The 55,141-nt window shown below is 66.2% G+C and carries 54 protein-coding genes and 1 tRNA gene (1 of these 55 cut by a window edge); 28 read left to right on the forward strand and 27 right to left on the reverse strand.

Annotation, left to right across the window (positions count from 1 at the left end; translation table 11 throughout):
- Window positions 1–263, forward strand: a 263-nt coding sequence (locus tag IB256_RS26315; RefSeq protein WP_225601973.1) for an FAD-binding protein, incomplete at its 5' end; no start/stop codon positions are given.
- Window positions 264–477: 214 nt separating this feature from the next.
- A complete protein-coding gene (fabV, locus tag IB256_RS26320; RefSeq protein WP_192404657.1) occupies window positions 478–1,674 on the forward strand; it encodes an enoyl-ACP reductase FabV in 1,197 nt (398 codons plus the stop codon).
- A 55-nt stretch (window positions 1,675–1,729) separates the two neighbouring features.
- Here fabV and IB256_RS26325 read toward each other — a convergent pair whose 3' ends face one another.
- Window positions 1,730–2,677, reverse strand: coding sequence for an alpha/beta fold hydrolase (locus IB256_RS26325; protein ID WP_192295068.1), 948 nt, complete (start codon window positions 2,675–2,677; stop codon window positions 1,730–1,732).
- Between the two features lie 97 nt (window positions 2,678–2,774).
- Between IB256_RS26325 and IB256_RS26330 the strand changes: the two genes are divergently transcribed.
- The 8 genes from IB256_RS26330 to IB256_RS26365 all read left to right on the forward strand — a co-directional run bounded on the left by IB256_RS26330 (window position 2,775) and on the right by IB256_RS26365 (window position 9,401).
- The gene (locus IB256_RS26330; RefSeq protein ID WP_192404658.1) at window positions 2,775–3,602 is read left to right on the forward strand and encodes a substrate-binding periplasmic protein; all 828 of its coding nucleotides are present in this window, start codon (window positions 2,775–2,777) and stop codon (window positions 3,600–3,602) included.
- A gap of 28 nt (window positions 3,603–3,630) precedes the next feature.
- Window positions 3,631–3,975: a DUF4398 domain-containing protein gene (locus IB256_RS26335; RefSeq protein WP_192295086.1), complete on the forward strand. Its 345-nt coding sequence runs from the start codon at window positions 3,631–3,633 to the stop codon at window positions 3,973–3,975.
- Entirely contained in the window at window positions 3,972–4,799 is an 828-nt protein-coding gene (locus IB256_RS26340; protein WP_405307454.1) for an OmpA family protein, read from the forward strand. The genes IB256_RS26335 and IB256_RS26340 overlap by 4 nt, the downstream gene beginning before the upstream one ends.
- A gap of 152 nt (window positions 4,800–4,951) precedes the next feature.
- Entirely contained in the window at window positions 4,952–5,587 is a 636-nt protein-coding gene (locus tag IB256_RS26345) for a response regulator transcription factor (RefSeq protein ID WP_081518684.1), read from the forward strand.
- A 106-nt stretch (window positions 5,588–5,693) separates the two neighbouring features.
- The gene (locus IB256_RS26350; RefSeq protein ID WP_045212506.1) at window positions 5,694–7,133 is read left to right on the forward strand and encodes a PLP-dependent aminotransferase family protein; all 1,440 of its coding nucleotides are present in this window, start codon (window positions 5,694–5,696) and stop codon (window positions 7,131–7,133) included.
- A 283-nt stretch (window positions 7,134–7,416) separates the two neighbouring features.
- Complete coding sequence (locus tag IB256_RS26355) at window positions 7,417–8,010, forward strand: RNA polymerase sigma factor (RefSeq protein ID WP_192404659.1); 594 nt, start codon at window positions 7,417–7,419, stop codon at window positions 8,008–8,010.
- The gene (locus IB256_RS26360; RefSeq protein WP_192404660.1) at window positions 8,007–8,708 is read left to right on the forward strand and encodes a hypothetical protein; all 702 of its coding nucleotides are present in this window, start codon (window positions 8,007–8,009) and stop codon (window positions 8,706–8,708) included. Before IB256_RS26355 ends, IB256_RS26360 begins: the two co-directional genes overlap by 4 nt.
- A 126-nt stretch (window positions 8,709–8,834) precedes the next feature.
- A complete protein-coding gene (locus IB256_RS26365; RefSeq protein ID WP_192404661.1) occupies window positions 8,835–9,401 on the forward strand; it encodes a translation initiation factor 2 in 567 nt (188 codons plus the stop codon).
- A gap of 102 nt (window positions 9,402–9,503) precedes the next feature.
- On the opposite strand, the gene IB256_RS26370 is transcribed toward IB256_RS26365, so the two are convergent.
- The 8 genes from IB256_RS26370 to IB256_RS26405 all read right to left on the reverse strand — a co-directional run bounded on the left by IB256_RS26370 (window position 9,504) and on the right by IB256_RS26405 (window position 21,279).
- Entirely contained in the window at window positions 9,504–11,321 is a 1,818-nt protein-coding gene (locus tag IB256_RS26370) for a long-chain-acyl-CoA synthetase (RefSeq protein WP_192404662.1), read from the reverse strand.
- A 342-nt stretch (window positions 11,322–11,663) separates the two neighbouring features.
- Complete coding sequence (locus tag IB256_RS26375; protein WP_192404663.1) at window positions 11,664–12,485, reverse strand: SDR family oxidoreductase; 822 nt, start codon at window positions 12,483–12,485, stop codon at window positions 11,664–11,666.
- Window positions 12,486–12,726: 241 nt separating this feature from the next.
- Window positions 12,727–14,718: a geranyl-CoA carboxylase subunit apha gene (gene atuF, locus IB256_RS26380; RefSeq protein ID WP_192295061.1), complete on the reverse strand. Its 1,992-nt coding sequence runs from the start codon at window positions 14,716–14,718 to the stop codon at window positions 12,727–12,729.
- Window positions 14,719–14,734: 16 nt separating this feature from the next.
- Window positions 14,735–15,529 (reverse strand): isohexenylglutaconyl-CoA hydratase, encoded by a 795-nt coding sequence (atuE, locus tag IB256_RS26385; protein WP_081518677.1) that lies wholly within the window; start codon window positions 15,527–15,529, stop codon window positions 14,735–14,737.
- A gap of 4 nt (window positions 15,530–15,533) precedes the next feature.
- Window positions 15,534–16,694 carry a citronellyl-CoA dehydrogenase gene (atuD, locus tag IB256_RS26390; protein WP_081518676.1) on the reverse strand — a complete coding sequence of 387 codons (1,161 nt, stop codon included), beginning with the start codon at window positions 16,692–16,694 and terminating at the stop codon, window positions 15,534–15,536.
- Between the two features lie 181 nt (window positions 16,695–16,875).
- Window positions 16,876–18,492 carry a geranyl-CoA carboxylase subunit beta gene (atuC, locus tag IB256_RS26395; RefSeq protein ID WP_192295059.1) on the reverse strand — a complete coding sequence of 539 codons (1,617 nt, stop codon included), beginning with the start codon at window positions 18,490–18,492 and terminating at the stop codon, window positions 16,876–16,878.
- 3 nt (window positions 18,493–18,495) lie between these two features.
- Window positions 18,496–19,371, reverse strand: a complete 876-nt coding sequence (locus tag IB256_RS26400) for an SDR family oxidoreductase (protein WP_192295058.1) — start codon at window positions 19,369–19,371, stop codon at window positions 18,496–18,498.
- Between the two features lie 111 nt (window positions 19,372–19,482).
- Window positions 19,483–21,279 carry an acyclic terpene utilization AtuA family protein gene (locus tag IB256_RS26405; protein WP_192295057.1) on the reverse strand — a complete coding sequence of 599 codons (1,797 nt, stop codon included), beginning with the start codon at window positions 21,277–21,279 and terminating at the stop codon, window positions 19,483–19,485.
- A 219-nt stretch (window positions 21,280–21,498) separates the two neighbouring features.
- Here IB256_RS26405 and IB256_RS26410 point away from each other — a divergent pair, with 219 nt between their 5' ends.
- Window positions 21,499–22,119 (forward strand): TetR/AcrR family transcriptional regulator, encoded by a 621-nt coding sequence (locus IB256_RS26410; RefSeq protein ID WP_179955978.1) that lies wholly within the window; start codon window positions 21,499–21,501, stop codon window positions 22,117–22,119.
- Window positions 22,120–22,228: 109 nt separating this feature from the next.
- Here the strand turns inward: IB256_RS26410 and IB256_RS26415 are convergent, their stop codons facing one another.
- From IB256_RS26415 to eat, 5 genes are all read right to left on the reverse strand, one after another.
- Window positions 22,229–22,993: a CPBP family intramembrane glutamic endopeptidase gene (locus IB256_RS26415; protein ID WP_192404664.1), complete on the reverse strand. Its 765-nt coding sequence runs from the start codon at window positions 22,991–22,993 to the stop codon at window positions 22,229–22,231.
- Window positions 22,994–23,093: 100 nt separating this feature from the next.
- Complete coding sequence (locus IB256_RS26420) at window positions 23,094–23,264, reverse strand: DUF2897 family protein (protein ID WP_081518671.1); 171 nt, start codon at window positions 23,262–23,264, stop codon at window positions 23,094–23,096.
- Between the two features lie 47 nt (window positions 23,265–23,311).
- Window positions 23,312–24,088, reverse strand: coding sequence for an ethanolamine ammonia-lyase subunit EutC (gene eutC, locus IB256_RS26425; protein ID WP_192404665.1), 777 nt, complete (start codon window positions 24,086–24,088; stop codon window positions 23,312–23,314).
- 12 nt (window positions 24,089–24,100) lie between these two features.
- Entirely contained in the window at window positions 24,101–25,474 is a 1,374-nt protein-coding gene (locus IB256_RS26430) for an ethanolamine ammonia-lyase subunit EutB (protein WP_192295054.1), read from the reverse strand.
- A 57-nt stretch (window positions 25,475–25,531) separates the two neighbouring features.
- Window positions 25,532–26,896 carry an ethanolamine permease gene (gene eat, locus IB256_RS26435; RefSeq protein ID WP_192404666.1) on the reverse strand — a complete coding sequence of 455 codons (1,365 nt, stop codon included), beginning with the start codon at window positions 26,894–26,896 and terminating at the stop codon, window positions 25,532–25,534.
- A gap of 301 nt (window positions 26,897–27,197) precedes the next feature.
- Here eat and IB256_RS26440 point away from each other — a divergent pair, with 301 nt between their 5' ends.
- From IB256_RS26440 to pyrF, 3 genes are all read left to right on the forward strand, one after another.
- Complete coding sequence (locus IB256_RS26440) at window positions 27,198–28,499, forward strand: sensor histidine kinase (RefSeq protein WP_192404667.1); 1,302 nt, start codon at window positions 27,198–27,200, stop codon at window positions 28,497–28,499.
- Window positions 28,500–28,501: 2 nt separating this feature from the next.
- The gene (locus IB256_RS26445; protein ID WP_192295051.1) at window positions 28,502–29,425 is read left to right on the forward strand and encodes a response regulator; all 924 of its coding nucleotides are present in this window, start codon (window positions 28,502–28,504) and stop codon (window positions 29,423–29,425) included.
- Between the two features lie 100 nt (window positions 29,426–29,525).
- Window positions 29,526–30,224 (forward strand): orotidine-5'-phosphate decarboxylase, encoded by a 699-nt coding sequence (gene pyrF, locus IB256_RS26450; RefSeq protein ID WP_192295050.1) that lies wholly within the window; start codon window positions 29,526–29,528, stop codon window positions 30,222–30,224.
- A 150-nt stretch (window positions 30,225–30,374) separates the two neighbouring features.
- On the opposite strand, the gene IB256_RS26455 is transcribed toward pyrF, so the two are convergent.
- Window positions 30,375–30,818 carry a multidrug/biocide efflux PACE transporter gene (locus IB256_RS26455; RefSeq protein ID WP_192404668.1) on the reverse strand — a complete coding sequence of 148 codons (444 nt, stop codon included), beginning with the start codon at window positions 30,816–30,818 and terminating at the stop codon, window positions 30,375–30,377.
- Window positions 30,819–30,950: 132 nt separating this feature from the next.
- Here IB256_RS26455 and IB256_RS26460 point away from each other — a divergent pair, with 132 nt between their 5' ends.
- The 6 genes from IB256_RS26460 (at window position 30,951) to IB256_RS26485 (ending at window position 37,569) form a co-directional block, all read left to right on the forward strand.
- On the forward strand, window positions 30,951–31,811 hold the full coding sequence (locus IB256_RS26460) for a LysR family transcriptional regulator (protein WP_192295048.1): 861 nt from the start codon (window positions 30,951–30,953) through the stop codon (window positions 31,809–31,811).
- A 112-nt stretch (window positions 31,812–31,923) separates the two neighbouring features.
- Window positions 31,924–32,841 (forward strand): AAA family ATPase, encoded by a 918-nt coding sequence (locus tag IB256_RS26465; RefSeq protein ID WP_192295047.1) that lies wholly within the window; start codon window positions 31,924–31,926, stop codon window positions 32,839–32,841.
- A 10-nt stretch (window positions 32,842–32,851) separates the two neighbouring features.
- The gene (locus IB256_RS26470; protein ID WP_192295046.1) at window positions 32,852–33,805 is read left to right on the forward strand and encodes a DUF58 domain-containing protein; all 954 of its coding nucleotides are present in this window, start codon (window positions 32,852–32,854) and stop codon (window positions 33,803–33,805) included.
- Window positions 33,802–35,817, forward strand: coding sequence for a DUF3488 and DUF4129 domain-containing transglutaminase family protein (locus tag IB256_RS26475; protein WP_192404669.1), 2,016 nt, complete (start codon window positions 33,802–33,804; stop codon window positions 35,815–35,817). Before IB256_RS26470 ends, IB256_RS26475 begins: the two co-directional genes overlap by 4 nt.
- Before the next feature lie 68 nt (window positions 35,818–35,885).
- A complete protein-coding gene (locus IB256_RS26480) occupies window positions 35,886–36,656 on the forward strand; it encodes a CHAD domain-containing protein (RefSeq protein ID WP_192295044.1) in 771 nt (256 codons plus the stop codon).
- Between the two features lie 112 nt (window positions 36,657–36,768).
- A complete protein-coding gene (locus IB256_RS26485) occupies window positions 36,769–37,569 on the forward strand; it encodes an acyl-CoA thioesterase (protein WP_081518660.1) in 801 nt (266 codons plus the stop codon).
- Window positions 37,570–37,580: 11 nt separating this feature from the next.
- Here IB256_RS26485 and IB256_RS26490 read toward each other — a convergent pair whose 3' ends face one another.
- The 5 genes from IB256_RS26490 to IB256_RS26510 all read right to left on the reverse strand — a co-directional run bounded on the left by IB256_RS26490 (window position 37,581) and on the right by IB256_RS26510 (window position 42,641).
- Complete coding sequence (locus IB256_RS26490; protein WP_412547975.1) at window positions 37,581–39,158, reverse strand: diguanylate cyclase; 1,578 nt, start codon at window positions 39,156–39,158, stop codon at window positions 37,581–37,583.
- The gene (locus IB256_RS26495; protein ID WP_225601975.1) at window positions 39,158–39,604 is read right to left on the reverse strand and encodes a molybdopterin-dependent oxidoreductase; all 447 of its coding nucleotides are present in this window, start codon (window positions 39,602–39,604) and stop codon (window positions 39,158–39,160) included. Before IB256_RS26495 ends, IB256_RS26490 begins: the two co-directional genes overlap by 1 nt.
- Window positions 39,605–39,749: 145 nt before the next feature.
- Window positions 39,750–40,109, reverse strand: a complete 360-nt coding sequence (locus IB256_RS26500) for an Mpo1-like protein (RefSeq protein ID WP_192295042.1) — start codon at window positions 40,107–40,109, stop codon at window positions 39,750–39,752.
- A 115-nt stretch (window positions 40,110–40,224) separates the two neighbouring features.
- Window positions 40,225–41,703 (reverse strand): methyl-accepting chemotaxis protein, encoded by a 1,479-nt coding sequence (locus tag IB256_RS26505; RefSeq protein WP_192404671.1) that lies wholly within the window; start codon window positions 41,701–41,703, stop codon window positions 40,225–40,227.
- 137 nt (window positions 41,704–41,840) lie between these two features.
- Window positions 41,841–42,641: a TatD family hydrolase gene (locus IB256_RS26510; RefSeq protein WP_192295040.1), complete on the reverse strand. Its 801-nt coding sequence runs from the start codon at window positions 42,639–42,641 to the stop codon at window positions 41,841–41,843.
- A 224-nt stretch (window positions 42,642–42,865) separates the two neighbouring features.
- Here IB256_RS26510 and IB256_RS26515 point away from each other — a divergent pair, with 224 nt between their 5' ends.
- Both IB256_RS26515 and IB256_RS26520 read left to right on the forward strand, forming a co-directional pair.
- A complete protein-coding gene (locus IB256_RS26515; RefSeq protein WP_192404672.1) occupies window positions 42,866–44,290 on the forward strand; it encodes a transglycosylase SLT domain-containing protein in 1,425 nt (474 codons plus the stop codon).
- A 142-nt stretch (window positions 44,291–44,432) separates the two neighbouring features.
- Window positions 44,433–44,867 carry a DoxX family protein gene (locus IB256_RS26520; protein ID WP_017517576.1) on the forward strand — a complete coding sequence of 145 codons (435 nt, stop codon included), beginning with the start codon at window positions 44,433–44,435 and terminating at the stop codon, window positions 44,865–44,867.
- Between the two features lie 94 nt (window positions 44,868–44,961).
- On the opposite strand, the gene IB256_RS26525 is transcribed toward IB256_RS26520, so the two are convergent.
- Entirely contained in the window at window positions 44,962–45,990 is a 1,029-nt protein-coding gene (locus IB256_RS26525; RefSeq protein ID WP_192295039.1) for a YeiH family protein, read from the reverse strand.
- 93 nt (window positions 45,991–46,083) lie between these two features.
- Here IB256_RS26525 and IB256_RS26530 point away from each other — a divergent pair, with 93 nt between their 5' ends.
- Complete coding sequence (locus IB256_RS26530) at window positions 46,084–46,983, forward strand: LysR family transcriptional regulator (protein WP_192295038.1); 900 nt, start codon at window positions 46,084–46,086, stop codon at window positions 46,981–46,983.
- On the opposite strand, the gene thpR is transcribed toward IB256_RS26530, so the two are convergent.
- A complete protein-coding gene (thpR, locus tag IB256_RS26535; RefSeq protein WP_192295037.1) occupies window positions 46,969–47,487 on the reverse strand; it encodes an RNA 2',3'-cyclic phosphodiesterase in 519 nt (172 codons plus the stop codon). The genes IB256_RS26530 and thpR overlap by 15 nt on opposite strands.
- 182 nt (window positions 47,488–47,669) lie before the next feature.
- On the opposite strand from thpR, the gene IB256_RS26540 reads away from it, so the two are divergent.
- Window positions 47,670–47,990: a hypothetical protein gene (locus tag IB256_RS26540; protein ID WP_192295036.1), complete on the forward strand. Its 321-nt coding sequence runs from the start codon at window positions 47,670–47,672 to the stop codon at window positions 47,988–47,990.
- Between the two features lie 94 nt (window positions 47,991–48,084).
- Here IB256_RS26540 and greB read toward each other — a convergent pair whose 3' ends face one another.
- Genes greB through IB256_RS26555 form a run of 3 tightly spaced genes read right to left on the reverse strand, consistent with a single transcriptional unit; the run spans window position 48,085 to window position 51,822 of the window.
- Window positions 48,085–48,582 carry a transcription elongation factor GreB gene (gene greB, locus IB256_RS26545; protein ID WP_017517009.1) on the reverse strand — a complete coding sequence of 166 codons (498 nt, stop codon included), beginning with the start codon at window positions 48,580–48,582 and terminating at the stop codon, window positions 48,085–48,087.
- 41 nt (window positions 48,583–48,623) lie between these two features.
- Window positions 48,624–51,125: an ABC transporter permease gene (locus IB256_RS26550; RefSeq protein ID WP_192404673.1), complete on the reverse strand. Its 2,502-nt coding sequence runs from the start codon at window positions 51,123–51,125 to the stop codon at window positions 48,624–48,626.
- Between the two features lie 13 nt (window positions 51,126–51,138).
- Window positions 51,139–51,822, reverse strand: coding sequence for an ABC transporter ATP-binding protein (locus IB256_RS26555; RefSeq protein ID WP_151187702.1), 684 nt, complete (start codon window positions 51,820–51,822; stop codon window positions 51,139–51,141).
- Between the two features lie 10 nt (window positions 51,823–51,832).
- On the opposite strand from IB256_RS26555, the gene IB256_RS26560 reads away from it, so the two are divergent.
- The 3 genes from IB256_RS26560 to IB256_RS26570 all read left to right on the forward strand — a co-directional run bounded on the left by IB256_RS26560 (window position 51,833) and on the right by IB256_RS26570 (window position 53,861).
- Window positions 51,833–52,438 (forward strand): arylesterase, encoded by a 606-nt coding sequence (locus IB256_RS26560; protein ID WP_192295034.1) that lies wholly within the window; start codon window positions 51,833–51,835, stop codon window positions 52,436–52,438.
- Window positions 52,439–52,525: 87 nt separating this feature from the next.
- A complete protein-coding gene (locus tag IB256_RS26565; protein ID WP_081518646.1) occupies window positions 52,526–52,804 on the forward strand; it encodes a hypothetical protein in 279 nt (92 codons plus the stop codon).
- Window positions 52,805–52,877: 73 nt separating this feature from the next.
- A complete protein-coding gene (locus tag IB256_RS26570) occupies window positions 52,878–53,861 on the forward strand; it encodes a L,D-transpeptidase family protein (protein WP_045211466.1) in 984 nt (327 codons plus the stop codon).
- A gap of 146 nt (window positions 53,862–54,007) precedes the next feature.
- Here IB256_RS26570 and oprI read toward each other — a convergent pair whose 3' ends face one another.
- Entirely contained in the window at window positions 54,008–54,259 is a 252-nt protein-coding gene (gene oprI / locus IB256_RS26575) for an outer membrane lipoprotei OprI (RefSeq protein WP_017517003.1), read from the reverse strand.
- Between the two features lie 413 nt (window positions 54,260–54,672).
- Window positions 54,673–54,762 (reverse strand) — tRNA-Ser (locus IB256_RS26580).
- A 173-nt stretch (window positions 54,763–54,935) separates the two neighbouring features.
- Here IB256_RS26580 and earP point away from each other — a divergent pair.
- Window positions 54,936–55,141: the beginning of an elongation factor P maturation arginine rhamnosyltransferase EarP gene (earP, locus tag IB256_RS26585; RefSeq protein ID WP_192404674.1), read on the forward strand. The gene runs 922 nt beyond the window's last position; the window shows 206 of its 1,128 coding nt (coding positions 1–206); it begins with the start codon at window positions 54,936–54,938; the stop codon falls past the right edge of the window.

The raw sequence follows: 55,141 nt of genomic DNA on the forward strand, positions 1-55,141 counted from the left end.
CCGTCGGCGCTTCCCGCGCTGCCGTTGACGCCGGCTTCGTGCCGAACGACATGCAGGTCGGCCAGACCGGCAAGATCGTCGCTCCGCAGCTGTACGTGGCCGTCGGTATCTCCGGCGCCATCCAGCACCTGGCGGGCATGAAGGACTCGAAAGTGATCGTTGCGATCAACAAGGACGAAGAGGCGCCGATCTTCCAGGTTGCCGACTACGGTCTGGTCGCCGATCTGTTCGAAGCTGTACCGGAGCTGGAAAAGGCCATCTGAGCCCGATCCGCTTGCTGAAGGAACCCGCCCATGTGGCGGGTTCTTTCATTTCAGGTCCCTGATTTTTCTCGGGAAATGAGCGTTTTACTGCGCTGATGACCCATTGGTCACGAATCTTTGCCGAGAAGTCCACCGGCGAAGGTGTCTCATCTACAATGCGCGACGTCTCCAGTTCCTGAATGTGTTCAATCGACACCTGGCTACCGAGGTTTTCATGATCATCAAACCGCGCGTGCGTGGCTTCATCTGCGTCACTACCCACCCGACCGGCTGTGAGGCCAACGTCAAGGAACAGATCGAGTACGTCGAGGCGCACGGCCCCATCGCCAACGGTCCGAAGAAGGTCCTGGTCATCGGTTCCTCCACCGGCTATGGCCTGGCCGCGCGCATCAGCGCCGCCTTTGGCGCCGGCGCCGACACCCTGGGTGTGTTCTTCGAGCGCCCCGGCAGCGAGACCAAGGCGGGCACCGCCGGTTGGTACAACTCCGCTGCCTTCGAGAAGTTCGCCAAGGCCAAGGGTCTTTACGCGCGCAGCATCAATGGCGACGCCTTCTCCGATGAAGTGAAGAAAGTCACCATCGACACCATCAAGCAGGACCTGGGCAAGGTCGACCTGGTCGTCTACAGCCTGGCCGCTCCGCGCCGTACTCATCCGAAGACCGGCGAGGTCTTCAACTCCGTGCTCAAGCCGGTGGGCAAGGCCGTCAACTTCCGTGGTCTGGACACCGACAAGGAAGTGATCAAGGAAAGCGTGATGGAGCCGGCGACGCCTGAGGAAATCGCCAACACCGTGGCGGTAATGGGGGGTGAGGACTGGCAGATGTGGATCGACGCCCTGCAGGAGGCCGGTGTGCTGGCCGACGGCGCCAAGACCACCGCTTTCACCTACTTGGGCGAAGAGATCACCCACGACCTGTATTGGAACGGCTCCATCGGCGCTGCCAAGAAGGATCTGGACCAGAAGGTCCTGGGCATTCGCGAGAAGCTGGCCGTCACCGGTGGCGACGCCCGTGTTTCGGTGCTGAAGGCCGTGGTCACCCAGGCCAGTTCGGCCATCCCGATGATGCCGCTGTACCTGTCGCTGCTGTTCAAGGTGATGAAGGAGAAGGGCACCCACGAAGGTTGCATCGAGCAGGTCGACGGCCTGTTCCGTGAGAGCCTGTACGGTGCTGAACCGCACCTGGACACCGATGGTCGCCTGCGCGCCGACTACAAGGAACTGCAGCCGGATGTGCAGGACACCGTGAAGGACCTGTGGAACAAGGTGACCAACGAGAACCTGTACCAGCTGACCGACTTCACTGGCTACAAGTCCGAGTTCCTGCGACTCTTCGGCTTCGAGATCGCTGGCGTGGACTACGAGCAGGACGTCAATCCGGACGTGCAGATTCCGAATCTGATCCAGCTCTGAGTTTGCCCCAGTAGAAACGGCGCCTTCGGGCGCCGTTTCTGTTTTCCAGCCTGGTTCAGTTCGACGCGGTCACGGGGGCGTGGTTGCGCTGGAGGAAGTCCAGGTAGAGGCGGGCGGTTTCCTCCGGGCGCTCGATCATCGGCACATGGCCGCAATCGCGCAGGATGGCCACACTGGGTTTCTTCAGCAGTGGCTTCATCACGTCGATGCTGGAAACGTCCAGCACGCGGTCGCGGTCGCCCCACAGCAGCAGGGTCGGCGCAGTGATCTTCGGCAACTCGGGTTCCAGCGGGATATAGCGCTCACGTAGCTGCTGGAAAACCATGGCGTTGAACGCGCTGCGCTCCAGCGAGCGTTCCGCCAGATAGTCCTGCAGCCGCGACGGCAGCGGCGGCTTCTGTACGAAGACGAAGTCGAGCAGGGCGGGGAAGTCATCCACCGAGCGCAGCACCAGCGGGTTTTCGCCCTTCTTGAGGTGCTCGAACAGCTCGCTCGGGTGCGGTGCGATAACGCCGGCATTGTCGAACAGGCCGACTGACAGCACTTCCTGCGGATGCCGCGCGGCCAGCAGTGCGGCGATATGCCCGCCCATGGAGTTGCCGACCACGTGGAAGCGGCCGATGCCCTGTTCGCGCATGAAATCCGCCAGGCGCTCGGCCTGGGTGCCGACGTCGTAGCTGATGTTTGCAGGTTTGCTGCTGTCGCCGAAGCCTGGCAGGTCGACGGCGATGACGTGATAGTCGCTGGTCAGGAAGCGGGCGAAGCGCGGCCAGTTGCTCTTGTCGGCGCCGAAGCCGTGGATCAACAGAATGGTCTGGGCCTTATCCGGGCCGCCCTCGTAGTAGGTGATGTCGAGGTCGTCGACCTGCAGGCTGTTGGTGGACAGCCGGGCGCGGGCGCTTTCGACGTACTGCGCAGTCGCCAGCAGGGTGGAGGGGAAGGCATAGAGCACGCCAGCGGTGACGGCTATCGCCAGGAGAAGGGCCAGAAGGGCTTTCTTCATGAGAAGTCCTTATTACCAAATCAGGTCGGTGTGCTTTACGCTAGCATTTTGCGGCTCTAAGCATGGCCGTTCTTTCTTCTGGTGAGCGAGACTACCGATGCCCGATTGCTCCACGCTGATCCGTGCGGCGCTGTTGCTGGTGACTTTCTCCATTCCCCTGGCCGGTTCTGCAGCCGGCAAGTGCGAGCGCCTGGTGGCCACCGGAAACCCGGAATACCCGCCCTACCTGTGGCGTGATCCGGCGCAGCCGGAACGCCTGATCGGCGCCAACGCCGACCTGCTGGAGCAGATCGGCAAGGCGGTCGGGGTGAACATCCGGGTGATCTACACCGGCTCCTGGGCCCGCGCTCAGGAAGAAGCGCGGCTGGGTCGGGTCGACCTGATTGCCGGCGCCTTCCTCACGCCGCCGCGCCTGGAAACCATGGACTACATCCATCCGGCCTTCCTCACTACCGACAATGTGGTGTGGATGCGCAAGGACGCCACCACGCCCTATGCCGGTCGTGACGACCTGCGTGGCCTGAAGGGCGGTACCCTGGTGAACAACAGCTTCGGCCCGGACTTCGACACCTTCGCCAAGCAGGAGCTGACCCTGGAAGAGGTGCCCAGCCTGACCCAGGCCTTCCAGAAGCTGCTGCTCAAGCGCTCGGATTATGTGATCTACGAGCACTACCCCGGCCTGGCGGTCGCCGATACCCTCGGCATGGCCGACGATCTGCAGCCGCTGGAACCGCCGATCTCCAGCGAAGGTCTGTACCTGACCGTGGCGCACAACTCGGCCTGCAATGACCCGTGGCTGCGCGGACAACTGGCGAAAAAAATGACAGAATTGACGGCCGCCGGAGTCCCGCAGCGCCTGCTGCAGGACAACCTGGCCCGCTGGAAGGCCCAGCAGCTTCAGCCTGCCAGCACTCCCACCGAGTAGGACAATAGATTTCGTGATCAATCGACGGATGATGGTCGCCGGCCTGGCTTTGTTTGCATTGGCCGGCTGTGCGACGAACGACCCGGCTCCCAATGAACAGATGCGCCTCACCGAACAGGCGCTGGAACAGGCCAAGGCCGTGGGTGCGACCGATGACCTGGCCGAGCTCAAGCTCGCCGAGGACAAGTACCAGGCCGCCAAGGGCGCCCTGGCAGTCGGCTCGAACAAGAAGGCCCGGCAGCTCGCCGAGCAGGCTGAACTTGACGCCCGCCTGGCCGAGGCCAAGGAGCTGACGCGCAAGAGCGTCGAGCAACTGGCCGAGCAGAGCAAGAGCATCAACCGCCTGCGCAAACAGTTGGGAGAAGTGCAATGACTTCCGCACAACTGTTGCGCCGTGGCTCGTCGTGGATGGGGGCTCTTTCCGCCGTCGCGCTGCTGGCCGGCTGCGCCAACAGCCAGCTCAGCGAGAAGTCCCTGGAGCAGGCACGCCTGCAGTTCCAGGCCGTGAAGGAGGACTCCTCGGTGCTGCGCAGTGCGCCCAAGGACGTGATCCGCGCCGGCGAGTCGCTGGCCCGAGCCGAGCGCCTGTCCAACTACTGGGGCAGCAGCGACGACGTGCTGCAGTACTCCTACCTCAGCCAGCGCTACAGCGAAATCGCCCGCGAGCACAGCAACCTGGCCCTGAACCAGGAGCGCCTGGGCAAGCAGCAGATGGAGCGTGAGCGTCTGCAACTGGCGATGCGCGAAGCGCGTCTGCTCAACGTGCAGGAACAGAGCAAGTGGCTGGAACAGCAGATGGTCAGCCTTGCCACCAGCGAAACCGAGCGCGGGCTGGTGCTGACCCTCGGCGACGTGCTGTTCGATAGCGGCGAAGCGGACCTCAAGCCCGCCGCCAATCGCACCGTGCTCAAGCTGGTGCAGTTCCTCCAGCTCAATCCGCGCCGGGTGATCCGCATCGAGGGCTACACCGACGGTGAAGGAGACCGCGAGCAGAATCTGCAGCTGTCCAAGGACCGTGCGCAGGCCGTGGCTGACGCGCTGACCGATCTGGGTGTGGACGAAAAGCGCGTGCAGGTGCAGGGCTATGGCGAGTCTTATCCGATCTCGGACAACGCCTCCTCGCTGGGGCGCGCGCAGAACCGCCGGGTGGAGATCGTCTTCTCCGATGAGAAGGGCCAGCTCGGCGCCGAACGCTGATCCCTTCGCAATATCCCGTCACAGGAAAACCCCGGAAGCCTTGGCTCCGGGGTTTTTTGTCAGGGGGATCTCGAAATCTTTCGAGTGGCAGCTTGGCGAAAATAGCCAAGTGCGACTAATCCCCTCAGGGGAGCTGTAGACGAGAGAACGAGATGTCATCGGAAAAAAAGCTTTTCAATGTAATCGTGGCGGACCCGCAACCGATGATCGGTTGGGGCCTGGAACGCTATCTGCTGGAGCGCGAACTGGCGCAGGTGAAAGCCTTCGTCAGCGACACCGACAGCCTGCTGGATGTGCTCACTGCTCATCCCGAGGTCGATCTGGCCATCGTCGAGCTGGCGCTGCCCGGCGCCCGCGGGCGTGACGGTGTGCACCTCATCGAATGGCTGCAGCGCCACCATCCGGAAGTGCCTGTGCTGGTCTACTCGGTCATGGGCGCGCCACTCTTGGCCACCGCAGCGGTCAAGTGCGGCGCCGTGGGCTATGTCTGCAAACGCAACCCGCTGAGCCTGCTCGACGACGCCATCGCCCGCATCCGCAAGGGCGAAACCTACATCGATCCGATGCTGCGACCGCCGCGCCATACCGGCAAGCCGCTGAGCCCGACCGAGATCGATATCATCCGCCGCCTGGCCCATGGCGCCACGGTGGGGGAAATCGCCGAGCGGACCAACCGCAGTGTCTCCACTATCAGCACCCACAAGCGCAACGCCATGCAGAAGCTCGGCCTGACCACCGATGCGCAACTGGTGGTGGCGGGGCTGCTGGACTGGCTCGGGGAGATCTGAGCGAGCGGGGCGGCGTAACTGTATCGGACGGAATGCCTCAGACTGTTCTGGAACAGTTTGCACTTTTTGGCTACTGTTTCGGTTCAATGACCGAGGGATGGCCGTCATGTCCAATCTGCTGCTATACCAGCGCATCGCCCAGCAACTGGCGGAAGACATCCGTCGTGGTGTCTACCAGCCGGGCGAGCGCGTGCCGTCCGTGCGCAAGTTGAGCACTCAGCTCAACGTCAGCCACGCCACGGTGCTTCAGGCTTACGCCACCCTCGAAGACCAGGGGCTGATCCGTGCGCGCCCGCAGTCCGGCTTCTACGTGCACCGCACGCCAGCGCTGACAGCTTCGACCCCGGACATCGCCCGAGTCGAGCGGCCCGGGCTGGTCACCCGCAGCAGCATCATCAACCAGGTACTCGCCGAAGCGCGCCGCGAAGGCGTGTTTCCGCTGGGTGCTGCCGTGCCGCACGTGGACTACCTCCCGGTTCGCGCGCTGCACCAGCAGTTGGCCAAGGTCACGCGATTCTCCAGCCCGCGCGCCTTCAGCTACATGTTCAGCCCCGGCTACGAGCCGCTGCGTCGCCAGGTGGCGATCCGCATGCGTGACGCCGGCGTGGTGGTCGACCCGACCCAGGTGACCATCACCCACGGCTGCGTGGACGCCATCCACATGGCCTTGCGCGTGATGACCCGTCCGGGCGACCTGATCGCCACCGAGTCGCCGAGCTATTACGGCTTGCTGCAGTTGGCCGACATCCTCGGCCTCAAGGTCATCGAGATCCCCAGCGACCCGCTGACCGGTATCAGCCTGGAGGCCCTGCAACTGGCCGCCAACCAGTGGCCCATCAAGGCGCTGGTGCTGACCGCGCGTCTGAGCAATCCGCTGGGCGGCACCATTCCGGAAGACCGTCAGAAAGCGCTGCTCAAGCTCACCGCCGAGCACAACATCGGGGTGATCGAGGACGATATCTACGGCGAGCTGATGTTCGATCAGGGCCAGACCAAGGCGCTCAAGGCCCACGACCGTGATGGTCGCGTGGTGTATTGCTCGAGTTTCTCCAAGACCATTTCCCCCGGCGTGCGCATCGGCTGGATCATCACCGAGCGCTACCAGGAGGAAATCCGCCGCCTGCAGACCTTCACCACGCATTCAGCGTGCACCGTCACCCAGATGGGGGTGGCGGCCTACCTGGAGAACGGCGGCTACGACCGGCACCTGCGCTACATCCGCCAGGAGTACCGCAAGAACATGACCGCCTACCAGCTGGCGGTGCAGCAGTACTTCCCCGAAGGCACGCAGATGACCCGGCCCAAGGGCGGCTTCATCCTCTGGGTCAGCCTGCCGGCCAAGGTGAACACCAAGGAGCTGCACGTGCGCGCGCTGGAGCAGGGCATCAGTATCGCGCCGGGGCTGATCTTCAGTAACACCGAGCAGTTCAACAACTGCCTGCGCCTGACCTGCGGCATCCCGTGGGACCGCGAGGCGGAGCGGGCGATCATGACCCTTGGCATGCTGGCCTGCCAGCTCTGCCAGGAGGAGCTGATCGCTGCCTGACGGCTGTTCAGCGTCCCTTCATTGCTTGCGTCATGGGGCGCACTACCGTTCGCGGTCGTGCGCCCCATGAAGCTTCCGGCGCACGAATCGACCCGTTTCCACTCGCCGTCTCGTCCAAGGTCATTGACCCCTCGATGAGACCGATGCCGTGCCGCTCGACAGTCAAACCCTCCTGCCTGCTGGCCAGTGGCGACCCGGCGCTACACCAATACGCGCGACATCGGTGATACTGGACGGCTGGCGCAGTGCCTGCAGACACCCGCCCCGATACGGATCGAGAGAGTTGAAGATATCCCCCAAGGACGAAAGCGACGCGGCATTGCTGCGACGCTACCGACAAGGCGACGCCGAGGCCTTCGCCGAGCTCTACGCTCGTCATCGCCTCGGCCTGTTCCGCTTCCTCTGCGGCCTGTGTGGCGACCACGCCCAGGCCGAGGAAGTGTTCCAGGAAACCTGGATGAGCCTGATCCGCAGCGACAGCCAGCCGCTGGGTGCGGCCAGCTTCAAGACCTGGCTGTACCAGATCGGCCGCAACCGTCTGATCGACCATTGGCGCAAGCTGGGCCGTCACCTGGGCCGTCAGGAGAGCTTCGACGAGCAGCTGCACGGCGAGGCGCTGGCCGGCGAAAGCGTCGACCCCGAGCGCGAGCTCAGCCTGAGCCGCGACCGGCAGCGCCTGCAAGGCGCGCTGGAGTCCTTGCCGGAAGAGCAGCGCGAAGTGTTCCTGCTGCGCACCCATGGTGACCTGGAGCTGAACGAAATTGCCGAGCTGACGAAAACTCCGGCCGAAACGGTGAAGAGCCGGCTCCGCTATGCGATGCAGAAACTGCGTCGGTTGTTGTCCGACCCGTCGGTGACCGAGGAGGTGAATCCATGAACCGCGATCCGCACGAGCAGGACCTGCTCGAGCACTACCGCCGGCACAGCGATGAGCAGCCGTCGGCGCAGCTGGACGCGCGCATCCTGGCTGCAGCCCGTGCCACCGTGCAGGAGAAGAGGCCGAGTCTCGCCCAGCGCCTGCACCATTGGCTGCAGGGCGCCGGCAGCCGGCAGCGCTGGGGCGTTGCCGTAGCGGGTCTGGCAACCCTGGGCATCGGCCTGAGTCTGACCCTGCGGACCTACGAGGAGGCGCCGGATCGTTTCGATGCACCGGCCGCTCCGGCGATGATGCGTGCGCCGGCTCCCGCTCCGGCCATGGCACCGCCAGCGGCCCCGTCTGCCGCGCCCTATGCGGCGGAGCCGAGCATGGCCGCACCGCAGAGGGATAGCGTGGCTGCCGGTGCTTCGATGGACGAGCTCGCCAAGCCTGCGCCGATGAGCAAGAAATTGGCCGTGGAGAGTGCGAAGGCCAAGGTTCAGGCAGAGGCTCGCGAGCTTTCTGACGCCCAGGTGCAGGGAAAGGTGCAGGCGTTCGCGGCGGAGACCGACGAGCCGCGCACCAGCCTGTTGCATCTGCGCGACTTGCAGGACAAGGGAAAGAAGGAGGAGGCTGAACGTGTGCGCGAGAGCCTGCGGCAGCGCTTCCCGGACCTGGATATCGATCACGCCTTGAAGGATTTGCCTGACAACCCTTGATCAGTGACAGGCGGGGTTCAGATCGCGCCTGTCAGACTGATCGTCGTAATGGTTTGTCATGGCAAGGCTCTTGCTCTGCCTCGCATCTCGCGCCAGCATTGCGCGGTTTTTCTGACGGTCAGCTCCATGAAGATGTCCAGAATTCTCATTGTCGCCAGTTTGTCCCTGCTGCTCGCCGCCTGTGGTGATGAGCACAAGGACAAGGCTGCTGCTCCGGTTCCGGCTCCAGCGCCCGCTGCAGTGCCGGCGCCAGCGGCCAGCGCGCCCGCGCCCGAGCCGAGCGCCGAGCAACCGCGCGAGTCGGAAGCCAAGCCCGCTGCGGCCAAGGCCGTGGCCTCGCCCAAGGCGCCCGCGGTCGAAGCGGCCATCAAGCCCGAGGCCAAGGCGCCGTCGAAGACCCCGGCGCAGGTGAAGAAGCCGGTCGACCCTGTCGTCAAGCAGCCACTGCCGCCGGTGAAGCTCGATCTGCGCCTGCCCAAGGATATAGTCCACCCGCTCGATCCGGATAAGTCGGTGACCGAGTTGGAGGACAAGCCCCTGCTGCCGCAGATGTTCGGCGAAAAGACCGGGCAGAGCCCGTTCCAGGTGGGCGGCCGGTTGATCTCGCGCGAGCCGAATGAGCGCGAAACCAATGACGACAGCTGGCACTCGGATATTCGCGGCGCCGAACTGCAGTTCCAGTTCCGCAACTGACCCCCTCGGTTTCCCTGTAGGAGTGAGCCTGCTCGCGAACATCGCCGCGCCTGGAGCTCCAGACAAAGCTTTGCGAACAGGCCCGCTTCTGCGAAGGTTCGCTCAGAAGCGGTGAACGCCGTCGCGAATCGCCTCGAACAGCGCGCCGTCCAGCGCCCGGTAGTCCGCCTCGCCGGGTAGTCGCACGAACAGCGCCTCGGTCACGGCTGAGGGGTCGTAGGCGTTACGCTTGAGGTCGGTCTTCTTGTACTTGAAGGTCCCGGTGGTCTCCACCTGGACCAGCAGGCGCAGGAATAGCGGCACGGCGTAGGCCGGTAGCTCGCGGTCCAGGTGCGCCGCCAGCAGCGCGGCGTCCAGGCTCGCGCCATCGGCCAGGCGCAGCGCGGCCATGCCGCAGCGGCCGTTGGTGCCGGGAATCTCCACGCCGTAGACCACCGCATCCTCCACGCCGGGGAAGGCGCCCAGGGCGTTTTCCACTTCAGTGGTGGAGACGTTCTCGCCCTTCCAGCGGAAGGTGTCGCCGAGGCGGTCGACGAACTGCGTGTGCTTGAAGCCGATGTCGCGCATCAGGTCGCCGGTGTTGAACCAGGTATCGCCTTCCTTGAACACGTTGCGGTAGATCACCGCCTCGCTCTTGGCCGGGTCGGTGTAACCGTCGAACGGCCACTTGTCGCTGATCTCGCTGATCAGCAGGCCAGCTTCGCCCTTGTCGACCTTTTCCATGAAACCCTTGGCGTTGCGCACCGGCTGGTCATTTTCCAGGTCATAACGAACGATCGCGTAGGTTGCCGGCGAGAAGCCCACCGTATTGTCGAAGTTGAATACGTTGGTGAAACCGATGTTGCCTTCGCTGGACGCGTAGAACTCCGTGATGCGCTCGATGCCGAAACGCTCTTTGAACTCGTTCCAGATCGATGGGCGCAGGCCGTTGCCGATCATGCAGGTCAGGGTGTTGCCGCGCTCTTCTTCGCATTGCGGCTGGTTGAGCAGGTACCGGCAGAGCTCGCCGATGTAGCCGAAGCAGGTCGCCTGGTAGGCCTGCACGTCCTTCCAGAAGGCGCTGGCGGAGAACTTGCGGCGCAGGGCGATGGCCGCGCCACCGGCGAGCACGGCGCTCCAGCAGACGGTCACGGCGTTGTTGTGGTAGCAGGGCAGGGTCAGGTAGAGCACGTCGCTGTTCGTCAGCCCGAGCCCGGAGTGGCCGAAGCCGCCGTAGGCCTTGATCCACTTGCCGTGGCTCATGATCGAGGCCTTCGGCAGGCCGGTGGTGCCGGAGGTGTAGATGTAGAAGCAGGCGTCCTTCAGACGTACCCGCGCTGTCTCGGCGAGGTTGTTCGAATCCTGTTCCTGCGCCAGACGCATCAGGCTTTGCCAGCCGGCCGGGGCCTGTGCCGAGTCTTCACCGTCGGCGATCCAGTAGCAGCGCCCGCCGCTGTTTTCCAGGGCCGGGCGGACGTCCTCGAAAGCCTCGCGCAGTTCCTCGCCGACCACGAAGTGGCTGGGCTTTACCAGGTTGAGGCTGTGGCTGAGCACCTGGCCGCGCTGGGTGGTGTTGACCAGCGCGCCGATGGCGCCGAGCTTGGCCAGGGCGGCAAGTACCACCATGAGTTCGGCTCGGTTCTCCAGCATCACCGCGACCACGCTGGCGTGGCCCACGCCTTCGGCCTGGAAGGCCCGCGCCAGGCGGTTGGCCCAGCCGTTGAACAGCGCGTAGGACAGGCGCCGCCGTTCGTCGATCAGCGCCGGGCTGTCCGGGTAGAGGCGCGCAGCGCGCTCCAGCGCCCAGCCCAGGGAGAGGTTCTTCTCGCGGTTGCGGATGCCGGTGTAGTACAGCCCGCGCAGCATGCGTGGCACGCGACCGAGGGCGGCCGGCAGGTGAGCGAGGAAGCGGGTCGGGGTGATGATATCGGCGTGGCTCATTGACGCGTGCCCTTATTGTCATTGTTGTCTGGCGTGCAGACGCTCCAGCGCGACTCTAGGTCGGCCCCTGGCGGGAGGCTATGGCCCGGGCGCGCGTGTGGCCGGGCAGATCGGCAAACCGGCCGGCAGAGCGTTCATCGCAGTCTAGGAGGGGATGGCCGGACGACCAGGGCGGGTTTGTGTCGATTGGTAAACGTCACAGGGCGCGCTGCCCGCGGCTATGCGGCGGATAACACGTGCCGCGTCATGCGCCCTACGGGGAGCTGGTGCCTGGAAGGGACGTAGGGCGGATGACCGCTCGCGGTTATCCGCCGTTGGCCTTAGTGCGATGGGCGGCAGCGGTCAGTCGAGGAAGAGATCGGGCACCAGGCTGCCGCCGTTCGGGTCGAAGCGGTACTGCTCGAAGTCGCTCTGGCCCTGTTCGCGGAGGATGTCCTCGTCGATCAGCAGGCGGCCGCTGATGGCGCGCTCGCTGCTGGAGAGGATGGCGTAGGCGGCGTCGGCCATGATCGCCGGCGTGCGGGCGCGTTTGAAGGCGTCGCGGCTGCCCAGTTCGAACTCGATGGCGGCAGTGGCGATCATGGTCTTCGGCCACAGGGCGTTGACGCTGATGCCGTACTTCTTGAACTCCTCGTGCATCCCCAGGGTGAGCATGCTCATGCCGTATTTGGTGACGGTGTAGGGGCCGTGCTGGGCGAACCACTTGCCGGCCAGGTTGATCGGCGGAGACAGGCTGAGGATGTGGCCCTTGCTCTGCTTCAGGTAGGGCAGCGCGGCCTGGCTGCAGACCATCACGGCGCGGGTGTTGATCTGGTACATCAGGTCGAAGCGCTTGGGCTCCAGGCGTTCCACGCCGATCAGCTTGATGGCGCCGGCGTTGTTGATCACCGCGTCGATCCCGCCGAAGTGCTCGGCGGCCTTGGCCATGGCGTCGCGCACGGCGTTCTCGTCGCGCACGTCCAGTTGCAGGGCCAGCGCCTTGCCACCGGCGGCCTCGACTTCCTCGGCGACGCTGAAGATGGTGCCTTCCAGTTTCGGGTGGGGCTCGGCGCTCTTGGCGGCGATGACGATGTTGGCGCCGTCGCGGGCGGCGCGTAGGGCGATCTCGCGGCCGATGCCGCGGCTGGCGCCGGTGATGAAGAGAGTCTTGCCTTTGAGGGACATGGTTGGGGCTCCGTGTTCTTGTTGTCTTTGTCGGACGGAATCGCGGATGAATCCGCTCCTACGAAATGTGCTTTCTGATGTCTGGTGCGCTCGGGCCTGCCCTCACCCTAACCCTCTCCCGGAGGGAGAGGGGACTGTCTGCTGCAAGGATGAATGGCGTGCCTCCCTTTTGCTCCGAACGGCTCCCTCTCTCTCAGGAGCGGGGCGCCCAGCCGGGGCTGGGGTGAGGGAAGCCAAGCTGTCAGGCGGACTCCAGCGCTTCGACCTCCACCAGCAACTGCCGGGATTTCACCTGCTCGCCCTTGATCACCTGCACGCGGCGGATCACGCCGTCGACGCCGGCCTTGAGCGGGTGCTCCATCTTCATCGCTTCCAGCACCAGCAGCAGCTGGCCCTTGCTGACCCGCGCGCCCTCGGCCACCAGCACGTCGACGATGGCGCCATCCATCGGCGCCTTTACCGTGCCGGAGCCTGCGCCAGCAGAGGCGCCGGCTGGCTCATGGGTGACGTCCTGCAGTTCCAGGTTGCCGTCCGCGCCATACAGCCACAGGCGTGCGCCATCTCGGTGGAAGGGCAGGCGGCGGCGAACGCCGTCGGCTTCGAGGATGGCGTCGCCGTTTTCTTCGCCGAGCAGGTGCAGGTGGATCTCGCTGTCACCGATGCGCGCCAGCAGCGTCGGCCGGGGGCCGTGTTCGAGGACTTGCAGTTCGACGGCGAATTTCTCCTCGCCATGCTTGAGGACGAAACGCCACGGCGCGCTGCCGGCGCTGCGCCAGCCGGAAAGGCCGGGCTGGTGCGCGCGGTCGCTGGCCGAGGCCTGGTAGAGCAGGGCGGCGGCACAGGCCAGTTCCAGCGCCTGCGGCTGGCACGGGGCCAGGCTCGGGTCGCCGGCGAACTGCTCACCGATGAACGCGGTGGTGGCCTTGCCGGCGGCGAATTCCGGGTGCTTGAGCAGGTTGGCGAGGAAGCGCTGGTTGCCGGTTACGCCCAGCAGCACGCAGTCCTCGACGGCGCGTATCAGCTTGCGCCGCGCCTCGTCGCGGGTGGCGCCATAGGCGATGACCTTGGCCAGCATCGGGTCGTAGAACGGCGTCACCGGCTGGCCTTCGCGCAGGCCGTGGTCGATGCGGATGCCGTCCAGCTGTGGCGGTGTCCAGCGCAGTACCTGGCCGGTCTGCGGGAGGAAGCCGCCACCTGCATCCTCGGCGTACAGGCGCACTTCGATGGCGTGGCCCCTGAGCTGGACCTGCTCCTGGGTCAGCGGCAGCGGATGGCCTTCGGCGACGCGGATCTGCCAGGCCACCAGGTCCTGGCCGGTGACCAGCTCGGTGACCGGGTGCTCCACCTGCAGGCGGGTGTTCATTTCCAGGAAGTAGAAGGCGCCGCTGGCGTCCAACAGGAATTCCACGGTGCCGGCGCCCAGGTAGTTCACCGACGCGGCGGCCTTCACCGCAGCGTCGCCCATGGCCGCGCGCAGCTCCTCGCTGAGTACGGGGCAGGGCGCTTCCTCGATGACTTTCTGGTGGCGGCGCTGTACCGAGCAGTCGCGCTCGCCGAGGTAAACGATGTTGCCGTGACTGTCGCCGAACACCTGGATTTCCACATGGCGCGGCTGCACCACGGCTTTCTCCAGGATCAGCTCGCCGCTGCCGAAGGCGTTCTGCGCTTCCGAGCGCGCGGTGCGCAGCTGTTCGGCGAGGTCTTCGCTGCGCGTCACCAGGCGCATGCCGCGCCCACCGCCGCCAGCGCTGGCCTTGATCATCAGTGGGTAGCCGATGCGCTGCGCTTCGCGGGTGAGGGTGGCGTCGTCCTGCTCCGCGCCTTCGTAACCGGGGATGCAGGGCACGCCGGCTTCGAGCATGGCGATCTTCGAGAGGCGCTTGCTGCCCATCAGGTGGATGGCTTCCACGCCAGGGCCAATGAATACGATGCCAGCGGCCTCGCAGGCGCGGGCGAAGTCGGCGTTCTCCGAGAGGAAGCCGTAGCCGGGGTGGACGGCGCTGGCGCCGGTACGCTTGGCCGCTTCGAGAATCGCATCCGGCTTCAGGTAGGACTGCCCCACGGGTGCCGGGCCGACGCACACGGCTTCGTCGGCCAGTTGCACATGGCGCGCGTTGGCATCGGCCTCGCTGTACACGGCCACGGTGCGGTAGCCCAGGTCATGGGCGGTGCGGATCACCCGGCAGGCGATCTCGCCACGGTTGGCGATGAGGATTTTGTCGAAACTGGGCATGACGGTTTCCTCGGGGCTACTGCGCCCAGTTCGGTTTGCGTTTCTGCACGAAGGCCAGGGTGCCTTCGGCGCCTTCCGCGCCGGTCACCGCAGCGGCGAACTGGCGGGCAGCGTCGTCCAGCAGCGGGCCGAGGGCTTCGCTCTCGGTGGCGAGCAGCAGCGCTTTGGTGGCGGCGTTGGCACCGGGGGCGCAGCGGCGAACCTGGTCGATCGTCTGGGCGAGCTGTTCGCCGAGGTTATCGGCGCTGTCCGCGCAGGCATGCACCAGGCCCAGCCGCAGCGCCTCGCGGCCGTCGAAACGGGCGGCGGTGAGGGCCAGGCGGCGCGCCTGGGTCAGGCCGATGCGCTTCACCACAAAGGGCGCGATCTGCGCCGGCAGGATGCCGAGGCTGGTTTCCGGCAGGCCGAACTGCGCGTCCACTGCCGCCAGGGCGATGTCCGAGACGCAGGCAAGGCCGAAGCCGCCGCCAAGCACTGCGCCTTCCAGCACGGCGACCAGCACCTGGGGTTGCGCCTGGGCTTCTTCCAGCAGACCGCCGAAGGCGCGGTTCAGCGCGGCGTAGGCATCCGGACCGGCGGCGCGGGCGCCGGCCATGTCCTTGATGTCGCCGCCGGCGCAGAAGTGCCCGCCGGCGCCGCGCAGGACGATGGCGCGCACGGCGCGGTCGTCGCGCACGGCGGCCAGCACCGCGCGCAGTTCGCCGACCATTGCCAGGCTCATGGCGTTGCGGCTGTCCGGGCGGTTCAGGGTGACGTGCAGCACGCCGCCGTCACGTTCCAGCAGCAGGGTTTCGCAGTTCGGCAGGGTCATGGCATCAGCCCTTCTTCTTGCCCGGCAGGGTGCCCATCATCTTGCAGATGATGCCCAGCATGATTTCGTCGGCGCCGCCGCCGATGGAAACCAGGCGGGTGTCGCGGTAGGCGCGCGAGACCGGGTTTTCCCACATGAATCCCTGGCCGCCCCAGTACTGCAGGCAGGCGTCGGTGACTTCGCGGGCCAGGCGGCCGACCTTGAGCTTGGCCATGGAGGCCAGGCGGGTCACGTCCTTGCCGCGGATGTACTGCTCGGTGGCCTGGTAGGTGAGGGCGCGCAGGCACTCGATCTCGGTCATCAGCTCGGCCATGCGGAAGTGGATGACCTGGTTGTCGATCAGCGACTGGCCAAAGGTCTTGCGCTCCTTGCAGTACTCGATGGTGGCGTTGACGCAGTATTCCAGCCCCTTGATCCCGCTGGCGGCGCCGAACAGGCGTTCTTCCTGGAACTGCAGCATCTGCATCATGAAGCCCGCGCCCTCGGCGCCGATGCGGTTGCGCTGGGGGACGCGCACATCGTCGAAGAACACCTGGGCGGTCTCCGAGCTGCGCATGCCGAGCTTGTCCAGGTGCGGGCTGACGCTGATGCCCTTGGACTTCATCGGCACCATGATCAGCGACTTGTTGACGTGGGGCTTGTCGTCGGAGGTGTTGGCCAGCAGGCAGATGAAGTCGGCCGACGGCGAGTTGGTGATCCACATCTTGCTGCCGTTGATGACGTAGTCGTCGCCATCCTTGCGCGCGGTGGTCTTCAGGCCCGCCACGTCGGAGCCGGCGCCGACTTCCGAGACGCCGATGCAACCGACCATCTCGCCGGCGATCGCCGGGCGCAGGAACTCCTCGCGCAGCTCGTCGGAGCCGAAGCGCGCCAGCGCCGGGGTGCACATGTCGGTCTGCACGCCCAGGGCCATCGGCACGCCGCCGCAATGGATGGTGCCGAACTCTTCGGCGGCGACCACCGAGTAGCTGTAGTCCAGGCCCATGCCGCCGAATTTCTCCGGCTTGGAGATACCCAGCAGGCCCAGATCGCCGGCCTTCTTGAAGACTTCATGGATCGGGAAGCGCCCGGCTTTTTCCCACTCGTCGACGTAGGGGTTGATCTCGCGCTCGACGAAGTTGCGGACGGTGCGGCGGAGTTCTTCGTGTTCCTGGGTGAAGATCATCGTTGTTGTTCTCCTTGAGCCTGAGTTGTTCCCTTGCCCTCTCCCCAACCCTCTCCCTGAAGGGAGAGAGGGCTGTTCGGAGCGGGCTGGAAGTTCGCTTTACGCCGGGTCGCTTTGGCTCCCTCTCCCTTCAGGGAGAGGGCGGGGGGAGAGGGGCTCGGCCCGCACTCCCGACCTCCAATCAGAACCTCGCTACCCCAAAACTATTACCCTTGAGCGGCCGCACGGCCGCCTCTGCGCAGATGTCCAGCAGGTAACCGAGCAGCGCGCGGGTGTCGCGCGGGTCGATCAGCCCGTCGTCCCACAGGCTCGCCGTGCCGTAGAGCGCGGTGGACTGGGCGTCGAGCTTCTGCGCGGTCATCTGTTCGAGCATGTCGAGCATCTTCGGGTCGGGCTCCTTGCCCTCCTTGGCGTGTTTTTCCTCGGTGACGATGCGCAGCACCTTGCCGGCCTGGGCGCCGCCCATCACGGCGGTGCGGCTGTTGGGCCAGGCGAAGATGAAGCGCGGGTCCAGCCCGCGGCCGCACATGGCGTAGTTGCCGGCGCCGTAGGAGCCGCCGACGACCAGAGTGAGCTTGGGCACCGTGGCGTTGGCTACGGCCTGGATCATCTTCGAGCCGTGCTTGATCACGCCCAGGCGTTCGGACTCGGTGCCGACCATGAAGCCGGTGGTGTTGTGCAGGAACAGGATCGGCGTGTTGCTCTGCTCGCACAGCTGGATGAACTGCGCCGCCTTGGCCGCGCCCTGCGGGGTGATCGGGCCGTTGTTGCCGATCAGACCACAGGCGTGACCTTCGATGTGCAGGTGGCCGCAGACGGTCTGGCTGTCGAACTCGTTCTTGAAGTCGAGGAAACGCGAACCATCGGCGATGCGCGCGACGATCTCGCGCACGTCATAGGGCTTCTTGGCGTCCGCCGGGACCACGCCGAGCAGCTCCTCGGCCGGGTGCAGCGGGGCATCCCACTGTTGCTTCGGGCGCGCCGGCAGCTGCGCATTCCACGGCAGCGAAGCGAGGATCTCGCGGGCCAGGCGCACGCCGTCGGCGTCGTTCTCCGCCAGGTACTCGGCGGTGCCGGCGACCTGGGCGTGCAGTTCGGCGCCGCCGAGGTCTTCATCGGTGGCGATTTCACCGGTGGCGGCCTTGAGCAGCGGTGGGCCGGCGAGGAACATCTTGGCCTTGCCGCGCACCACCACCACGTAGTCCGACAGCCCCGGCTGGTAGGCACCGCCGGCGGTGGACGAGCCGTGCACCACGGTGACCTGCGGAATGCCCATCGCCGACATGCGCGCCTGGTTGGCGAAGCCGCGCGCGCCCTCGACGAAGATGTCCGCCGCGTAGTTCAGGTTGGCGCCGCCGCTCTCGGTCAGCGCCACCACTGGCAGCTTGTTCTCGAAGGCGATCTGCTGCAGGCGCAGGGTCTTCTTCAGCCCGGTGGGGGAGATGGTGCCGCCCTTGATCGCGCTGTTGCTGGCGGTGACCAGGCAGCGAACCCCGGCGATGTAGCCGATGCCGGAGATGATGCCGCCGCCGGCCTGGGTGCCGTCCTTGTCGTCATGCAGCTTGTAGCCGGCCAGCGAGGAAATCTCGAGGAACGGCGCGCCAGCGTCCAGCAGCAGGTTCAGGCGTTCGCGCGGCAGCAGCTGGCCACGCTTGTCGAACTTGGGCTTGGCCTCGGCGGCCTTGTCCAGCACCTTCTGCTCGACCTCGCGGAAGCTCGCCACGGCGGCCAGCATGGCCTCGCGGTTGCGGGCGAATTCTTCGCCCTGGGGATCGACTTCGGATTGGATGACGGGCATCGCTTACTCCTGATCCTTGAGGACGTCCGGCAGGTAGGCACGGTGGAAGCCATTGTAGGAACGGCTCTGCCCCGGCTTGCCCTTCACCAGCGGGAAGGCGCGGCTGCCCTGGCTGGCGGCGCCGTCGATACGGATGGTGTTGCCGCTGATGAAGGCGGCGCCGGGGGAGAGCAGGAAGACGATGGCGGCGGAGACTTCCGACTCGGTGCCGATGCGCTTGAGCGGCACATGCTCGCGCAGGGTCGGGATCACTGCCTTGAATGCGCCTTCGTAGGTGTCCATGCCGCTGGAAGCGACCCAGCCGGGCGCCACGGCGTTGACCCGCACCCCGGCATGGCCCCACTCGATGGCAGCGGTCTTGGTGAAGTTCTCCATGCCGGCGCGGGCGGCGCCGGAGTGGCCCATGCCGGGCATGCCGCCCCACATGTCGGCGAGCATGTTGACGATGCTGCCGCCAGTCTTGCTCAGGCTCTGGTTGAACACTTCGCGGGCCATCAGGAAGCCGCCCACCAGATTGGTGCGCACCACCGCCTCGAAGCCCTTCAGGTTGATCGAGGCCAGCGGTGCGGGGTACTGGCCGCCGGCGTTGTTGACCAGGTGATGGATCGGCCCGCGCTCGGTGATGACCTGCGCCACCAGCGCCTTCACCGCGTCTTCGTCGCGGATGTCGCAGCTGTGCCAGCTGGCGCTGCCGCCGTCCTCGATGATTTCGCCGGCGGTCTTCTCCAGTTTTTCCGCCTTGCGCCCGACCAGCACCACGTGGGCGCCGAGGGCCGCCAGCTCGTGGGCGGTGCAGCGGCCGATGCCGCTGCCGCCGCCGGTGACGATGATGGTCTGGCCGTCGAACAGGCCGGCTTTGAAGATCGAGTCGTAGCTCATTGTGGTTCTGACTCCGAGGTATCCCGTAGGGCGAATGAAGCGGCACGCTTCATCCGCCGTTTGTGAATGGCGGATAACGCCGGTGGCGTCATGCGCCCTACGTTCATTTCATCAGCGTGCGTTCAGTTCGTCGGCGATGTGTTGCGGCACCGCCACCGGGAATTCCAGCAACTGCTGGGCGAAGGCCTTGCCCTGCGGGTCGATGCGCAGGCTGGCGACGCCGCCGCCGCCCAGGGCGTTTTCCAGCAGAAAGTTCAGGCTATGGCTGCCCGGCAGGTGCCAGCGGCTGACGCGACCCAGCTGCGGGTCGAGCACGTGCTGCATCCATTCGGCCACGGCGCCTTCGCTCAGCGCCTCGGCGATCCACGGCAGGTATTCGGCCTTGCGGGCCATGACGCCGATGTTGCTGTGGTTGCCCTTGTCACCGGAGCGCGCCACGGCCAGCTTCACCAGCGGCACGCTGGCCTGGGCCGGGCCCTTGGCGGCCGGTACCGGAACATCGTCGGCCAGCGCGGCCGGGTCGAAGGCGTCAAGGGCGGGCAGGGCGGCGCCGTGGCGCTCACCGTCGATGTCCACGGCCAGCTCGCAGCGGTCCTTGTCGATCAGGAAGGAGAACAGGCGGATCACCGGGTACACGGTCGGGCGACCGCCGACGATGCCGGTCAGGCCCGGCGCCATGCCGGTGGCGGCCTGGGCGATCTCGCGGGAGAACAGCACCAGCGCTTCCTTGCGGCTGTGGCGCACGGCGAGCTTCACCACGATCTCGCGGTTGTCGCTGCGGCGCCCGTGCGGGCCGTAGGTGGCTTCGCTGCCGAGCAACTCCACGCTGACCTCACGGTACGGCCCCCAGCCGCGTTCCATGAGGATTTCCTCGGTCTTGGCGATGATCGCCTGGCTGACCCGCTCAGCCTTCTTCACCGCGTCGATGCCGGCGATCAGACAGCTGGCGGTGCAGCGGAAACCGTCCGGATAGGTGGCGCTGACCTTGTATTGCCCGGTCGGCGGCAGGCCGCGCGCGCCGCTGACGGCCACGCGGTTGTCGCCCACCTGGGTGAGTTCGACCTGGGTGAAATCGCAGACCACATCAGGGAGCAGGTAGGCGCGCGGGTCGCCGATCTCGTAGAGCATCTGCTCGCCCACCGACAGCGGCGTCACCAGCCCGCCGGTGCCCTGCGGCTTGGTCACCACGAAGTCGCCGCTGGCCTGCACTTCGACGAGCGGGAAGCCGATGTGCTCGTAGTCCGGCACGCTTTCCCAGTCAGTGAAGTTGCCACCGGTGCACTGCGCGCCGCACTCGATGATGTGCCCGGCCAGCGCGGCCTGGGCCAGTTTGTCGTAGTCGTTCCAGGCCCAGCCGAATTCGTGTACCAGGGCGGCGCTGACCACTGCGCTGTCCACCACGCGGCCGGTGATGACGATATCGGCGCCGGCCTTCAGCGCTTCGACGATGCCGGGGGCGCCGAGGTAGGCGTTGACCGAGACGCACATCGGCGGCATCGGTGCGCCCGAGAACATCTCGCGGATGCCGGCCTTGGCCAGTTCGCCCAGGCGCGGCTGCAGGTTGTCGCCGTGCACCACGGCGATCTTCAGCGCCACGCCAGCCTTCTCGCAGGCGGCGGCGAGGGCGCTGGCGCAGGCCGAGGGGTTCACCCCGCCAGCGTTGCTGATCACGCGCACCTGTTTCGCCGCGATGTCACCCAGCAGGGGTGTCATCACTTCGACGAAGTCGGTGGCATAGCCTGCCTCGGGATTTTTCAGGCGGGCGCCGGCCATGATCGACATGGTGATCTCGGCGAGGTAGTCGAATACCAGGTAATCCATGTCCGCGCCGCGCACCAGTTGGGCAGCGGCAGTGGAGGTGTCGCCCCAGAAGGCGGAGGCGCAGCCGATACGTACGGTTCTAGTCATTGTTCTGCCCGTGACGCTGAGTGATGGATCGACATTACCAAGCAAGCGCTTGGTTGAAAAGCCCCGAAAGTGCTACAACCCCAACCAATGGATGGCCAAGCGCTTGCTTGGTTGGGCTCCGGGGGCTTACATTTCGTCAGACAACACAAGCACTTGCAGGGCGTTTCGATGAATCGCCCTGAGCAGATCGGCCGATGGGCCTCATGGGGAGAGAACAGCGTGGATGACCGCAAAGCCCGCGAAGTCATGCTGGAGCTGGTCAAGACCGGGCAGATCACCGACCCGGAGAGCGCCCGCGGCAAGCTGTTGCACACGGCCGCGCACCTGTTCCGCAGCAAGGGCTACGAACGCACCACGGTGCGCGACCTGGCCGGCGCCGTGGGCATCCAGTCCGGCAGCATCTTCCATCACTTCAAGAGCAAGGACGAAATCCTCCGCTCGGTGATGGAGGAAACCATCCTCTACAACACCGCCCTGATGCGTGCCGCCCTGGCCGACGCCACGACCCTGCGCGAACGCCTGCTGGCGCTGATCCGCTGCGAGCTGCAGTCGATCACCGGCGGCACCGGCGAGGCGATGGCGGTGCTGGTCTATGAATGGCGCTCGCTATCGGAAGAGGGCCAGGCCTACATCCTCAGCCTGCGCGACATCTACGAGCAGATGTGGCTGGAGGTGCTGGAAGAGGCGCGCCTGGCCGGTTTCAGCCAGGGCGATCCGTTCATCCTGCGGCGCTTCCTGACCGGGGCGCTGTCCTGGTCCATCACCTGGTTCCGCCCCGAAGGCAGCCTGACCCTCGACGAGCTGGCCGAGCAGGCGTTGCTGCTGGTGATGCGCGAGTGAGTTCTGCGTTGGGCGAAATCGATCGCGGACGGAGTCCGCTCCTACGCATGTGTCAGGTTCGGTAGGAGCGGACTTCGTCCGCGATTGCCTACCGGCGGCGCCGATTCGATCAGAGGATCCGCAACGGATAGCTGAACAGCAGCAGATGCAGGCAGTTCACCGCCGCATGCAGCAGCACCGGCACCGCCAGGCGGCCGCTGAAGTGGAAGGCCAGGCCGTAGCCCAGGCCGGCGACGCCGGCGACCACCGCGAACAGCGGGTTGATCGGCCAGTGCACCATGCCGAACAGCACGCTGGCGGCCGCGACCCCGGCGACGGCGCCGAAGCGGCGCACCAGCTCAGTCTGCAGCAGGCCGCGGAAGAAGGCTTCCTCCGTCAGCGAGATCACGCAGACGTTGACCAGCATCCACAGCCAGAAGCCGGGCGGCCATTTCGGATTCCACACCACCAGGCCACCAGCGACGGCTACCAGCGGCACGGCGAACAGCGTGGTGACGATGACGATGGCGGCGAAGTCCGGAGAGCGCTTCTCCGTCGGTACCGGGTCGCGGCGCAGCCACCAGGCCAGCAGGGTCGCGCCCACCAGCGCCTTGTCCCAGGACAGGTGCAAGGCGTAGACGGGAGCGTCCGGGCTGAGCTGGCGCACCGGCCAGAGGGTCCAGGAGGTAGTGCCCGGCAGCAGGTGCGCGGCCAGGGCGATACTGAGCACGAGGCACACCAGCCACCAGAGCAGGCGCGGCAGGCGATGCTCGCCGTAGAGGGTCCAGGCGACGTAAACGGCGCCGATCAGCAACCCCACCGGCTGGACGAAACCCAGCGCGAATCCGCAGAGCAACAACACGATTGGCAGCAGCGGCAGGAGTTTCCTGAGCATTCTTTCCTCCAACAAGGAGGCGCAGTCTAGGCAATTTCGACTGCTGCTGGCCATGGCTATGGCCAGTTTTTGACTGAAGCGTCAGTCAGTTAGGCGATTTTCACCGCTTGTCGTCGGCTTCCTTGGCATCCATCTCGGCGTTGCGCTCGTGGATGCGCTTGAGCTGTTCCTCGGTGAGCGGGAGCTTCTTCGCGGTGTCGCGCAACATCATCAGCGCGCCGACGATGGAGCCCAGGGCTAGGGCGATGATCAACCAGGCATACCAGGGCATGGTCCCGTCTCCGACAGTGGTAGTAGAGCGTCACGATACGCTGTGATTCAGACCTTGTCAGGCGCGGGCCGGTTCCGATGGATTGCTTCGGGCAGGTCGCTATCGTCCTTGAGCCGTACGCCACTCACCCGCAGGCGCAGCGCCTGTTGCAGCAGGTGGGCGATCTTGTGCGCCGCCAGCTCATGGGGCAGACCCTGTGGGCGCACGTTGGAAATGCAGTTGCGCTCGCTGTCCATGCGCCCCACGCGCGGCTGCCAGGTGAGGTAGAGGCCGAGGCTGTCCGGCGAGCTGAGACCGGGGCGTTCGCCGATCAGCACCAGCGCGAGCTTCGCTCCCAGCGCCTCGCCGATGCCGTCGCCAATGGCCACGCGGCCCTGCTCGGCAAGCACCACTGGCGTGTGCTGCCAATCGGTGGCGAAGCGCTCGCGCAGGGCGCTCAGCAGCGGCAGCGCGTGTTGCTGGACAGCGAAGGAGGAGAGGCCGTCGGCGATCACGATGACCAGCTCCGCGGCGAGCTTCTCGCCCTTGAGCTGCCACTGGCTGTCCGGGTGCAGGGCGCGGCCCAGGTCCGGGCGCAGCAGGTAGGTCTGGCGGTCCGGCGCCTCGCTGCGCGCGCGCAGGACGCGAAAGCCCTCGTGGGCCAGCGCCTGCTGCAGTGCCTCGAAGTCCAGCGGATGGTGCACCGCATCGCGGGCCTGGGCGTGGGCCAGACCGAACTTCAGCACCTCGCGGGTCGGCAGGCTGGAGCCGACGCGGCCCAGCGCGATGCGCGCGCAAGTGTGCGCACGCAGCTCGTCCCAGGGGTCGTTCTGGATCAGGTCCATGTTTCCAGCTCCTCAGAAGGCCCGCAGCAGAGCGTGGCCACGGCTGATCGGGCGCAACTGGCCCGAGGCTTCGGTGATCGCCATCTTCGCCAGCCAGGCGTCGAATTCCGGCGCGCGCTTCAGGCCCAGGGTACTGCGCAGGTAGAGGGCGTCGTGGAAGGAGGTGCTCTGGTAATTGAGCATGATGTCGTCGGCGCCGGGGATGCCCATGATGAAGGTGATGCCCGCCGTGCCCAGCAGGGTCAGCAGGTTGTCCATGTCGTCCTGGTCGGCTTCGGCGTGGTTGGTGTAGCAGACGTCGCAACCCATGGGCACGCCCAGCAGCTTGGCGCAGAAGTGATCCTCCAGCCCGGCGCGGATGATCTGCTTGCCGTCGTAGAGATACTCCGGGCCGATGAAGCCGACCACGGTGTTGGTCAGCAACGGGCGGAACTCGCGGGCCACGGCGTAGGCGCGGGCTTCACAGGTCTGCTGGTCGACACCGTGGTGGCCGCCCGCGGAGAGGGCGCTGCCCTGACCCGTTTCGAAGTACATGACGTTGTCGCCCAGCGTGCCGCGGTTGAGTGACAACGCCGCTGCTTGGGCTTCGCGCAGCAGGGCGAGGTCGATGCCGAAGCTCTCGTTGGTCTTCTGCGTGCCGGCGATGGACTGGAACACCAGGTCGATCGGCGCGCCGGCCTCGATGGCCTGGATCTGCGAGGTGACGTGGGTGAGCACGCAGCTTTGCAGGGGAATCTCGAAGCGCTGGCGCAGTTCATCCATCATCCGCCACAACTGCATCAGCGTGGCTGGCGAATCGCTCGCCGGGTTGATGCCCACCACTGCATCGCCGGCGCCGTACAGCAGGCCATCGAGCAGGCTCGCGGCAATGCCGCGCAGGTCGTCCGTGGGGTGGTTGGGCTGCAGGCGCACCGAGAGGTGGCCGGGCAGCCCGATGGTGTTGCGAAAGCGCGTGACCACGCGGCACTTCTTCGCCACCAGGATCAGGTCCTGGTTACGCATCAGTTTGCTCACTGCGGCGGCCATCTCCGGGGTGATGCCTCTGGCGGCGGCAGTCAGCGTGGCGCTGTCGGTGCTGTCCAGCAGCAGCCAGTCGCGGAAGTCGCCGACGTTGAGATGGCGGATCGGTGCGAAAGCGGTGGTGTCGTGGCTGTCGATGATCAGCCGGGTGACTTCGTCGGCTTCGTAGGGGATCAGCGCCTCGTCGAGGAAGCGCTGGAGCGGCACGTCGGCCAGGGCGATCTTCGCCGCCATGCGCTCTTCGTAGCTGTCGGCAGCCAGGCCCGCCAGGGCATCGCCGGAGCGCGCCGGGCTGGCCTTGGCAAGCAGGGTCTTCAGGTCGGCAAAGCGGTAGGTCAGGCTACCGACGGTGGTCTGGTAGGGCATGCGAACGTCCCGGTGGCTGCGCGCCGGCCGCGAAAGCCGGCGCACAGTGGGTGGCTGTCAGGCTCCCGTCAGCATAGCGTCCGCCGGGGCGCTGGCGCGATGGGCGGCGGTGAGCTGGAAGTAGACGAAGCCGGCTGCCATGAAGGCCAGGAATATCCCGGCGATCTGCAGGTTGAACCAGACCATCGCCACCAGGCACAGCACGGCCAGCGCCAGGGCGATGCCCGGCACCACGGGGAATCCCGGCGCGCGGAAGCTGCGTTCGAGGTCCGGTTCGCTGCGGCGCAGCTTGAACAGGCTGAGCATGCTCATGATGTACATGACGATGGCGCCGAACACGCTCATGGTGATCATCGCCGCGGTCAGGCTCATGCCCTGCAGGGCGATCAGGCCATCGCTGTAGATCGCCGCGATGCCCACCAGGCCGCCGGCGATGATCGCCCGGTGCGGCGTCTGGAAGCGCGACAGCTTGGCCAGACCGCGCGGCAGGTAGCCGGCGCGGGCCAGCGCGAAGAACTGCCGCGAGTAGCCCAGGATGATGCCGTGGAAGCTGGCGACCAGGCCGAACAGGCCGATCCACACCAGCATGTGCAGCCAGCCGGAGTTCTCGCCGACCACCATCTTCATGGCTTGCGGCAGCGGGTCGTTGATCCCCGAGAGGGCCTTCCAGTCGCCCGCGCCGCCGGCGAACAGCATCACCCCGAGGGCCAGCACCACCAGGGTCAGGATGCCGCTGACGTACGCCTTGGGAATGGTGCGTTTCGGGTCCTTGGCTTCCTCGGCGGCCATCGCCGCGCCCTCGATGGCGAGGAAGAACCAGATGGCGAAGGGGATCGCCGCAAAGATCCCGCCGATGGCCGCGCCGCCGAAGCTGTCGGAACCGGCCCAGCCATTGAGCACGAAGTTGCTGAAGCTGAAACCCGGCGCCACCACGCCCATGAACACCAGCAACTCGGCCACTGCGAGGATCGTGACGATCAGCTCGAAGGTGGCGGCGATGCTGACGCCCAGGATGTTCAGGGTCATGAAGATCAGGTACGCGCCGACAGCCGCGTGCTTCGGATCGAGGGACGGGAACTGCACGTTGAGGTAGGCGCCGATGGCCATGGCGATGGCCGGCGGGGCGAAGACGAACTCGATCAGCGTGGCGAGCCCGGCCACCAGTCCGCCTTTCTCGCCGAAGGCGCGGCGGCTGTAGGCGAAGGGTCCGCCGGCGTGGGGAATGGCGGTGGTCAGCTCGGTGAAACTGAAGATGAAGCAGGTGTACATGGCCGCCACCAGCAGGGTAGTGACCAGGAAGCCGAGGGTGCCGGCCACGCCCCAGCCATAGCTCCAGCCGAAATACTCACCGGAAATCACCAGGCCCACGGCGATGCCCCACAGGTGCAGGGTGCCCAGGGTGGGTTTGAGTTGCGTGCTCATGCGAAGTCTCCAGGACAGAGGATGAAAGACACGACCCGTGCAGTCGTGCAGTGGCCGTGCCATTCCCCGGAGCCCGGTCGCAAACCGCCAGATCGCGTCGTTTCGTGAACATTCGCCACCTGTTCGCCTGCTTCGAAGCGGTGCGACGACGTTTCGCGCGTCCCGTTCGGGTGCGCTGCAGCGGCGCTTGTTGCAGTGAGATGACTGCGCCGTGAAGCTTCCTGGCCGCGCGACGGCTGTCACAGGATGGCAATCTGCCGCTGCTCTACTGGCGCCCATCCCAGCGACCGGAGATTCGCCAATGACCACCCGCGCCCTGCATGAGTTGTTGCGCCAGGTAGCGCCCTTGGCCCCGGAACTGAGCATCAGCGACGTGGCTGAGCGCTTCCTCGACGCGGAGCACCGTTCCTTCCTTTCGCTGCCGGTGGTGGATGCCGCTGGAATGCCGCTGGGGCTGGTCAGCCGCAACGGCCTGCAGGACATCTTCATGCAGCGTTTCGGCCGCGACCTCTGGGGGCGCCGCCCCGCCAGCGACGTGATGAACGCGCAGCCGCTGAAGGTGCGCGCCGACCTGAGCCTCGAAGAGGCCTCGCAGCAGGTCACCGCGCAACTGCGCTACCCGATCACCGAGGACTTCGTGCTGATCGACGAGCAGGGCCGCTACCTCGGCCTCGGCACGGTGCTTGACCTGCTCAAGGCCATGGAGCAGCGCGTCGCCCAGCGCAACCGCGTGCTCAACAGGACCCTGCAGGACCTTCGCGAATCCCAGGCGCAACTGGTGCAGTCGGAGAAGATGGCCTCCCTCGGGCAGATGGTCGCCGGCGTCGCCCATGAGCTGAACACCCCGCTGGGCTACGTGAAGAACAACGTCGCGCTGCTGCGCGAGCTGCTGATCCCGCTGCTCGGCCTGACCGAGGCGCAAACACTGCTCAATGAGTGCCTGGACGATGCGGCCTGCGAGCCCGAGCAACTGGCCCGCGCCCGTGCCGCCTTCGAGCAGGCTCGTGACGAGGCGGCGCTGGAACAGTTGGTGGGGGATCTCGACCAGCTGTTCGGTGACACCGATTTCGGCCTTGCGCAGATCGGCGAGCTGGTCGGCGGCCTGAAGGATTTTGCTCGCCTGGACCGCGCCCGCAGCGAGGAAGTCGACCTCAACGACTGCGTGCGCAGCGCGTTGCTGATCGCGCGCAACAGCATCAAGGAAAAGGCCGAGGTCGCCACCCAGCTGGGCGCGCTGCCCAAGATCGCCTGCGCCGCCAGCCAGATCAACCAGGTGCTGCTCAACCTGCTGACCAACGCCGCCCAGGCCATGGAGAAATTCGGCCTGATCCAGGTGAAATCCTGGGCGGACGAAACCCAGGTGCACCTCTCGGTGCAGGACAACGGCAAGGGCATGAACGAGGAGGTGCGCGCGCGCATCTTCGATCCCTTCTTCACCACCAAGCCGGTGGGGCAGGGCACGGGCCTGGGCCTGTCGATCAGCTACAAGATCGTCCAGGACCACGGCGGCCGTATCCGCGTGGCGTCCGAACCCGGACGCGGCACGCGATTCCTCATCAGCCTGCCGATCCAGCAGGCCAGCGAACTGAAACGGAGCGCCTGAACATGAGCCAGCAGCCTGTCCGCATCCTCTTCGTCGACGACGAGGAACGCATCCTGCGCAGCCTCGCGATGCAGTTTCGCCGTCACTACGACGTGCGGGTGGAGACCGATCCGCACAAGGCCCTGCAGCGCCTGCGCGAAGAGCGCATCGACATCCTCGTCAGCGACCAGCGCATGCCGCAGATGACCGGCGCCGAGCTGCTGGCCCGGGCCCAGGAGATCGCTCCGGACACCCTGCGCATCCTGCTGACCGGTTATTCCGACCTCGATGCGGCGGTGGATGCGCTCAACAGCGGCGGCATCTTCCGCTACCTGACCAAGCCCTGGGACCCGCAGGAAATGGCCTTCACCCTGCGCCAGGCTGCGGAAATCGCCCAGCGCCAGGCGCCGGCCGAGCCCATCGACACCAAGGCCATCAGCCGCGTGGTCGCGCCGCTCAACGTACTGCTGCTGGATGAGGATCCCGAAACCCTGGCCTGCGTCGGCGAATTCTGCAGCGCCGGCACTCACCGGCTGCACCGCGCGCGCAACCTGGCCGAGGCCATCGTGCGGCTGAACAGCGAGCCGATCGACATTCTCGTCAGCGACCTGAAGCTTGCCGGGGAAGACACCGCACCGTTGCTCAAGTCCCTGGCCCAGGCTCACCCGCGCCTGCTGAGCATCGTTGTCACACCGTTCCGCGACACCCAGGACCTGCTGGCGCTGATCAATCAGGCGCAGATATTCCGCTACCTGCCCAAGCCGATCCGCCGCGGGCTGTTCGAGAAGGGCCTGAAGGCCGCCGCCGAGCAGGCGCTGCTGTGGCGCGCGCAGCCCGAGCAGAAGGTCGCGCGCATCGCCGAGGTGCCGCGCGAGGAGCGCGAGCGGGAGAAGGTCGGCAGCCTGCTGGGCATGCTCGGCCGCCTGCGCGAGCGGCTGAGTGCCTGATCGCCGTCGGCGACGCAGCATTCCTGCCGGGCGGGCTACGGAAGTCGGCGCGTTTCTGCGACAATGCGCGCCGATTTTTTCGATACCCGCGAGAGAGCCCATGTCCGCCTGCCAGACCCCGATCATCGTCGCCCTGGATTTCCCCACCCGCGAAGCCGCGCTGGCGCTGGCCGACCAGCTGGACCCGAAACTGTGCCGGGTGAAGGTGGGCAAGGAGCTGTTCACCAGCTGCGCCGCCGGTATCGTCGAGACCCTGAACAGCCGCGGTTTCGAAGTCTTCCTCGACCTGAAATTCCACGACATCCCCAACACCACCGCGATGGCCGTGCGCGCCGCCGCCGAGATGGGCGTGTGGATGGTCAACGTGCATTGCTCCGGCGGCCTGCGCATGATGAGCGCCTGCCGCGAAACCCTGGATGCCTTCAATGGCCCGTCGCCGCTGCTGATCGGCGTGACCGTGCTGACCAGCATGGAGCGCGAGGACCTGGCCGGCATCGGCCTGGACGTCGAGCCCCAGGAGCAGGTGCTGCGCCTGGCTGCGTTGGCGCAGAAGGCCGGCATGGACGGCCTGGTGTGCTCCGCCCAGGAGGCGCCCGCGCTGAAGGCCGCGCACCCGGCGCTGCAACTGGTCACCCCCGGCATCCGCCCGGCCGGCAGCGCCCAGGACGACCAGCGTCGCATCCTCACCCCGCGCCAGGCGCTGGACAACGGCTCCGACTACCTGGTGATCGGCCGCCCGATCAGCCAGGCCGCCGACCCGGCCAGGGCCCTGGCCGAGATCGCTGCCAGCCTGGCCTGAAGCTTTCTTCGGACATGAAAAAGCCCGCAGTGATGCGGGCTTTTTTGTTTCGGCTCTTTGTAGGGCGCATAACCCGGAACGGGTTATCCGCCGCGATGGCGGATAACGCCGGAGGCGTTATGCGCCCTACATTGAGCGGCGGACTTGAAGTCAGTGCGCTTGCGCTACGGGTTCCCGACCAACCCAGCGCTCGCGCAGTACGTCATACACCCAGTTGAACACCAGCGCGTAGGGCAGGAAGAACAGCACCAGGCCGATGTCGAGGATGAATGCCTCCAGCAGGCTCACCGACAGCCACCAGGCGGCCAGCGGCACCAGCAGGATGATCAGGCCCAGTTCGAACAGCGAGGCATGCAGCACACGCACCGACAGGGTACGGCTGAAGCCCATGCGGTTCTGCGCGCGGTCGAAGGCGGCGTTGAACAGCATATTCCACACGGTGGCGATGGCCGAGAACATCAGGGTCATGGCGCCCATGTGGCCCAGCGGTTTGTCCATCAGCCAGGCCAGGGTCGGCGCGCAGATGACGACCGCCAGCAATTCGAAAAGGCCGGCGTGGAACATCCGCTCTTTCAGGGTTTTAGTGGGAGTCATGGGGTATCTCCAGGCATCAAGCTCTCAATTCACGAGAAGGCCGACTCCGTCGGTCCGGCGCCATTATCATCGGTCGACCGGCTGGATCTAAGTTGGATACCATCGGCTTAACCGATGGAAGAGGCTGCCACCATGCAATATTCCCCCGAATCCCTGCAGGCCTTCGCCGAGGCCGCCTGCCTGGGCTCGTTCAGCGCCGCCGCGCGCAAGCTGGGCAAGAGCCAGTCCACCGTCAGCGAGGCCATCGCCCGCCTGGAGATCGACCTCGGCCTGACCCTGTTCGACCGCAGCAGTCGCCAGCCGCAGCTGACCGAGGCCGGCCACGCGCTGCTCGGACGGGTGGAGGAAGTGCTGATGGCCAATGACCGTCTCGGCCAGCTCGCGCATCAGCTGGTCGGCGGACTGGAGTCGCGAGTGACCCTGGCGATGTCGGACACTTACCAGTCGGCCGAATTCGAAGCCCGGCTGGCGGAGATCGATGCGCGTTATCCGGATCTGGAGTTCGAATGGCTGATCGCCGAGGACAGCGACGTACTCGACCTGGTCGTCCAGGGGCGCGCCAGCCTTGGCTTGCTGGCGGCGCAGAAGGATTACCCGCCGGACGTCAGCTCGGCGACCCTGAGCGAGCAGGCCGAGTTCGGCCTCTTCGTCAGCCGCGACCATCCGCTGGCCGGCCATGCACAGGTAGAGCGCGAGGATCTGCTGGCCTACCGGGCGCTGCGCCTGAACACCTACCTGGATGACGCCGCACCGATGCTCGGCGGCCGCTGCTGGAGCGCGCCAAACTACCTGCTGTTGCTGGACATGGCGGTACTGGGCTTTGGCTGGATCGAATTGCCCAGCTGGATGGTAGGACGTTTCGCCAGTGGGCGTATGCAGGAGCTGAAGGTCGCTGGCTGGCCGCGCCGGGTGGCGGTGGACGTGATCTGGTCGCGGCAACGTCGGCTGGGGCCTGCCGCGAGTTGGCTGGCGGAGCGCCTGCTGGGACGCTAGGCGCTCTGGATCACAGCTCTGCATCACAGATTGCGGACTAAATGTGTCGAAGCCTTTGATGCTCTGTCCTGGATCAGTAGGATCGGAGTTTTCCGGGGAAGAGAGGGTAAGGATGCACGCCAAGCTGGAGAATTGTCTGAAGGCAGTCGATCAGGTACTGCTCGGCAAGGAAGTGCAGGTGAGACTGGCACTGACCTGCCTGCTGGCCCGCGGTCACCTGCTCATCGAAGACCTGCCCGGCATGGGCAAGACCACCTTGAGCCATGCCTTGGCGCGGGTGCTGGGGCTGAGCTTCCAGCGCATCCAGTTCACCTCCGACCTGCTGCCCGGTGACGTGCTGGGCACCTCGGTGTTCGACAAGGACAGCGGGCAGTTCGTCTTCCACGCCGGCCCGATCTTCTCCGAGCTGGTGCTGGCCGACGAGATCAACCGCGCCACGCCCAAGAGCCAGAGCGCGCTGCTCGAGGCCATGGAGGAGGGCCAGGTGACCATCGAGGGTGCGACCCGTCCGCTGCCCGAGCCGTTCTTCGTCATCGCCACGCAGAACCCGGTGACCCAGGGCGGCACCTTCGCGCTGCCCGAGTCCCAGCTTGACCGCTTCCTCATGCGCCTGTCTCTGGGTTACCCCGGTCGCGCCGCCGAGAAGGCGCTGCTGCTGGGCGAGGCGCGCCGCGACCTGCTGCCACGCCTGGAACCGATGCTCGACCCGCAGGAGCTGCAAGCGCTGCAGGGCGAGGTGCTGGAGGTGCGTGCCAGCGATGCCCTGGTGGATTACGTGCTGCGCCTGGTGGAGGCCACGCGTACCCAGCCGGCCTTCGCCCTCGGCCTGTCGCCGCGCGGTAGCCTGGCGTTGCTGGCGGCGGCCCGTGCCTGGGCGCTGCTGGCAGGGCGCGACTATGTGATTCCCGAGGATGTGCAGGTTGTGCTGCCGTCGGTGGCCGGCCACCGCCTGCGTGACCAGGCCGACCCGGCCGGCCATGGCGGCGGCGCGCTGGTGCAGTGGTTGCTGCGCGAAGTTCCGGCGCTCTGAGGGGCTTGCCATGCTCGTCAGGGTCAGACCGCTGTGGCAGAGCTGGATAGCCAGGCGCATACCACCGTCATCGTCGTTGCAGCTCAATCAGCGGCGCATCTTCATCATTCCCTCCCGGCAAGGGATGGCCTTTGGCGTCGCCCTGGCGCTGATGTTGCTCACGGCGATCAATTACCAGAACAGCCTGGCCTACGGTCTGACCTTCCTGCTGCTCTCGCTGTTCATCGTCGCCATCCTGCACACCTACCGGAACCTGGGCGGCCTGCGTCTGACGGCGCTCGGCGCGCAGCCGGTGTTCGTCGGCGAACAGGCTGCCTTCCGCGTGCGCCTGGAAGGCGAAGGGCGCGCCCGGCAGGCCATAGGCCTGGGCTGGGAGGCCGAGCGCATGCAGTTCGCCGATGTCGCGGCAGACCATGCCGAAGAAGTGCTGCTCACGATGACAGCGCAACGACGGGGCTGGCTGCGCCCCGGTCGCCTGCGCGTGGAAAGCCGTTTCCCGCTGGGGCTGCTGGTGGCCTGGAGCTGGGTGGACCTGGACCAGTCGGTGCTGGTCTACCCGCATCCGCAGCCCGGCGACCTGCCGCTCGAAGGCGGGCCGGCAGAGAATGACGAAGAGGGCGTGCGTCCCACGGGGCGTGGTGTCGATGATTTCCAGGGACTGCGGCCCTACCAGCCGGGCGACTCGCGCCGGCGCCTGCACTGGAAGGCCTACTCGCGCGGCCAGGGTCTGCTGGTAAAGGACTTCTCCGCGCTGGCCGGACGCAATGTCTGGCTGGAGTTCAACAGCCTGGGCGGGGACACCGAGGGGCGCCTTTCACGCCTGTGCTTCTGGGTTCTGCAGCTGTCGCTGCGCCAGCAGCCCTTCGGCTTGCGCTTGCCGGATGCGCAACTGGCGGTTGGCCTGGATGATGCCCATCGCGATGCCTGCCTGCGCGCCCTGGCGCTGCATGGTACGAAGCGATGAGCCGCGCGACCGCCGCTTCCGTCCAGCCGATTCCACGGGTTGCCCTGACCTGGCTGCTGGTGGCCCAGGCGGTGGTAATCATTCCGCACCTTGAACACTTGCCGCTGTGGATCGTCGCGCTGTGGTTGGGTTGTGCGGCCTGGCGTATCCAGGTATTCCGCATGCGTGCCAGCTATCCCAGCGGCATCGCCAAGCTGGCGCTGGTGGCAGCGGCGGGGCTGGGCGTTTGGTTTTCCAGCGGCTCTCTGATCGGGCTGGACGCCGGTGTGGTACTGCTGATCGCGGCCTTCGTGATCAAGCTGATGGAGCTCAAGACCCGCCGCGACGCCTGGGTGCTGATCCTGCTGGGTTTCTTCGCAGTGACCACCAGCTACCTGTTCCAGGACGACATCATCGCCGCCGCCTTCAGCCTGCTGCCGGTGTTGGCCCTGCTGGCAGCGGCCATCGGCCTGCAGCAGAGCAGCTTCGCCGCACGCCCTATGCCGACCCTGCGTCTGGCCGGCGGCCTGCTGCTGCAGGCGCTGCCCCTGATGTTGCTGTTGTTCTTGCTGTTCCCGCGCATGGGGCCGCTGTGGTCGCTGCCGCTGCCGGGCGACAAGGCCATGACCGGGCTGAGCGACAGCATGGCGCCAGGTGACATGGTGGAACTGAGCCAGTCTTCCGCGTTGGCTTTCCGCGTGAGTTTCGATGGCCAGCCGCCGCCGCGCTCGCTGCTGTACTGGCGTGCCTTGACCCTGGAACGCTTCGATGGCCTGCGCTGGAGCACCGCATTCCAGCGGGGCGATCGTCCGCCGCAATGGCAGCAGCGGGGCACTCCGTTGCAGTACCAGGTGATCATGGAGCCCAACGGCCGGCCCTGGCTGTTCGCTCTGGATGCGGGGCAGACCAGCCTGAACGATGCGCGAATGATGAGCGACTTCCACCTGGAACGGCGCCTGCCGGTGCGCCAGGGGCTGATGTACCGTGCCACCTCCTGGCCTGAAGCTTTGCTGGAGCCCGATGATGCCGCCCGCGCGCAACGGATCAACCTCAGCCTGCCGCAGGGCGGTAATCCCCAGGCTCGCGCCTGGGCGCAACAACTGCGCGAACGCTACCCGCAGCCGGCAGAGCTGGTGCAGGCGATGCTGAGGAGCTTCCGCGAGCAACCCTTCCGCTACACACTCCGGCCGCCGGATGCCGGCTCGGAGCGCATCGACGGCTTTCTGTTCGACACCCGCGCCGGCTTCTGCGAGCACTACGCCGGCGCCATGACCTTCGTCCTGCGCGCAGCTGGTATTCCGGCTCGCGTGGTCACCGGCTATCAGGGCGGCGAGGCCAGCAGCTCCGGCAATTACCTGGCGATACGTCAGTTCGACGCCCACGCATGGGTGGAGTACTGGCAGCGTGGCCGGGGCTGGACGCGGGTCGATCCGACGGGGGCCGTGGCTCCCGAACGCATCGAGCAGGGGTTGGAAGCGGCCCTGGGCCAGGAAGGCAGCTTCCTGGAGTCCGATCCGTTTTCGCCGCTGCGCTATCGCAACTTTGCGCTGCTCAATCAGCTGCGCATGGCCTGGGAAGACGCCAACTACGGCTGGCAGCGCTGGGTGCTGGGCTACCAGTCCGAGCAGCAGGGCGACATGCTCAAGCGCTGGTTCGGCGGGCTCGACCGGCAATGGATCGGCGCCCTGCTGATCGGCGGTGGCGCGCTGTTGCTGGGCCTGCTGGCGCTGGTGCTGTTCAAGCCCTGGCAGCGCACCGCCGATGTCCAGTTGCGCAGCTTCCAGCGCTTCGAGCGGATACTCGCGCCGCTGGGCATGCGCCGCGAGCCGGGAGAGGGCGCGCGGGATTTCTGTCGTCGCGCCATCAAGGTCTTGCCGGCCCACGCGCAGGCGATCCGCGACTATCTGGATGCCTTCGAGAAACAGCGTTACGGCGGTGCGGCTGCGTCTCCAGCCGAGCTCCGTGGGCACCTGGCGCGCCTGCGCCGAGAGCTGCCTTGGCGCCTGCGGCCGTCGCGCGGAAAAGGAACGTGACATTGCGCCCCTTGCCGCTGCGTCGGCCGGGGCTAACCTGATATTTCATCCTCTGAGTGGAGCCTGCCGTGACCTCCTTCTGCGATTACCTGGTAAGCCATCTGATCGAGCAGGAGGTTGCGCTGTTCTCCGCGTCTTCCCGCCTGAAGGCCGAATCCGATCCGGAAGCGCTGCACGACCTGCGCATCGCCGTACGCCGGTTGCGCAGCCTGCTGCACCCGGTGCGCGGCATGCCCGGTATCGACGAGCTGGAGCAGGCACTGGGCGACATGGGCCGGCTCAGCGGCCCGCTGCGCGACCTCGAAGTGTTGCTGCCGGTGCTGGAGGCCGAGGGCTATGAGCGTGCCGCCGCGCTGCGCCGGCCGGCGTTGATCTCCGGCTACGCCACGCTGCTTGCCAGCCCGCAGTGGGAGCGTCTGCTGATGCGCCTGGACGGCTGGCCACAGCTGTGGCGCACGTCCGAGCGCCACGGCGTGCTCAAGGGGCTGCACCACAAGGTGGAAAAACGCCTGGCCCGGGAGTGGCAGAAGCTGCGCGATGCCCTGAAAGACCCGGCCCACGACCGTCATCGCCTGCGCCTGCTGATCAAGCGGGTGCGCTATTCGCTGGAGGCCTATCCCGAGGAGTCCGCCGTGCCGCAACGCCTGCTGGCGCCGCTGAAGGAGGCGCAATCGGCACTGGGCGACTGGCATGACTACGAGCAGTGGCTGATCCGCAGCGAGCGCGAGCTGGACCTGATGCCGCTGCAACCGCACTGGAACGCCCGCCATGACCTCGCCGAGCGTCTCGCCGACGAGAGCCTGGAGGCCCTGGAGAAGGCTCTGCATAGAGGCCGTTGATGATCGGGCATTTTCTGCAAGGGACAAGGCTTTGGATGGTTTGCCGGTGCCGCCGGTACCCCTAAGATCGCAACCAGTTGCCATTCTCCAGAAGCTTCAGGGAAGTCCGATCATGTCCTTCAGCGAAATGCTCCGGGCGGTGCGTACTGCGCCGTTGTCCATCGTCATCCCCGCCGCCTGGGCCCAGGGCCGCGCCAGTTTCGGCGGCCTGGTGGCGGCGCTGGCCTACGAGGCCATGGCGTCGGTGGCCGAGGCCGGGCGGCCGGTGCGTTCGCTGGCGATCACCTTCGTCGGCCCCATCGAGGTGGAAGTGCCAGTGAGCTTCGAGGCCGAAGTCCTGCGCGAGGGAAAGTCGGTCAGCCAGGTGTTCTGCCGCGCCGTGCAGAACGGCCAGGTCGTGCTGCTGGCTCAGGGCAGCTTCGGCGTGGCGCGCGAATCCAGCGTGCAGATGGAGGGCCTGCCGCCGCCGGCGTTCAAGGCCATCGAGGACTGCCAGGAGCTGCCCTACATCCGCAAGATCATGCCGGCCTTCACCCAGAATATCGCCATGCGCTGGGCCGTCGGGCACATGCCGTTCTCGGCCAGTCGCGAGCGCGAGATGGGTGGCTGGATGCGTTTCCGTGGTGATGACGTGGGCGACGAGCCGATGGAGATCAGCCACCTGCTGGCGCTGATCGACGCCTGGCCGCCGGCCAACCTGCCGCACCTGAAATCGCCTGCGCCCTCCAGTTCGCTGACCTGGACCGTGGAGTTCGTCCAGCCGCTGCCGTCGATGCCGGCCAATGGCTGGTGCCAGTACCTGGCAACCATCGAGCATGCCCGTGACGGCTACGGCCATATTGCGGCGCAGACCTGGTCGGCGGACGGCCAGCTCCTGGCAATCGGCAGGCAGACGGTGACCATCTTCGGCTAGAAGCCTGGCGGCTAGCGACCGGGCGAGGTCTCCGTACGATTGCGCCCGCCGGCCTTGGCCCGGTACAGGGCGCGGTCCGCGCGGGCGAGCAGGTCTTCCAGGCGCAGTTCGCCTTCGCGTCGCTCGGCCACGCCGATGCTCAGGGTCAGGCGCACGCGGTTGCCGTCTTCGCTGGTGAAGGACAGCGCCTGCACGCTGTTGCGCACCCGCTCGGCGACTTGCAGCGCCTGCTGCAGGTCGGTTTCCGGAAGGATCGCGGCAAACTCCTCGCCGCCCAGGCGGCCGAGCAGGTCGACTTCGCGCAGCCCCTGGGTGAGCTCCCTGGCTACGGCCTGCAGCACCGCATCCCCGAAGGCATGGCCGTGGCTGTCGTTGATCGGCTTGAAGAAGTCGATGTCCAGCATCAGCGCCGCGCACTGGCGGTCGTAGCGCTGCGCGCTCTTGAGCAGGGCGACGCCGCGTTTGACGAAGGCGTGGCGGTTCTGCAGGCCGGTCAGCGGGTCAGTGGTGGCCAGCAGGCGCAGCTCCTGCTCCATGGCTTTGCGCTGGTTGATGTCGAAGCTCCACACCAGCGAGGCGGGGCGGCCGTCCACTTCCATCTTGCGCGCCCAGACGATCGCCCAGTAAGCGGGGTTGCCCGCCAGACGGGTTTCCCAGCTGTCCAACTGGCCATTGTCGGCCAGCGACTGGCGGAAGCGCGCTTCCTCGTCCGGGTCATCGAACAGGCGGTGCAGGGTGAAGGGCTCGTGCGGGCGGATGCCGGTGCGCTGCAACAGGCGCGGGCTGACGTAATGGGCTCGGGAGTCTTCGTCACTGAGCAGCGCCACGTCGCTGGGGCTGGTGTCGAGGATGTAGCGCAGCAGTGCCTTGCGTTCGCTCAGCTCCTGGGTGCGTTGTTCGACGCGTTGCTCGAGCGACTGGTTGAGGTCGTGCAGGCGCTGGGTGAGCTGCAGCTTGCGCCGCGAGTTGGCGATCACTCGCAGAGCCAGCAGCACGCTGCACAGGCCGAGGCCGAAGAGCACCCAGGCCAGCAGGTTGAAGGCGCGCTGCAGATCAAGGCGTTCGGCGTCCATGTAGTTGGTCAGGGCGATGTTGGTGACCACCACCAGTTCATGGGTGGGTTCGAGCAGCGGGGGCAGTTCGCGCAGCATCTCGCCGGCCAGCACCTTCGCCGCCGCCGGCTGGCCCCAGGGGGCACGCTGAAGCCAGGCGTCGCTCAGCTGCTGGATCGTCTCCAGCGTCGCCTGCACTTCCGGACGCGGCTCCACCAGGTAACGGTAGACGGGCGTGGTGCGCAGTGGCGGCAGGAGGCTGGCGAGCACCTCGATGCGGGTTGCCAGGGCATCGCTGTCGCTCTTGCCAGCGAGGAGCTGGCGGGCAGTGTTCAGCGAGCGTTCCAGCTCAGCGCGCAGCTGGTAGGCCTGCCACAGTTCACTGTGGGCGTCGGGATGGGCCAGCTGGCGGACGTGCTGGTGCACCATCAGCAGCGCCGCACCGGCACCGGCGGTCAGCGCGGCGATCAGGCCGCTGAGAATGATGACGGTCAGGCGGCGATGGCGCCGCCTGGGAGGCTGCGGGGGCACGGCGATCACTCCAGGGTAATGCGGCTTACCTGCCAGACGGTGCGGTTGAAGTAGACCTGGGTCCGCAACTCCGGGTGATCGAGCATCGGGTAGATGACGAACAGCGGGCCGCGCTCGGCGATGCCGATGGCCTGGCCATCGCGGCGGTAGGCGAGGATGGGGTCGAAGGCGTCGAGGTCGCTCAGCGGAATCAGCGCGGAATAGTCGTTCAGCGCCTCGACCCGCAGGCGCTGGGAATCGGTGCGGTCGAAATCGGCGAGCAGGGTGCTCAGGCGCACGCCCTGCCAGCCATAGACGTGGGATTCGTCAGGGAGCATGGAGCGCCGCTCGGTCTGCGGCAGCGCTTCGAGGTCGCGCAGACTGTAATGGCGCAAGAGCTGCGGCTGGTCCTTCACTGCAATGGTCAGCACGGTGCGCTCGGCCGCCGGTTCCGGGGCTGAGTACGCGGGCATGACAATAAACAGGCAGGCCAGAATGCCAATAAAATGACGAAAAGCCGACATCTCAACAGCTCGTGACGAAATCTCGACGATTATATCGGCGAACCTGCCAGGGACTTGAATGGCCGAAATGCCGCGCCCTGATGTGATGGCCGGCTCAGCCGTTACGATTTCGCCAGGCACGCCACCATTTGCCGCTCAGGACGAAGCGCGGGAAGGTGACGAATTGCTCGACCAGCAGCCGACCGACGGCGTCCTTGCGGTCGCTGAAGGGCTCGGGCGCCTGTTCCTCGAGCTTGTGCCCTCGGCCCTGGATGGCCAGCGAGGCGACCATGCCGATCACCCCCAGCAGGATCGCCGACAGGCTCAGGCTGAACAGCCCGTTGAGCAGCGTCAGGGCGCCGAGGATGAACAGCGGCACGGCGATGATGTGCAGCGCGAGGTTGGTCGGGTTGCGGTGGTTGGCGGCGTAGCCCTGCCACTGCCAGGCGAGGAGGTTGGGGTGACGTTTGCCCATGGTGCTGCTCCCGAGACTGAGAAGCCCGCCTGAGCGCAGGCGGGCGGAATGTCAGCAGTCTAGGTGTTGCCCCGGAGCCGGCGCCAATGGGCGCAGACTATGCGGGCGATAGGGATTACAGGCGCAGCTGGCGGATGGCGCGGCTGAGCTCGCCGGCGAGGTCCGCCAGCTGGTGGCTGGTGCCGGCAGAATCGACGGTCTGCTGCACGGTGTGTTCGGTGACGTCGCGGATGCCCACGACCGAACGGGTCATTTCCTCGGCCACCTGGCTCTGTTGCTCGGCGGCCACGGCGATCTGGGTGTTGCTCTCGCGCATCAGCGCCACGGCCGAGGCGATGGCCGCCAGTGCTTCGCCGGCCTCGCGGGCCTCCGCGACGCAGCCGTCGGCCTTGATCGAGCTTTCCTGCATGAACTCCACGGCGTCGCGGGTACCGGACTGCAGCGCGTTGATCATCTGGGTGATCTCGTCGGTGGAGTCCTGCACGCGCTTGGCAAGGTTGCGCACTTCATCGGCGACCACGGCGAAGCCACGACCCATCTCGCCGGCGCGGGCGGCCTCGATGGCGGCGTTGAGGGCGAGCAGGTTGGTCTGCTCGGCGATGCCGTGGATGACGCTGACTACGCTGCTGATCTTGTGGCTGTCCTGGGCCAGTTGCTGGATCATCTCGGCGGTCTGCTGCACGCCCTGGGACAAGCCAGCGATGGACTGGCCGACCCGACCGACAACCTGCTGGCCGTTGCCGGCGAGGCGGTCGGCTTCCTGCGACTGGTCGCGGGTGTCGGCGGCGTGCTGGGCGATGTGGTGGACGGTGGTGGACATCTCGTTGATGGCGGTGGCCGCCTGGTCGGTCTCGCTCTGCTGGCCGAGCATGCCCTGGCGCACCTGGCCCATGCTGCTGGCGAGGCTGCGCGCGCCTTCGTCGAGGCGCCCGGCGGCCTGGGCGACGGTGCCGACCACGCGCTGGTAGCCGGCCTGCATGGCGTTGAAGGCGGTTGCCATCTGGCCGACTTCGTCGCGGCTTTCCAGCGGCACGCGAGCGGACAGGTCGCCGCTCTTCTCCACGTGGAGCATCACGTCGCGCAGGGTCAGCAGGTGGGTGAGGATGAAGCGGATCAGCAACTGCGAGGCGGCCAGCAGGGCCAGCATCAGCACCAGCACGGCGCCGGCGAAGGGCAGGGCGCGGTCCTCGAAGACGCTCCAGAAGTCGGCGCCGGGGGCAAGCACGGCGACGCGCTGGCCGTTGCCGATGTCCTGCACGTAGGCACCTGCCAGGGCGCCATCGCGGGTCTGCGCGCCCTGCAGGTCAACCCAGCCGCTGGTGCGGGCGAGGGCGGAACCGTCGATACCGGCGATCTGTGGCGCGCTGCCGCTGGCGAAGCTGACGAGGTTCGGCGAAGCCGGCAATGCCGAGCCCGCCGGCCAGTTCTTCAGCAACTGGGCCTGGGCTTCGGCACCCTGGCGTGCCTGCTGGTTGCGCCCGTCGAGTTCCTGGTGCATGGCGAACATGACCAGCAGCAAGGTGGTGACGAAGGCGACCGCGTTGACGGCCCAGAATTTGTACTTGAGGGAAATATCGCGGATCCAGGCGGCCATAAATCTCTTCTTGTCGGTCAAATAATGGCAATGCGCCATTATTGTCGTGAAAAGGGGGAAGGTTGGCCATTGATACCGATCAAGCCACCTTCTGCCCCCGACATATCGGCCGACGAGCCGCGATCTTGAGAGTTGGTTCAAATTTCCGGCAGGTTGAAAAACGCCCGCGCGCTGGCCGTGGTGTGGGCCGCGACTGCCTCGGTGCTTTCGCCGCGATGCTCGGCGACGCAGGCCAGAACTTCCGGCAGATAAGCCGGCTGGTTGCGGCCACTCTTGGGCTTCGGCCGCAGGGTGCGCGGCAATAGATAAGGCGCGTCGCTCTCCAGCATCAGCCGGCCTTCGGGAATCTCCCGCACCAGTTCCTGCAGATGGGTGCCCCGGCGCTCGTCGCAGATCCAGCCGGTAATGCCGATGTGCAGGTCGAGGTCGAGGTACGAATAAAGTGTGCGACGCTCGCCGGTGAAGCAATGCACCACGGCGGCCGGCAGCTTGTCGCGGAAGTCCTTGAGGATCGCCAGCAGGCGCTCGCCCGCATCGCGCTCGTGGATGAACACCGGCAACTGCAACTCCACGGCGAGGCCCAGCTGTTCTTCGAAAGCCTTCTCCTGCTGCGGGCGCGGCGAAAAGTCGCGGTTGAAGTCCAGGCCGCATTCGCCGACCGCCTTCACCCGGTCCTCGGCCAGCAGGCCGCGAAGAACCTTGGCGCTGCCGCTGTCCCAGTGGCTGGCTTCGTGCGGATGGACGCCGGCGGTGCAGTAAAGACGCTGCTCTTCGTCCCGTTGCCGGCACAGCTCCAGGGCCTGTTCGCTGTCGTCCAGGCTGGTTCCGGTCAGCACCATCTGTACGACGCCGGCCTCGATGGCGCGAGCGAGGACCGCTTCACGTTCCGGGACGAAGCTCGGGTGGGTGAGGTTGACGCCGATGTCGATCAGTTGCATTTTTGTTCCCTTTGTTCGGAAGCGGAGCATAGCAAAAGCCGCTTTTTTGACGAAAATTCTTCAAAAACAACAGGTTGAGGAATATTCCGAAGATCTATCGGAAGTTTCGGGTTGGTGTTTATCCCCTCCTGTGAGAGTCTTGCGCGCCCTTGGCGGCCGGGAACTACCGGTCGAAACCGCACTCTAATCGGCCCACCGCCGAGTGCGAGCCCCCGGAGAGCTGGATGACCCGACTGTTGCTGCTACTGCTGTGCCTCGTGGCCCTGACGCCACTGCCGGCGGCCGCGCGCCTGACGGCCCAGCCGGAAAACTGGGAGCAGGAAAGCAGCGACGCCCGCGACCTGGCCACCATCCGCTCTGGCGGCACCCTGCGGGTTCTGGTCAACCAGAGCCGCAACAGCTCCGGCGAAATCAAGGGCGAGCCGATTGGTATCGAGTACCGCCGCCTGCGTGCCTTCGAGCAGTACCTCAACGACAGCGCCCCGGGGCGCAAGCCGCTCACCATCAAGTTCATTCCCAAGGCCAAGGATCAATTGCTCGGCGCGCTGCAACGCGGCGAAGGCGATCTGGTCGCCCCCGGGGAGGTCCTGTTGGCCCGCGACGGCCAGAACGTCAGCCCCAGCCTGCCGTGGAAGGCCGACGTGCCGTTGGTGCTGGTGACCAAGCAGGGCAACCGCAAGTTCGTGCGCCTGGAGCAGCTCGCCGGCCGCACCATCACCCTGCCGGCCGGCAGCGCCGCTGGCGAGGCCGTGCGCAAGGTCAACGAGCGTCTGGCGCAGAAGCACATGGCGCCGCTGGTGCTGGAGTGGACCGATTCCTCCCTGGCCGTGGAAGATGTGCTGGAGATGGTCCAGGCCGGCATCTTCAACTACACCGTGGTCGAGCAACCCATCGCCGAGCGCTGGAGCAAGGTCTTCACCAAGCTGCGCGTGGACCGTCATCTGGTGCTGGACAACAGCGAGCCGATGGCCTGGTACGTGCGCCGCGACGCGCCGATGCTGCGTGCCAGCGTCAACCGCTTCCTCAAGGACTACCGCGCGCCGGCGGACCAGGACGTGGCCTTCCAGCGCCTTTATCGCCGCGCCTACCAGGTGCGCAATCCGCTGGTCGTGCCTGACCGCAAGCGCCTGGAAGCCGTGCGCCCGACCCTGCAGCGCTACGCCGAGCAGAACAAGGTCGACTGGCTGGCGCTGGCTGCCGTGGCCTTCAAGGAATCCAATCTCAATGCCAGCGCGCGCGGCGCTGGCGGCGCTACCGGGCTGATGCAGATCACCCCGGCGGCGGCCCGCGCCGTGGGCGTGGATACCGTGCACCAGAAGGACAGCAATGTGCAGGCCGCCAGCCGTTACATGGCGATGCTGCGCAAGCGCTTCTTCTCCAGCCCGCGCATCAATGAACGTGACCGCATGGCCTTCGTTCTTGCTGCCTACAACGCCGGTCCCGAGCGGGTGCAAAGCCTGCGCGCGGAGGCCAAGCGCCAAGGCCTTAACCCCAACCAGTGGTTCTTCCAGGTCGAGCGCGTGGCGGCCGAGCAACTGGGCATGGGCGTGGTGAACTACGTCAGCAGCGTCAACAAGTACTATCTTGCATATCAGCGCGAACGTGATGGCCTCGAGCCACGTGAAAGCGTGGCGGCAATCAAGAAGTAATCGGTTTGTTCGATAGTTATTAGCGCTATTTTGCGCTTTTGATATCGGAAAAACTGGATATAGTGATCGCCAAGCAACCACGGTTGTCACCCACTTCCTACGCAACCCTTCGCTCCCACTCGAGCTTCCATAAGGACGCACCATGAACTCGCTGATCAAATCCATCCTGACCACCAACGCCGGCGCCGGCATCGCTGTACTGCGTATCACCACCGGCCTGACCTTCATGGCACACGGCTCGCAGAAACTCTTCGGCGCCTTCGGTGGCCCGGGTCTGCAAGGCATGGCGGGCTGGCTGGAATCCCTCGGCGTGACCCCCGGCTACCTGATGGCCGCTCTGGCCGGCAGCGCCGAATTCTTCGGCGGCCTGGCCCTGGTCCTTGGCCTGCTGGTGCGTCTGGCGAGTATCCCGCTGATCGTCGCCATGCTGGTTGCCGTGTTCAGCGTGCACCTGGCCAACGGCTTCTTCATCACTGCCAACGGCTTCGAATACGCCTTCACCCTGATCATGATCAGCGTCGCGCTGCTGATCAGCGGCGCCGGCCCGTTCTCACTGGATCGCAAGCTGTCCAGCTGATCGCCAAGGCAGTAGCAGAAAGCCGGTAATGAAAAAGGGCGGACACCCAAGGTGTCCGCCCTTTTTGTTTGTCTCTGAATCGGTGGAACGCGATTCAGTGGAAGAGATACTGCACGCCGCCATTGATCAGGCCGCCGCCCACCAGCAGGAAGACGAACAGTCCAGCACCCAGCAGCAGCGGCTTGGGGCCTTCCTTGCGCAGGTCGCCCAGGCGGGTGGCCAGGCCCAGGGCGGCCATCGCCATGCCGAGCATCACATCGTCCAGCTGCTGCAGCGGCGCCAACCAGCTTTCCGGCACCCAGCCCAGCGAGCGCAGGCCGGTCACCAGCAGGAAGAACACGGCGAAGCCCGGAATGTGCAGTTTGCGGCGCGCACCCGGCTCGGCGGCTTCGGCGCAACCCACACGGCCGAGGATCAGCAGGGCCGGGGCCAGCAGCAGGACGCGCAGCATCTTGCTGATCAGCGCGGCGTCGGCAGCGGCGGGGTCCATGGCGCGGCCGGCGGCAACCACCTGGGCGACTTCGTGGATGGTCGAGCCGGTGAACACGCCGAAGGCCTGCTCACTGCCGAACAGGTTGGGCAGCGCAGCGTAGATCAGCGGGTGCAGCAGCATCGCCAGGGTGCCGAACAGGACAACGGTGGCCACCGCGACGGCGGTGTGTTCGGCGCGCGCCTTGAGCACCGGGCTGCTCGCCATCACCGCCGCGGCGCCGCAGATGGCGCTGCCGGCGCCGATCAGCAGGGCGCTTTCACGCGGCAGCTTGAGCCAGCGCTCGCCGATCCACCAGGCGACGGTCAGGGTGCTGGCGACCATCAGCACGTCGATGATCAGTGCGGCCGGGCCGAGGGCGGCGATGTCCTGGAAAGTCAGGCGCAGGCCGTAGAGCACCACGCCCAGGCGCAGCAGTTGCTGGCGCGACAGGTCGATGCCGGGGCGGATGCTGCCGAAGCGGGCCAGGCCCAGGTTGCCGGCGAGCAGGCCGATGAGGATCGCCAGGGTCAGGCTGCCGAGTCCCAGGTGCTGCAGCGCGGGGATCTCCATGAGCTGGCGGGAGCCGAAGGCGATTCCCAGGCAGAGCAGGGCACCGGGGGCGTAGTAGGGCAGGCGGCGAAGGGCGTTCATTACAGGCTCCTTGTGTAAGGTGAAGCCATGGTGCCGCCGCCCTGCTTAGTGTAAAAACGGATTGTTCTTATTGGGTTGACCGGTTTTATCGATATGGGCCCGCGCATCACCCTTCGCCAACTGGCGACCTTCACCGCTATCGCCGAACTGGGCAACGTGACCCAGGCAGCAGCGCGCATCGCGCTGTCGCAGTCCGCCGCCAGCCAGGCGTTGCAGGAGCTGGAGCGCGCGCTCGGCACGCGCCTGTTCGATCGTAGCGGCAAGCGCCTGGCGCTGAACGACAACGGCCGCGCCTTCTACCCCAAGGCCAGTGCTTTGCTGGCGCAGAGCGCGGAGCTGGAGAGCCTGTTCGAGTCGGCGCCGGTGCAGCTGAGCCTCGGCGCCAGCCGCAGCATCGGTGGCTATCTGCTGCCGCAGGTAATGGCCGGTTTTCTCGGCGAACTGCCCGAAAGCCGTCTGGAGTTGCAGGTTGCCAACAGCGGCGGGGTGATCGAGGCGCTGGCCGAGTTCAGGTTGGACGTGGCCTTCATCGAGGCGCCGATCCAGCATCCGCAGATCCAGCTCACTCCCTGGATGGCGGACGAGCTTTTACTCGTAGTGGCGCCGGATCATCCCCTGGCGCTGGCCGAACGCGTCAGCCTGAAGGATTTGTCGGCGGCTCGCTGGGTGCTGCGCGAAGCCGGTTCCGGTACCCGTGTGACATTCGAGCAGCAGGTATTGCCACGCCTGGGCAGTGTCAACGCGCCTCTGGAGGTGAGCAACGCCGAGGCAATCAAGCATCTGGTGGGCAGCGGCTTCGGCATCGGCTGCCTGTCGCAGCGCGTGGTGCAGGCGGAGCTTGCACGCGGCGAACTGGTGCGCCTGGAAAACCCGCTGGGACCGCTGCGGCGTACCTTCTTCCGTGCGCTGCATATCGACAAGTACCCCACGGCGGGCCTGCGTCGCTTTCTCGATTACGCCCAGGGCTGGGCGGCGCGCTCAGACGCTGTCTAGCGGCCACTCGCCAATGGCGCGGTAGCGCACGCCAGTGGGGCTGTTCTCCGAGCTGAACAGCGTCACGGCACGGGCTGGCAGCAGGAAGGAGGCTGCGGCGGCCGGCGTGTGGTGGGTATGGCGAGCGAGGGTGATATGCGGATGGAACGGGCGATGCTCGACCTCGAATCCACTCGTATGCAGCTCCTCGCGCAGGGCGTGCACCAGTCCGTGCAGGGCGGCCGGCGCGTTGCTGGGCGCCAGGTGCAGGATGCCGTTGTTCCAGCGCGCGATGTGGTCCAGTTCAAGGTTGAAGCCTTGGCGTGGCAGGCGTTCGCCGATGGCGCGCAATTCGGCCTTGCGCCCGCGCGGCACGGAGCCGAGAAAGGCCAGTGTCAGGTGCAGGTTGGCCTGGGCTACAGGCTGGCCGTCGTGGTGCAGGCTGTCGCGCCAGGTGCAGATGCGCGCCGCCAGTTCCGCTGGGCAGGGCAGGGCGAAGAACAGCCGCATGGGGGGTGTGGTCATCGACTGAAGTCTCCTTGACAGCTTTGCCGGGGCTTCTCTAGGATGCCGCACAGCGCCGATTTAAGTAGCAACTTGCGGGGCGCGGATGCAAGCGACAGCTGACATCGAAATACCGCTAAAGCGCTGGTTCGGTGTGCCTCTCGCCGCGTCCAGCAGGACCCCTGAGGCGGAGACGTGACACCATGACCTGTCCCAACCCGCATGTGCGCCTGGCCCCGATCACCACTGGCCTGGTGCGGCGCAATCCGAAGATTCTCCTGGGCGGCAATCACCAGCCCACCCTTGTCCGTTACCTCGATGGCTGGCCCAAACGCTGGAACGGTTCGCGTACCTTTCTGATCCAGTTTGCCGAAACCTTTGCCGATCTCGCGCGCTTCCCGACTGACAGTTTCGACTTCGCCGTGGTGCAGTCGCCGGTGGTCGAGCAGTTGGAGTCGGCTGTTCACGAGCTGACCCGTGTGGCCCGGCAGGGCCTGATTACCCGGCGCCCACCGTCGTTCTGATCAGGTAGGCGCGAGCTTGCTCGCGAACGGATTCACCGGCGCCACCAACGCTGGGCGGATTCGCGAGCAAGCTAGCCCCTTCAGATAGGCTCCTTCAGGGATACTCGATTTCCACCACGAACCACATCTTCTCGCCGGACGGGCTGCGCACCATCACCTCGGCGTCCAGCTCCTTGCCCACCAGGGCGCGGGCCAGGGGCGAGTCGATGCTGATGTGGTTGTTGCGCAGGTCCAGCTCATCCGGGCCGACGATGCGGTAGCGGGCCTGTTCGCCGTCCTCGTCTTCCAGGGTGACCCAGGCGCCAAAGTAGACCTTGTTCGGATCCGCCGGGCGCTCGCTGACTACCTTGCAGTTTTCCAGGCGCTTGCGCAGGAAGCGCACGCGGCTGTCTATCTCACGCAGCATCTTCTTGCCGTAGGTGTACTCGGCGTTCTCCGAGCGGTCGCCTTGCGCGGCGGCCTCGCTGACCGACTGGGTCACCTGTGGCCGACGCACGTTCCACAGTTCATGCAGTTCTGCGCGCAGGCGCGCTTCGCCTTCGGGAGTGATCAGCGGGGTACCGGCAGGGCGGGGCGGACGATAGCGGCTCATGGCATCCAGTGCGGCGAGAGTGATCGGGGCAGTCTACCCGATCAGCTCTCGCGCAGCAGGCGCAATGGGCTCACATTGAGCGCGCGGCGGGTGCCCAGCAGGCCGGCGCCGCCCACCAGCAGCGCACCCAGTACCGGCAGCCCCAGCAGCCAGGGATGCGGACTCCACGGCAGGTCGAACACCAGGCGGTAGAGCAGGTAGCTGATCAACTCGCAACCCAGCGCCGCCAGCAGGCCGCTGACCGCGCCGAGCAGGGCAAACTCGCTGCGCCGCGTGCGCATCAGCAGGCCGCGTTCGGCGCCCAGTGCGCGCAGCAGTGCGCCCTGGCGCAGGCGCTCGTCGAGGGTCGCCTGCAGGCCGGCGAACAACACCACGAAGCCGGCGGCGAGGACGAACACCAGCACGTACTCCACCGCCAGCGTCACCTGGTCGAGGATGCTGCGCAGCTGCGCCAGCAGCGCGTCCACTGGCAGCAGGGTGACGGTGGGGTAGGCGCGGGCGAGTTCGATCAGTTGGCGCTCCTGGCTTACCGGCAGGTAGAAGCTGGTCAGGTAGGTCACCGGGAGGTCGGTCAGGGTGCCGGGCTCGAAGACCATGAAGAAATTGGGCTGGAAGTTGTCCCATTTCACCGAGCGCAGGCTGCGGATCTGCGCTTCGCGAGTCTGCCCGGCGACGGTGAAGCTCAGGTGATCGCCGACTTTCAGGCCGAGGTTGCCGGCGAGCTTCTCTTCCACCGAGACACCCGGCAGTTCGCTGTTCTCGCCGGTCTGCCACCAATCACCGGCGACTATCTGGTTGCCCGCAGGCAGGCGTTCCGACCAGGTCAGGCCAAGGTCCCGGTGCAGGGCGCGCTCGCTGCGCACGTCTTCCTTCAATGTCTGGACGGGCTTGCCGTTCACCGCCACCAGCCGGCCAGGCACCATCGGATAGAGGTCTTCGGCGTTGGGCGACAGTGCCTTCACCCGTTGCTCGAAACCGTCTTTCTCGGCCGGCAGGATGTTCAGCGCGAAGTGGTTCGGCGCATTGGGTGGCAACTGGGAATGCCAGGTGTCCAGCAATTCACCGCGCAGCAGGGCGATCAGCGCCATGGCCAGCAGGATCAGGCCGAAGGCGAGGCTCTGTCCGGCGGCGGCCAGCGGGTAACGCAGCAGCTGGCCCAGGCCGAGGCGCCACGGCAGGCTGGCACCCTGGAGGGCGCGGCGCAGGCCACGCAGGGCCAGCAGCAGGATGAAGCCAAGGATCACCGCGGCGATGGCGCCGCCGCCGAGGAGAGCGAGGGTGAGTTTCAGGTCCAGGCTCAGGCGCCACATGATCAGGCCGAGGGCGAGCAGCGCACAGCCATAGGCGGCCCAGGTGCGCATCGGCACCGGCAGCAGGTCGCTGCGCAGCACGCGCAGCGGCGGTACGCGGCCCAGCGCGGCGAGCGGTGGCAAGGCAAAGCCGGCCAGCGCGACCAGCCCGGTCGCCATGCCGGCGAGCGCGGGGACTATGCCGGCTTCGGGAATTTCCGGCGGCAGCAGGTTGCCCAGCAGGTGCATCAGGCCCAGCTGCGCGAGCCAGCCGAGGAAGGCGCCGCAGACGCTGGCAACCAGTCCCAGCGCGAACAGTTGGCTGCCATACAGCAGAAGGGCTTCGCGGCGCGACAGACCCAAGCAGCGCAGCAGTGCGCTGGCGTCGAAGCGGCGGGTGGCGAAGCGGTTGGCCGACAGCGCCACGGCCACGCCGGCGAGCAGCACAGCGGCAAGGCTGGCGAGGTTCAGGTAGCGTTCGGCGCGGCCCAGGGCATCGCCGATCTGACGGTTGCCGTGGTGCGCGTCCTGCAGTTCCTGGTTGGCGGCCAGGTTGCCTTGGGTAGCTTGCCGGTAAGTTTGCAGCGCATCGTGCGCGCCGCCCCAGAGGTCGCGATAGCGCACCCGGCTGCCGGGCTGCACCACGCCGGTGGCGTCCAGGTCGTGCAGGCTCATCATTACGCGCGGGGTGAGGCTGTAGAAGTCGCCAGCGCGATCCGGTTCATAGGTCAGCACACGGGCGATGCGCAGGGACTTGCGGCCGATGTCGACGCTGTCGCCGATCTTCAGGTCGAGGCTGGCGAGCAGGCGCGATTCGACCCAGATGTCGCCCGGTGCCGGGCGGCCGCCCTCGACTTCCGGCTGCAGAGGGGCAGGCGCGCTCTTCAGTTCGCCACGCAGGGGATAGCTGTCGCCGACGGCCTTCACGCTGCTCAGCTGGATGCCGTTGTCGGTGGCCACCACGCTGGAGAATTCCACGCTCTGCGCGTGCTGCAGGCCGAGCTTGAGGCCGCGGTCGATCTGTTCCGGCTGCGCCGGCTGGGTGCCGGTGAGTACCAGGTCCGCGCCGAGGAATTCGGCGGCGCGCACCAGCATGGCGCCGTTCAGGCGCGCGCTGAAATAACCGATGGCAGAGCTCGCCGCCACCGCCACCAGAAGGGCGAAGAACAGCACGCGCAGTTCGCCGCTGCGCCCCTCGCGCCACAGCTGGCGGAGGGACAGGCGGAACAGGTTGGGCAGCGACAGTGGCTTCATCGGCTCTCGTCCGTCAGGGTTCGACGTGGTCGATCAGGTGGCCGCTTTCCAGGCGGATATGGCGCTGGCAGCGGTGGGCGAGGCGTTCGTCGTGGGTCACCAGGACAAGAGTGGTGCCGCGCTCGCGGTTCAGTTCGAAGAGCAGGTCGCTGATGCGCTCGCCAGTGTGGGTGTCGAGGTTGCCGGTCGGTTCGTCAGCGAACAGTACGTCCGGTTCGGCGGCGAAGGCGCGGGCAATGGCGACCCGCTGCTGTTCGCCACCGGAGAGCTGGCGCGGGTAATGGGTCAGGCGCTGGCCGAGGCCGACGCGTTCCAGCAATTCGCGGGCGCGCTGCTCGGCGTCCTTCCGGCCGTCCAGTTCCAGCGGCAGCATGACGTTCTCCAGCGCATTGAGGCTGTCGAGCAACTGGAAGGACTGGAAGACGAAGCCGACGTGGGCGGCGCGTACTCGCGCGCGCTGGTCTTCATCGAGGCTGCCCAGGGTGTGGCCGAGCAGGACGATCTCGCCGCCGCTGGGCAGGTCCAGGCCGGCGAGCAGGCCGAGGAGGGTGGATTTGCCCGAGCCGGAGCTGCCGACGATGGCGAGGCTGTCACCGCGGGCGAGGTCGAGGGAGAGGTCGTGGAGGATGGTCAGCTTGCCTTCCGCGCTGGAAACAACCTTGCTAAGGTTCCGCGCGGTGAGAATGCTTTCGCTCATGGAGAATCCGATGCGTGCATGGCTAATGGGCGGCTGCCTGGCGTTGCTTCTGATCACGCAGCAGGCCGCGGCGCAGACGCTGTTGGTCGTCGGCGATAGTATCAGCGCCGGTTTGGGGCTGGATACCAGCCTGGGGTGGGTCAACCTGCTGGACAAGCGTCTTCAGGAGCAGGGTTTCGACTACAAGGTGGTGAACGCGTCGATCTCCGGCGATACCACTGCAGGAGGCCTCGCGCGCCTGCCGGCGCTGCTTTCGGAGCAGAAGCCGAAGCTGGTGGTGATCGAACTGGGCGGCAACGATGGCCTGCGCGGAATGGCGCCGGCGCAATTGCAACAGAATCTTAGCGGCATGGTTGAACAGTCGCAGAAGTCGGGTGCCAAGGTGATCCTGCTCGGCATGCGCCTGCCGCCGAACTACGGCCAGCGCTACACCGATGCTTTCGCCAAGGTCTTCGACAGCGTGGCAGGCGAACAGAAGATTGCGCTGGTGCCGTTCTTCCTCGAAGGGGTAGGGGGCGTACAGGGCATGATGCAGGCTGACGGCATTCATCCGGCGGTGGCGGCGCAGCCCAGGCTGCTGGATAACGTCTGGCCGACGCTCAAACCGCTGCTGTGAGGCGACTTTACTGGTGTAAACCGCAGAATCGAGGCTTCCCCGCGAACGACCTTTCGGCTATGTTTGCGCACCCTTCTGGAACCCCCTATGTCGCGCCCCGCCTGGACCCTCTTCGCCTACCAGCTGATCGAACCCGATGAGCAGCTGGACTTGTTCGCCTGCCGCGAGGTCCGGGTGCATCTGGTCGCGCGCCAGCTGGAGCTGGGAACCCCGGCCGACCGCACGTTGTGCGGCAGCCTGCTGCCGGCACAGCCGATGTGGCGCGGCGCCGAGAAACCGCTGCTGCGCGATCGGCGCATCTGCGCGGCCTGCCTGAAACAACTCGAAGAGGAAAAGCGCGGCGCGCGCAGTTCCTGGCTCATCTGATATCTCCCGTTGACGGGGCTTGCGGTGGTAAACTGATCACCCTTTGCTCATTGCCCACGTCAAGGATCCTCGGATGTTGTCGCGCGTCATTGCCGCCTGCTCGCTGTCCCTCGCCGCGCTGCTCTCGGCCGGCCCCGTTTCCGCCATTGAATTGCCGCTGCCGGCACCGGGCGACGATATCGTCGGCCAGGTCCAGGTCATCAAGGCCAAGTACGAAGACACCTTCGCCGACCTGGGCGAGAAGTACGGCCTCGGCTACTCCGAGATGATCGCTGCCAACCCGGGCGTCGATGCCTGGCTGCCGGGCGTGGGTACCGAGGTCATCATTCCGACCCGTTTCGTCCTGCCGGCAGGTCCCCGCGAAGGGGTGGTGATCAACCTCGCCGAATACCGCCTGTACTACTTCCCCAAGGACAAGAATGTTGTCTACACCTACGCCCTGGGAATCGGTCGCGAAGGCTGGGGTTCGCCGGTGGGCAGCACCAGCGTGATCGCCAAGACCAAGGATCCGGCCTGGTACCCGCCGGCCTCGATCCGCGCCGAGCACGCCGCCGACGGCGATCCGCTGCCGACCGTAGTGCCGCCGGGTCCGGACAACCCGCTGGGTCCGTACAAGATGAGCCTGGGCTTCCATGGCTACCTGATCCATGGTTCGAACAAGAAGTTCGGCATCGGCACCCGTACCAGCCACGGTTGCTTCCGCATGTACAACTGGGACGTGACCCAGCTCTTCTCGATGATTCCGGTGGGCACCAAGGTGCGCATCATCAACGAGCCGTACAAGTTCGGTCGCAGCGAAGGCAAGATCTACCTCGAAGCCCACGCGCCCATCGATGACAACGGCGACCCGTCCGTGGTCGACAAGCACACCGCAGTGATCAACGCCCTGCTCAAGCGCGAAGACATCGCCAGCCAGATGCAGATGGATTGGAACGTGGTGCGTGAAGTGGTTGCTGCCGAAGACGGCCTGCCGGTTGCCATTGCCCAGCCGCAGCAAGTGCAGCAGGGTGGTTCGGTTGCCGCTACTGTTGACCAGGACGCGGTGCCGCTGCAGTAACTCGCAGCGCGCACTAAGAAGCCCGCCGACCGTTACCGGTCGAGCGGGCTTTTTGTTGCCTGCCTGTTTTGTCGAGGGGACAAAACGGCGGGCATAAAAAAACCGACCCCGAGGGGTCGGTTTTTTCGAACAGATCCGAAGATCTATTACTTGCGGCTGGCTTTGTCCAGCATACGCAGGGCGCGCTCGTTAGCCTCGTCAGCGGTCTGCTGGGCTTTCTGAGCGGCGGCCAGAGCTTCGTCAGCCTTGCGATAGGCTTCATCGGCACGGGCTTGAGCGCGAGCAGCGGCGTCTTCAGTAGCGGTCAGACGTGCTTCGGTTTCTTTCGAGTGGCTGCTGCAACCGGTGGCCAGAACAGCAGCCAGAGCCAGAGCAGAGAATTTCAGAACGTTGTTCATCGTGTTCCCCTTAAGGTGGACATTTCCATTAAAAGCAATCTCCCATGACTGGGAAATTAGCCGGACTACATAGTACCCATTACTTGTAGTAAGTAAACTGACCAAGCGCAAGTACGGCACTTTTTTTTCATGTTACGGGTGCTGTTAGCAGTTGTGCGAGGCCGATTTGGGCAAAAACTGTCCAATCTGGCAAAGGAGTGTTGCCAGCAGGTGTCAGGCGGGGTCTGAGGCGGGTTTCAGGGCTGCGGAACCAAGCTGTCAGATGACTGTCGACAATGGTCGAACAACTGTTTAATCGCCGTTGTGCATTTGTCCAACTGACAACTTGCAACTAGGCCGCAACAGGTGAAGAAAGTGTGAAGGGGAAAACGAAAAAGCCCGGCTAATTGCTTAGCCGGGCTTTTTCATGAATCTGGCGGTGAGGGAGGGATTCGAACCCTCGATACGATTTCTCGTATACACACTTTCCAGGCGTGCTCCTTCAACCGCTCGGACACCTCACCAGATTTCTCGACAGCGCTGTGTCTGTCGAGGCGCGCACTTTACTCAAAGGTTTCCTCCTTGGCAAATCTTTTTTGAAAATTTTTTCCAAGGGATTCATCGGCTTAAGGAGCATGGCCGGGATCGCGGGTACACTGGCTCCTTCTGAGACACGCTCTGGTACGTAGGAAAGCGCATGGCCAGCTGGGACATCTTCTGCAGCGTAGTCGACAACTATGGCGATATCGGCGTCACCTGGCGGCTGGCCCGGCAACTGGCCGGAGAGCACCGCCAGCAGGTGCGGCTGTGGGTCGACGATCTCGCGGCCTTCGTGCGCATCTGCCCGGCAGCCGATGGCGCGGCTGCGTCGCAGCAGCAATCGGGTGTGGAAGTTCGCCTGTG

The sequence above is a fragment of the Pseudomonas sp. PDM17 genome (assembly GCF_014851985.1).
In the GTDB taxonomy this organism is placed as follows: Bacteria; Pseudomonadota; Gammaproteobacteria; order Pseudomonadales; family Pseudomonadaceae; genus Pseudomonas.

Coding starts and splice junctions, on each gene's coding strand:
- IB256_RS26495 (WP_225601975.1), bottom strand. CDS start 39,604: ATGCCCGCGTACTCAGCCCCGGAACCGGCGGCCGAGCGCACCGTGCTG.
- pyrF (WP_192295050.1), top strand. CDS start 29,526: ATGTCCGCCTGCCAGACCCCGATCATCGTCGCCCTGGATTTCCCCACC.
- IB256_RS26405 (WP_192295057.1), bottom strand. CDS start 21,279: ATGACTAGAACCGTACGTATCGGCTGCGCCTCCGCCTTCTGGGGCGAC.
- atuE (WP_081518677.1), bottom strand. CDS start 15,529: ATGACCCTGCCGAACTGCGAAACCCTGCTGCTGGAACGTGACGGCGGC.
- IB256_RS26445 (WP_192295051.1), top strand. CDS start 28,502: ATGAGCCAGCAGCCTGTCCGCATCCTCTTCGTCGACGACGAGGAACGC.
- IB256_RS26455 (WP_192404668.1), bottom strand. CDS start 30,818: ATGACTCCCACTAAAACCCTGAAAGAGCGGATGTTCCACGCCGGCCTT.
- IB256_RS26520 (WP_017517576.1), top strand. CDS start 44,433: ATGAACTCGCTGATCAAATCCATCCTGACCACCAACGCCGGCGCCGGC.
- IB256_RS26340 (WP_405307454.1), top strand. CDS start 3,972: ATGACTTCCGCACAACTGTTGCGCCGTGGCTCGTCGTGGATGGGGGCT.
- IB256_RS26330 (WP_192404658.1), top strand. CDS start 2,775: ATGCCCGATTGCTCCACGCTGATCCGTGCGGCGCTGTTGCTGGTGACT.
- IB256_RS26485 (WP_081518660.1), top strand. CDS start 36,769: ATGTCCTTCAGCGAAATGCTCCGGGCGGTGCGTACTGCGCCGTTGTCC.
- IB256_RS26400 (WP_192295058.1), bottom strand. CDS start 19,371: ATGAGCTACGACTCGATCTTCAAAGCCGGCCTGTTCGACGGCCAGACC.
- IB256_RS26500 (WP_192295042.1), bottom strand. CDS start 40,109: ATGGGCAAACGTCACCCCAACCTCCTCGCCTGGCAGTGGCAGGGCTAC.
- IB256_RS26570 (WP_045211466.1), top strand. CDS start 52,878: ATGTTGTCGCGCGTCATTGCCGCCTGCTCGCTGTCCCTCGCCGCGCTG.
- atuD (WP_081518676.1), bottom strand. CDS start 16,694: ATGATCTTCACCCAGGAACACGAAGAACTCCGCCGCACCGTCCGCAAC.
- IB256_RS26560 (WP_192295034.1), top strand. CDS start 51,833: ATGCGTGCATGGCTAATGGGCGGCTGCCTGGCGTTGCTTCTGATCACG.
- IB256_RS26470 (WP_192295046.1), top strand. CDS start 32,852: ATGCTCGTCAGGGTCAGACCGCTGTGGCAGAGCTGGATAGCCAGGCGC.
- IB256_RS26375 (WP_192404663.1), bottom strand. CDS start 12,485: ATGTCCCTCAAAGGCAAGACTCTCTTCATCACCGGCGCCAGCCGCGGC.
- IB256_RS26555 (WP_151187702.1), bottom strand. CDS start 51,822: ATGAGCGAAAGCATTCTCACCGCGCGGAACCTTAGCAAGGTTGTTTCC.
- IB256_RS26565 (WP_081518646.1), top strand. CDS start 52,526: ATGTCGCGCCCCGCCTGGACCCTCTTCGCCTACCAGCTGATCGAACCC.
- IB256_RS26345 (WP_081518684.1), top strand. CDS start 4,952: ATGTCATCGGAAAAAAAGCTTTTCAATGTAATCGTGGCGGACCCGCAA.
- IB256_RS26550 (WP_192404673.1), bottom strand. CDS start 51,125: ATGAAGCCACTGTCGCTGCCCAACCTGTTCCGCCTGTCCCTCCGCCAG.
- IB256_RS26335 (WP_192295086.1), top strand. CDS start 3,631: ATGATGGTCGCCGGCCTGGCTTTGTTTGCATTGGCCGGCTGTGCGACG.
- greB (WP_017517009.1), bottom strand. CDS start 48,582: ATGAGCCGCTATCGTCCGCCCCGCCCTGCCGGTACCCCGCTGATCACT.
- IB256_RS26370 (WP_192404662.1), bottom strand. CDS start 11,321: ATGAGCCACGCCGATATCATCACCCCGACCCGCTTCCTCGCTCACCTG.
- oprI (WP_017517003.1), bottom strand. CDS start 54,259: ATGAACAACGTTCTGAAATTCTCTGCTCTGGCTCTGGCTGCTGTTCTG.
- IB256_RS26430 (WP_192295054.1), bottom strand. CDS start 25,474: ATGCCCTACCAGACCACCGTCGGTAGCCTGACCTACCGCTTTGCCGAC.
- IB256_RS26350 (WP_045212506.1), top strand. CDS start 5,694: ATGTCCAATCTGCTGCTATACCAGCGCATCGCCCAGCAACTGGCGGAA.
- IB256_RS26475 (WP_192404669.1), top strand. CDS start 33,802: ATGAGCCGCGCGACCGCCGCTTCCGTCCAGCCGATTCCACGGGTTGCC.
- thpR (WP_192295037.1), bottom strand. CDS start 47,487: ATGACCACACCCCCCATGCGGCTGTTCTTCGCCCTGCCCTGCCCAGCG.
- IB256_RS26510 (WP_192295040.1), bottom strand. CDS start 42,641: ATGCAACTGATCGACATCGGCGTCAACCTCACCCACCCGAGCTTCGTC.
- eat (WP_192404666.1), bottom strand. CDS start 26,896: ATGAGCACGCAACTCAAACCCACCCTGGGCACCCTGCACCTGTGGGGC.
- IB256_RS26420 (WP_081518671.1), bottom strand. CDS start 23,264: ATGCCCTGGTATGCCTGGTTGATCATCGCCCTAGCCCTGGGCTCCATC.
- IB256_RS26360 (WP_192404660.1), top strand. CDS start 8,007: ATGAACCGCGATCCGCACGAGCAGGACCTGCTCGAGCACTACCGCCGG.
- IB256_RS26530 (WP_192295038.1), top strand. CDS start 46,084: ATGGGCCCGCGCATCACCCTTCGCCAACTGGCGACCTTCACCGCTATC.
- IB256_RS26440 (WP_192404667.1), top strand. CDS start 27,198: ATGACCACCCGCGCCCTGCATGAGTTGTTGCGCCAGGTAGCGCCCTTG.
- atuF (WP_192295061.1), bottom strand. CDS start 14,718: ATGCCCAGTTTCGACAAAATCCTCATCGCCAACCGTGGCGAGATCGCC.
- fabV (WP_192404657.1), top strand. CDS start 478: ATGATCATCAAACCGCGCGTGCGTGGCTTCATCTGCGTCACTACCCAC.
- IB256_RS26505 (WP_192404671.1), bottom strand. CDS start 41,703: ATGGCCGCCTGGATCCGCGATATTTCCCTCAAGTACAAATTCTGGGCC.
- IB256_RS26415 (WP_192404664.1), bottom strand. CDS start 22,993: ATGCTCAGGAAACTCCTGCCGCTGCTGCCAATCGTGTTGTTGCTCTGC.
- IB256_RS26460 (WP_192295048.1), top strand. CDS start 30,951: ATGCAATATTCCCCCGAATCCCTGCAGGCCTTCGCCGAGGCCGCCTGC.
- IB256_RS26515 (WP_192404672.1), top strand. CDS start 42,866: ATGACCCGACTGTTGCTGCTACTGCTGTGCCTCGTGGCCCTGACGCCA.
- atuC (WP_192295059.1), bottom strand. CDS start 18,492: ATGCCCGTCATCCAATCCGAAGTCGATCCCCAGGGCGAAGAATTCGCC.
- IB256_RS26325 (WP_192295068.1), bottom strand. CDS start 2,677: ATGAAGAAAGCCCTTCTGGCCCTTCTCCTGGCGATAGCCGTCACCGCT.
- IB256_RS26525 (WP_192295039.1), bottom strand. CDS start 45,990: ATGAACGCCCTTCGCCGCCTGCCCTACTACGCCCCCGGTGCCCTGCTC.
- eutC (WP_192404665.1), bottom strand. CDS start 24,088: ATGGACCTGATCCAGAACGACCCCTGGGACGAGCTGCGTGCGCACACT.
- IB256_RS26365 (WP_192404661.1), top strand. CDS start 8,835: ATGAAGATGTCCAGAATTCTCATTGTCGCCAGTTTGTCCCTGCTGCTC.
- IB256_RS26465 (WP_192295047.1), top strand. CDS start 31,924: ATGCACGCCAAGCTGGAGAATTGTCTGAAGGCAGTCGATCAGGTACTG.
- IB256_RS26540 (WP_192295036.1), top strand. CDS start 47,670: ATGACCTGTCCCAACCCGCATGTGCGCCTGGCCCCGATCACCACTGGC.